The sequence below is a fragment of the Caulobacter sp. Root343 genome (genome assembly GCF_001425745.1).
Classification (GTDB): Bacteria; Pseudomonadota; Alphaproteobacteria; order Caulobacterales; family Caulobacteraceae; genus Caulobacter.
On record NZ_LMDF01000007.1, the window covers coordinates 676,985 to 734,655 of the forward strand.

The 57,671-nt window shown below is 65.1% G+C and carries 53 protein-coding genes (2 of these 53 running past the window's edge); 21 read left to right on the forward strand and 32 right to left on the reverse strand.

The window, feature by feature from the left end; genetic code table 11:
- On the reverse strand, positions 1–562 hold the 5' portion of the coding sequence (locus ASC70_RS15705; protein ID WP_162247232.1) for a nucleotide kinase domain-containing protein. The gene continues 446 nt to the left of window position 1, outside the view; 562 of the gene's 1,008 nt are visible here — the first part of the coding sequence; the start codon lies at positions 560–562; the stop codon falls past the left edge of the window.
- A gap of 269 nt (positions 563–831) precedes the next feature.
- Entirely contained in the window at positions 832–2,049 is a 1,218-nt protein-coding gene (locus ASC70_RS15710) for a hypothetical protein (protein WP_156396230.1), read from the reverse strand.
- A 536-nt stretch (positions 2,050–2,585) separates the two neighbouring features.
- Between ASC70_RS15710 and ASC70_RS15715 the strand changes: the two genes are divergently transcribed.
- Together ASC70_RS15715 and ASC70_RS15720 are read left to right on the forward strand one after the other, a co-directional pair.
- Positions 2,586–3,113, forward strand: a complete 528-nt coding sequence (locus ASC70_RS15715; protein ID WP_156396231.1) for a hypothetical protein — start codon at positions 2,586–2,588, stop codon at positions 3,111–3,113.
- Positions 3,114–3,317: 204 nt separating this feature from the next.
- Positions 3,318–6,350 (forward strand): DEAD/DEAH box helicase, encoded by a 3,033-nt coding sequence (locus ASC70_RS15720; RefSeq protein WP_200939224.1) that lies wholly within the window; start codon positions 3,318–3,320, stop codon positions 6,348–6,350.
- A 251-nt stretch (positions 6,351–6,601) separates the two neighbouring features.
- Here the strand turns inward: ASC70_RS15720 and ASC70_RS15725 are convergent, their stop codons facing one another.
- Positions 6,602–7,486, reverse strand: coding sequence for a LysR family transcriptional regulator (locus tag ASC70_RS15725; RefSeq protein WP_056051638.1), 885 nt, complete (start codon positions 7,484–7,486; stop codon positions 6,602–6,604).
- A 126-nt stretch (positions 7,487–7,612) separates the two neighbouring features.
- Between ASC70_RS15725 and ASC70_RS15730 the strand changes: the two genes are divergently transcribed.
- The 6 genes from ASC70_RS15730 (at position 7,613) to ASC70_RS15755 (ending at position 11,303) form a co-directional block, all read left to right on the forward strand.
- Positions 7,613–8,074 (forward strand): VOC family protein, encoded by a 462-nt coding sequence (locus tag ASC70_RS15730; RefSeq protein ID WP_056051641.1) that lies wholly within the window; start codon positions 7,613–7,615, stop codon positions 8,072–8,074.
- Positions 8,071–8,721 (forward strand): SDR family oxidoreductase, encoded by a 651-nt coding sequence (locus ASC70_RS15735; protein ID WP_056051643.1) that lies wholly within the window; start codon positions 8,071–8,073, stop codon positions 8,719–8,721. The genes ASC70_RS15730 and ASC70_RS15735 overlap by 4 nt, the downstream gene beginning before the upstream one ends.
- A gap of 28 nt (positions 8,722–8,749) precedes the next feature.
- The gene (locus ASC70_RS15740) at positions 8,750–9,145 is read left to right on the forward strand and encodes a heme-binding protein (protein WP_056051644.1); all 396 of its coding nucleotides are present in this window, start codon (positions 8,750–8,752) and stop codon (positions 9,143–9,145) included.
- A 48-nt stretch (positions 9,146–9,193) separates the two neighbouring features.
- Positions 9,194–10,009, forward strand: coding sequence for an SDR family oxidoreductase (locus ASC70_RS15745; protein WP_056051646.1), 816 nt, complete (start codon positions 9,194–9,196; stop codon positions 10,007–10,009).
- A 56-nt stretch (positions 10,010–10,065) separates the two neighbouring features.
- The gene (locus ASC70_RS15750) at positions 10,066–10,578 is read left to right on the forward strand and encodes a nuclear transport factor 2 family protein (RefSeq protein WP_056051648.1); all 513 of its coding nucleotides are present in this window, start codon (positions 10,066–10,068) and stop codon (positions 10,576–10,578) included.
- Positions 10,579–10,685: 107 nt separating this feature from the next.
- Positions 10,686–11,303 (forward strand): DUF938 domain-containing protein, encoded by a 618-nt coding sequence (locus ASC70_RS15755; RefSeq protein ID WP_056051650.1) that lies wholly within the window; start codon positions 10,686–10,688, stop codon positions 11,301–11,303.
- A gap of 100 nt (positions 11,304–11,403) precedes the next feature.
- Here ASC70_RS15755 and ASC70_RS15760 read toward each other — a convergent pair whose 3' ends face one another.
- From ASC70_RS15760 to ASC70_RS15795, 8 genes are all read right to left on the reverse strand, one after another.
- Positions 11,404–11,925, reverse strand: a complete 522-nt coding sequence (locus tag ASC70_RS15760; protein ID WP_162247233.1) for a cupin domain-containing protein — start codon at positions 11,923–11,925, stop codon at positions 11,404–11,406.
- 115 nt (positions 11,926–12,040) lie between these two features.
- Entirely contained in the window at positions 12,041–13,234 is a 1,194-nt protein-coding gene (locus ASC70_RS15765) for an SDR family NAD(P)-dependent oxidoreductase (RefSeq protein ID WP_056051653.1), read from the reverse strand.
- A 54-nt stretch (positions 13,235–13,288) separates the two neighbouring features.
- Positions 13,289–13,687: a helix-turn-helix domain-containing protein gene (locus ASC70_RS15770; protein WP_056051657.1), complete on the reverse strand. Its 399-nt coding sequence runs from the start codon at positions 13,685–13,687 to the stop codon at positions 13,289–13,291.
- Positions 13,688–13,808: 121 nt separating this feature from the next.
- On the reverse strand, positions 13,809–14,438 hold the full coding sequence (locus ASC70_RS15775; protein WP_056051659.1) for a glutathione S-transferase family protein: 630 nt from the start codon (positions 14,436–14,438) through the stop codon (positions 13,809–13,811).
- Positions 14,439–14,495: 57 nt separating this feature from the next.
- Positions 14,496–14,927 carry a DoxX family protein gene (locus ASC70_RS15780; RefSeq protein WP_056051661.1) on the reverse strand — a complete coding sequence of 144 codons (432 nt, stop codon included), beginning with the start codon at positions 14,925–14,927 and terminating at the stop codon, positions 14,496–14,498.
- 135 nt (positions 14,928–15,062) lie between these two features.
- Entirely contained in the window at positions 15,063–16,358 is a 1,296-nt protein-coding gene (locus ASC70_RS15785; RefSeq protein ID WP_235519416.1) for an epoxide hydrolase family protein, read from the reverse strand.
- Positions 16,359–16,419: 61 nt separating this feature from the next.
- Positions 16,420–16,836, reverse strand: a complete 417-nt coding sequence (locus ASC70_RS15790; protein ID WP_056052826.1) for a nuclear transport factor 2 family protein — start codon at positions 16,834–16,836, stop codon at positions 16,420–16,422.
- A 68-nt stretch (positions 16,837–16,904) separates the two neighbouring features.
- On the reverse strand, positions 16,905–17,657 hold the full coding sequence (locus ASC70_RS15795; RefSeq protein WP_056051663.1) for an SDR family NAD(P)-dependent oxidoreductase: 753 nt from the start codon (positions 17,655–17,657) through the stop codon (positions 16,905–16,907).
- Between the two features lie 114 nt (positions 17,658–17,771).
- On the opposite strand from ASC70_RS15795, the gene ASC70_RS15800 reads away from it, so the two are divergent.
- Positions 17,772–18,677, forward strand: coding sequence for a LysR family transcriptional regulator (locus tag ASC70_RS15800; protein ID WP_056051665.1), 906 nt, complete (start codon positions 17,772–17,774; stop codon positions 18,675–18,677).
- Positions 18,678–19,079: 402 nt separating this feature from the next.
- A complete protein-coding gene (locus tag ASC70_RS15805; protein WP_082539743.1) occupies positions 19,080–19,976 on the forward strand; it encodes a S9 family peptidase in 897 nt (298 codons plus the stop codon).
- 275 nt (positions 19,977–20,251) lie between these two features.
- Here the strand turns inward: ASC70_RS15805 and ASC70_RS15810 are convergent, their stop codons facing one another.
- From ASC70_RS15810 to ASC70_RS25045, 5 genes are all read right to left on the reverse strand, one after another.
- Complete coding sequence (locus tag ASC70_RS15810; protein ID WP_162247234.1) at positions 20,252–21,721, reverse strand: sensor histidine kinase; 1,470 nt, start codon at positions 21,719–21,721, stop codon at positions 20,252–20,254.
- Positions 21,722–21,794: 73 nt separating this feature from the next.
- Entirely contained in the window at positions 21,795–22,121 is a 327-nt protein-coding gene (locus ASC70_RS15815) for a circadian clock KaiB family protein (protein WP_056051672.1), read from the reverse strand.
- Complete coding sequence (locus tag ASC70_RS15820) at positions 22,118–22,456, reverse strand: circadian clock KaiB family protein (RefSeq protein ID WP_082539744.1); 339 nt, start codon at positions 22,454–22,456, stop codon at positions 22,118–22,120. Before ASC70_RS15820 ends, ASC70_RS15815 begins: the two co-directional genes overlap by 4 nt.
- Positions 22,453–24,144, reverse strand: a complete 1,692-nt coding sequence (gene kaiC / locus ASC70_RS15825; RefSeq protein WP_056051673.1) for a circadian clock protein KaiC — start codon at positions 24,142–24,144, stop codon at positions 22,453–22,455. Before kaiC ends, ASC70_RS15820 begins: the two co-directional genes overlap by 4 nt.
- A 372-nt stretch (positions 24,145–24,516) precedes the next feature.
- Complete coding sequence (locus ASC70_RS25045; RefSeq protein ID WP_156396232.1) at positions 24,517–24,948, reverse strand: hypothetical protein; 432 nt, start codon at positions 24,946–24,948, stop codon at positions 24,517–24,519.
- 520 nt (positions 24,949–25,468) lie between these two features.
- Here ASC70_RS25045 and ASC70_RS15830 point away from each other — a divergent pair.
- The 3 genes from ASC70_RS15830 to ASC70_RS24545 all read left to right on the forward strand — a co-directional run bounded on the left by ASC70_RS15830 (position 25,469) and on the right by ASC70_RS24545 (position 29,258).
- Positions 25,469–26,059, forward strand: a complete 591-nt coding sequence (locus ASC70_RS15830) for a recombinase family protein (RefSeq protein ID WP_056051675.1) — start codon at positions 25,469–25,471, stop codon at positions 26,057–26,059.
- Between the two features lie 680 nt (positions 26,060–26,739).
- Entirely contained in the window at positions 26,740–28,374 is a 1,635-nt protein-coding gene (locus tag ASC70_RS26010) for a Mu transposase C-terminal domain-containing protein (protein WP_082539745.1), read from the forward strand.
- On the forward strand, positions 28,374–29,258 hold the full coding sequence (locus tag ASC70_RS24545) for a TniB family NTP-binding protein (RefSeq protein ID WP_082539746.1): 885 nt from the start codon (positions 28,374–28,376) through the stop codon (positions 29,256–29,258). Before ASC70_RS26010 ends, ASC70_RS24545 begins: the two co-directional genes overlap by 1 nt.
- A 1,371-nt stretch (positions 29,259–30,629) precedes the next feature.
- On the opposite strand, the gene ASC70_RS25055 is transcribed toward ASC70_RS24545, so the two are convergent.
- The 3 genes from ASC70_RS25055 to ASC70_RS15840 all read right to left on the reverse strand — a co-directional run bounded on the left by ASC70_RS25055 (position 30,630) and on the right by ASC70_RS15840 (position 32,342).
- Positions 30,630–30,803, reverse strand: a complete 174-nt coding sequence (locus ASC70_RS25055) for a hypothetical protein (RefSeq protein ID WP_156396234.1) — start codon at positions 30,801–30,803, stop codon at positions 30,630–30,632.
- 27 nt (positions 30,804–30,830) lie between these two features.
- On the reverse strand, positions 30,831–31,589 hold the full coding sequence (locus ASC70_RS25060; protein ID WP_156396235.1) for a hypothetical protein: 759 nt from the start codon (positions 31,587–31,589) through the stop codon (positions 30,831–30,833).
- Between the two features lie 438 nt (positions 31,590–32,027).
- Entirely contained in the window at positions 32,028–32,342 is a 315-nt protein-coding gene (locus ASC70_RS15840) for a hypothetical protein (protein ID WP_056051679.1), read from the reverse strand.
- 448 nt (positions 32,343–32,790) lie between these two features.
- On the opposite strand from ASC70_RS15840, the gene ASC70_RS15845 reads away from it, so the two are divergent.
- The 5 genes from ASC70_RS15845 to atzF are packed head-to-tail and all read left to right on the forward strand — an operon-like array spanning position 32,791 to position 40,134.
- Positions 32,791–33,261: a CopG family ribbon-helix-helix protein gene (locus tag ASC70_RS15845; RefSeq protein ID WP_082539747.1), complete on the forward strand. Its 471-nt coding sequence runs from the start codon at positions 32,791–32,793 to the stop codon at positions 33,259–33,261.
- Positions 33,261–34,085, forward strand: coding sequence for an urea amidolyase associated protein UAAP1 (locus tag ASC70_RS15850; protein WP_056051683.1), 825 nt, complete (start codon positions 33,261–33,263; stop codon positions 34,083–34,085). The genes ASC70_RS15845 and ASC70_RS15850 overlap by 1 nt, the downstream gene beginning before the upstream one ends.
- A 7-nt stretch (positions 34,086–34,092) precedes the next feature.
- Entirely contained in the window at positions 34,093–34,722 is a 630-nt protein-coding gene (locus tag ASC70_RS15855) for an urea amidolyase associated protein UAAP2 (protein WP_056051685.1), read from the forward strand.
- Positions 34,723–34,729: 7 nt separating this feature from the next.
- Positions 34,730–38,353 carry an urea carboxylase gene (gene uca, locus ASC70_RS15860; protein ID WP_056051687.1) on the forward strand — a complete coding sequence of 1,208 codons (3,624 nt, stop codon included), beginning with the start codon at positions 34,730–34,732 and terminating at the stop codon, positions 38,351–38,353.
- Positions 38,350–40,134 (forward strand): allophanate hydrolase, encoded by a 1,785-nt coding sequence (gene atzF / locus ASC70_RS15865; protein WP_056051690.1) that lies wholly within the window; start codon positions 38,350–38,352, stop codon positions 40,132–40,134. The genes uca and atzF overlap by 4 nt, the downstream gene beginning before the upstream one ends.
- Before the next feature lie 540 nt (positions 40,135–40,674).
- On the opposite strand, the gene ASC70_RS15870 is transcribed toward atzF, so the two are convergent.
- The 3 genes from ASC70_RS15870 to ASC70_RS15880 form a co-directional block, all read right to left on the reverse strand.
- On the reverse strand, positions 40,675–41,436 hold the full coding sequence (locus ASC70_RS15870) for an ATP-binding cassette domain-containing protein (RefSeq protein ID WP_056051691.1): 762 nt from the start codon (positions 41,434–41,436) through the stop codon (positions 40,675–40,677).
- A 1-nt stretch (position 41,437) separates the two neighbouring features.
- Positions 41,438–42,256, reverse strand: a complete 819-nt coding sequence (locus ASC70_RS15875; protein WP_056051694.1) for an ABC transporter permease — start codon at positions 42,254–42,256, stop codon at positions 41,438–41,440.
- Between the two features lie 67 nt (positions 42,257–42,323).
- Positions 42,324–43,430, reverse strand: a complete 1,107-nt coding sequence (locus ASC70_RS15880; protein WP_056051696.1) for a putative urea ABC transporter substrate-binding protein — start codon at positions 43,428–43,430, stop codon at positions 42,324–42,326.
- A gap of 456 nt (positions 43,431–43,886) precedes the next feature.
- Between ASC70_RS15880 and ASC70_RS15885 the strand changes: the two genes are divergently transcribed.
- The 3 genes from ASC70_RS15885 (at position 43,887) to ASC70_RS15895 (ending at position 46,750) form a co-directional block, all read left to right on the forward strand.
- Positions 43,887–44,462, forward strand: coding sequence for a GbsR/MarR family transcriptional regulator (locus ASC70_RS15885; protein WP_056051698.1), 576 nt, complete (start codon positions 43,887–43,889; stop codon positions 44,460–44,462).
- A 66-nt stretch (positions 44,463–44,528) separates the two neighbouring features.
- Positions 44,529–45,245 carry a DUF4166 domain-containing protein gene (locus ASC70_RS15890; RefSeq protein ID WP_082539748.1) on the forward strand — a complete coding sequence of 239 codons (717 nt, stop codon included), beginning with the start codon at positions 44,529–44,531 and terminating at the stop codon, positions 45,243–45,245.
- A complete protein-coding gene (locus ASC70_RS15895; protein ID WP_056051699.1) occupies positions 45,242–46,750 on the forward strand; it encodes a TIGR01777 family oxidoreductase in 1,509 nt (502 codons plus the stop codon). The genes ASC70_RS15890 and ASC70_RS15895 overlap by 4 nt, the downstream gene beginning before the upstream one ends.
- On the opposite strand, the gene ASC70_RS15900 is transcribed toward ASC70_RS15895, so the two are convergent.
- From ASC70_RS15900 to ASC70_RS15945, 10 genes are all read right to left on the reverse strand, one after another.
- The gene (locus ASC70_RS15900; RefSeq protein WP_056051701.1) at positions 46,736–47,005 is read right to left on the reverse strand and encodes a hypothetical protein; all 270 of its coding nucleotides are present in this window, start codon (positions 47,003–47,005) and stop codon (positions 46,736–46,738) included. The two genes, ASC70_RS15895 and ASC70_RS15900, sit on opposite strands and share 15 nt — an antisense overlap.
- The gene (locus tag ASC70_RS15905; protein ID WP_235519421.1) at positions 47,002–48,435 is read right to left on the reverse strand and encodes a radical SAM protein; all 1,434 of its coding nucleotides are present in this window, start codon (positions 48,433–48,435) and stop codon (positions 47,002–47,004) included. Before ASC70_RS15905 ends, ASC70_RS15900 begins: the two co-directional genes overlap by 4 nt.
- Complete coding sequence (locus ASC70_RS15910; protein ID WP_056051706.1) at positions 48,356–49,123, reverse strand: prolipoprotein diacylglyceryl transferase family protein; 768 nt, start codon at positions 49,121–49,123, stop codon at positions 48,356–48,358. Before ASC70_RS15910 ends, ASC70_RS15905 begins: the two co-directional genes overlap by 80 nt.
- Before the next feature lie 167 nt (positions 49,124–49,290).
- Complete coding sequence (locus ASC70_RS15915) at positions 49,291–53,340, reverse strand: S-layer family protein (RefSeq protein WP_056051708.1); 4,050 nt, start codon at positions 53,338–53,340, stop codon at positions 49,291–49,293.
- 201 nt (positions 53,341–53,541) lie between these two features.
- Complete coding sequence (locus tag ASC70_RS15920; protein ID WP_047405400.1) at positions 53,542–53,748, reverse strand: hypothetical protein; 207 nt, start codon at positions 53,746–53,748, stop codon at positions 53,542–53,544.
- A gap of 256 nt (positions 53,749–54,004) precedes the next feature.
- Positions 54,005–54,820, reverse strand: coding sequence for an MBL fold metallo-hydrolase (locus ASC70_RS15925; RefSeq protein WP_056051709.1), 816 nt, complete (start codon positions 54,818–54,820; stop codon positions 54,005–54,007).
- Positions 54,817–55,605, reverse strand: coding sequence for a TatD family hydrolase (locus ASC70_RS15930; RefSeq protein WP_056051711.1), 789 nt, complete (start codon positions 55,603–55,605; stop codon positions 54,817–54,819). The genes ASC70_RS15925 and ASC70_RS15930 overlap by 4 nt, the downstream gene beginning before the upstream one ends.
- Complete coding sequence (locus ASC70_RS15935; RefSeq protein WP_056051713.1) at positions 55,602–56,612, reverse strand: DNA polymerase III subunit delta'; 1,011 nt, start codon at positions 56,610–56,612, stop codon at positions 55,602–55,604. Before ASC70_RS15935 ends, ASC70_RS15930 begins: the two co-directional genes overlap by 4 nt.
- Entirely contained in the window at positions 56,609–57,235 is a 627-nt protein-coding gene (gene tmk, locus ASC70_RS15940) for a dTMP kinase (RefSeq protein WP_056051715.1), read from the reverse strand. Before tmk ends, ASC70_RS15935 begins: the two co-directional genes overlap by 4 nt.
- Before the next feature lie 41 nt (positions 57,236–57,276).
- On the reverse strand, positions 57,277–57,671 hold the 3' end of the coding sequence (locus tag ASC70_RS15945) for a septal ring lytic transglycosylase RlpA family protein (RefSeq protein ID WP_056051717.1). It continues 610 nt past the right edge of the window; 395 of the gene's 1,005 nt are visible here — the last part of the coding sequence; its start codon lies off the right edge, out of view; it ends in the stop codon at positions 57,277–57,279.

The window sequence follows — 57,671 nt, forward strand, 5'->3', positions numbered from 1 at the left end:
ACTGGAACGCTAGGAACGGCCCGATTCCCGGGTATTGCCGGATCAATTCATAGACCGCGCGGAGCGTTGGGGCCTTTCTGACGCGAGCGGCTAGGTTGTCCTGCATCATGTTGTTCAGGAGCGTGAGATGGTTGGCGTGCTTTCGCGCGTGACCCAAGGCGGGAGCCGGCATGATGTAGGCGGCGGAGTAGATGCGGACGCTGGCGGCATAAGCCGAGTCGAGCACCTTGCAGGCCTCAGCGGCGTCAAAGCTCTGCCAAGAGATCGTTCCCAATTGCCGTTCCAGCAGTTCCCAGGTCTCGACCTTGTTGAACAGCTTGAAGAGCATAGTGCGGAAGAACACCTCTGCCGGGGCCTGCGGCCGATCGGACCGATATTGCACCTCGCGAATAAGGTACTGGCTGACGCGATCCGCAGCGCGATAGGTGTTGGTGAAACGGTGCGCTTTCAGAATCGGGTCCGTCGTCCAGGGGCCCACCGGATCACAGAGGCGACGTTCGTACATCGCCTGCCGTTCTGCGGCGAAATACCAGTACGTGTCGTAGACTTCAGTCGGCGTCATCGGCGGTCCCTAAGCGTCCGCGCTGGTTAGACGATTCTCCCACTCCACGTGGGCCAGAACGTCCTATTGATTACGATATCCCAACCGTGGATCAACGTCTGTCTCGGGTGTGCGCCAATTCGCCGTTGACGAGAAGGCGACGCAGCAACGGGCAATCAGCCGCAGTTTCATCCGGCCAAGTAAGTGGCGCGCCAGGCTTCAAGAAGGAGCGGACGTTTTGTGAGGGGCAGGGGTCTGGAGCTGCTCCAAAGGCATTGGCGCGGTTGTCGCTAGCGCATCAAGAGCTCGATACTTGATATCGAAATCCCCGGCCGAACGAGTGCTGCCTCGGCCTCGCCGCTCTCGGGCTTGGGCGACTTCATCCTTCCATCGACTGCCGGATAGGCGTCCTGGAAGAACGCCGTCCGCCCTCCGCCCTCCTGCAGTTCGCTGAGTAGTCCAATGCTTACGCCTTGGCGCAAGCGGGCCCGGCGATAGATGTGATTTCCGGCCTCGAGCGGCGCGAGAAGCGGAACTACCGCCTCCTCTCCGCGCCAAGTCTCGCCATGGGACACAAATGACTGCAGTCGCGCGGTATCCTCTCTGATGGCACCCTGAACCCGGTCGCGCTGACCCGGCCCCTCCAGCGCAGGGAGGCTTGCCGGTCGGTCGATCTCGGTGATCGCCACGGATGTCCGGAAAGCACCGGCCGCCCCCAGCAGTCGGCCCACTTGCATTCGGATGATCGGTTCGCGCAGTTCATGGAGTTTCACGGTCGAAGCGATCTCGACGGTCTCTTCCTGCTCTGGCGCCGGATCCATCACGGTCGTCTGCGCGCCGCGGGAGCTAGTTTCCAATGTCAGCAGCGAGCCAACCACGAGTCGCTGGCCAACTACCCTGCGCTCGGTAGCTGGGGTGCCGAAGACCAAGGAGCATTTCTGATCTTGGCCGGAAGCCATCGCTTTCGCAAGCGCGTAGTCGGAACTCTGTGTTCCCTTGATCTCAATGATATGCGTCTTGCCGCGCTGGTCGATGGCGGCGAAGTCCGCCATCTTCATTGACCCAACCTTTGGGGGCAGCCCACCGGACGACGCCAGCAGTCCGAGGCTGTTCATACGGTGCAGAAAGGCGCGTCCGTCAACGCAGGCGGCATAATCGAAGGCGCTGTAGAGCACGGACATTCCGAGGCCGACGCCGAAGTCGTCACTCGCGATTGCCTTCTGATGCGCATCGACTTCTTTCCAAGCGCTTCGGAACTTCAATTGCGGGCTGTCCGAGATGACGTGCAAATACCGCAGAAGCGGCCACATCCTGGCGACTCCGGACTGAATATTGAGCACTGGCGTCGTGTGCTCGCCAATACGAAGGAGCATCTCGAGCAAATGAATGGGATACGGCCCTCGCAAGGCCGCCAGGGGGCGCGGGAGAGGGTGGCTGAATTCCGGCGGCTGAGACCGCCAGCTCGGCGTGTCGATGTGAACCGCGATGGCGCGATTGAAGGCGCTCACTATTCCCCCCGAGTTGCGACGATCCTAGATGAGAGTGGATCGTCGGCTGTGTGTTGGCTAGGCGGCTGGTTGTGCCGGCGCGAGGTTAGGGGCGTCGCTTCGAGCGGGCAGGTGGTGGAGGGGCCTTACGCCGACTCGGACTGGATGTCGGCAGACGTCAATGTCGATGAACGCTTCTCGCTTTAGCGCCAGAGCCATGACCTGGATCGCTTCGGCCAAGAGGGAGGCGCTGCCGAAGTCCCCGGGGAGCGACCGTGGTCCCGACCACTATGGCAAGGGCCGCGACTTCGAGGGGCTTTTCGCTCAGCGCGGTTTGAAGGCCATTCAAACGGCGGGCAGACGGGTCGGAAGGATTTGACATGGGCGCCCCGAACGTGAGCTTCGACTAAAGCTCGACCATGGCGGCACTGCGGTGCAGATTCGCTCAATGGTGTCATTTGCTGAGGCAGCAGAGTGGAGGAGGGAGTATGTCGTCTTGCGTAGCCACACCCGCCCGACGGGACTGTGGTCCCGTCTCGTTCGCCCAATGCGCCACCTTGCGCGAAATGGTCGACCTGTTTCTGATCCTGCGAAAGGACCGCGTCGAACAGGAGCGCGCCTGGTGGGCCGATCCCACCCTGTCGCCGGAAGCAGCGTGCCGCCGCGCGCTGTTCGGCCTGGGCGGCGTTCGCGACACCCATCAGTGGATCTTCAGCGCGGCCGAGCTCGAAGCCATGGCCGAACAGGTCGCGCTGCACTCCGCGACCTTGGCCGCTGCCAAAGACTTTGAGGATCTTTACCGGCGGATCGAAGTTGCGCTGGGCCTGCGTCGGGATAGAAAGCCGCTTTTAGTCTACGACATCGCTCATCGGCTCGGCCACCGAATCGGACGCGAGCCCGAGCAGGTCTATCTGCACGCTGGACCAGAAAAGGGCGCCGAAGCCCTGAAGCCAGGTTTGGGGCGTCCGCGGCGCCGGCCACTGAGCGACTTTCCGAAATCGATCCGAACCCGCCTGGCGCCCGCCCAGGCGGAGGATTTCCTGTGCCTGGCGGCCAAGGCGTTGCGTGCCGACCTCTGGGACTAAATCAGGGCCTCTTGAGTAAGAGTTTATTTCGCTCCCGATCCGCTCATCGCCAGACCGCTGGGGACCGTGCTCGCTGCCTTTTCGAGGTCGATGGCGGAGTAGCCAGTCTGGCCAGCCCAATTCTAACGATGCGGCGCGCTGGACAACCTATACGATCCGAGAATCAAGCTTCACTCTGAAGCGATTTTTTGCGGATTGATCCTGGTGCCCGATCTCGACGATCTCGCTCTTTGGAACCACCAGCGCGCCGCGGTAGACGAGTGCGAGCGGTATTTCGCACAGGCTCCCCAGGGCCGGTCGGCGCTCGTCCACTACCCAACAGGCGCCGGCAAGACCGGGATCATGGCCGCGCTCGCCAGGCGGCGGGCTACGACAGCGCCGGTTCTTGTGGTTTGTCCCTCTGCGGCGCTGGTCGCGCAGCTAGAGGGGCAATTCCGAGCCGGCTTCTGGGAGAAGATCGGCGCGGCTGAAGAATGGCATTTCCGTCACACCGGGCTGCTGGTTATCTCCAAAGTCGACAAAGTCGTCGAACTCATCGGCGATGCCCAGGGCGAGGAGGTTGCGATCTTCGCCACGATCCAGGCCCTACAGCAAATCCATGCCGATGAGCTCGCCTACGCTAAGCTTGCAGGCCTGTTCGGCACTGTGTTCTTCGATGAGGGCCACCGTGAGCCAGCGCCACAATGGGCTCGGGCGGCAAGAGGACTCGGCGCGCCGACGATCCTCTTCAGCGCTACGCCTTACCGCAACGACCTGAAGGTGTTTGGCGTCGACCAGGACTTCACCAGCTTCCTGTCATTTGAAGCCGCGGCCGGGCAGGGCCTGATCCGGCCCGTCGTGACTGAGGAAATGGCGCTACCGCAGGACGCCACTGGGTTTGCGGCGGCGGTCATAGCCCGGCGCGACGAGCTCCTCGCGGCGGGGCGCATTCTCCCCAACCACAAGATGATCATCCGGGCAGACCAAGAGTCTGAGGTCAGCGCCCTGTTCTTCGCCTTCAGCCAATTGCTGGCTGGGCGCGGCGATGGCGTTCTGGCGATCCACGATACGTTTGACACCGAAGGGCCTCCGGGTGCCCAGAAGCTTGGAAAGGTCCCGGCCAATCTCTCGGAGCGGGCCGAGCGGTTCCTTATCCACCAGCACATGCTTACGGAGGGCATCGACGATCCCGCCTGCACAATGCTGGCTTTGTACGCCCCGTTCCGGAACGAGCGGCAGCTAGTTCAGCAGGTCGGAAGGCTCACGCGTCACCCCGGCCCGCTGGGCCAGGCTGCGCCGCCTGCCCTGGTGATTACCCGACCGTCGGACGGGGTGGTCTCCATGTGGAATCGCTTCCTTGCCTACGATCAGGCCTGTGTCGCGAACGGGGGACGTCCGCCGCTCCGCGACCAGGCATTTGTCGACCGGGTTCTCGAGGCCCTACCAGACCTCGACTATGTCGACGGCCAGTTTCGGCGGCGGGCGGATCTCGCGAATGACGGTATCCAGGCGGAGATCCGGGTTCCGTTATCGGCCGTGATATTCGAGACAACGCCAGCCTTCGATCTCGACGCCTTTGAGGCGGCGATCTCGGCCCAGCTGTCCGAAGAAGATCGTATCGAGCAGGCTTCTGGACCAATAAAGCAGGACCCGACCTGCAGATTCCACCTGTCGATCAGCCTGACCCAAAGCCCGCTTCTCGCAGAGTCGCTTTTCCAGACGGCATCTCTGGAGATCACAGCGTATGCTCACCGGAACGGGCGGCTCTTCTTCTATGACTCCGGCGGGCTTTGGGCCGACGAATTAGCGGAGATAAGGGGGCGACTGGGCCCGCGTCGACTGGGCGCGCTACTTCCCGCATCCAGCAAGGCGCTGACGGCGGTGACACTGCGCAATACCGACCTTGGACCGTTAGCTCTCCGCGGTCGCTCCTTCCAGGCGCCGTCCGTCACAAGGGCAGGCGTCTTCGTAGGCGAGCACACAAATGTGGTCACGCGGGCGACAGGGCGCCCGACGGATACGGTCCGGCGAACACTCGGGTTTACGAGCGCCCGCGTCCGCCAGGGCGAAGGGCCGCAGGCGACCCTGCCGGAGTTCTCCGCTTGGTGTACCGACGTCAGCGCGGAATTGGACGCCAACCCCGCGCCGTCGCAGCTGTTCGAGCGCTTCGCTAATTCTGTCGATCCGCCAGCGGACACTACGCCCCACAACATTTTGGTCGACCTCGACGCCTATAAGAATGTCTTCCGCACCGAGGACAATCGGATAGTGAGTTTCGACTTGGACAGCGCCTGCGCCGATATTGCGCTAGTCGCGGGCGGACCGGCCGGGTTCCTGCACAGGTTCGAGCTGATCGTCGACGGCAACCCGGTGCACGTCTGGATCCGGTGGGATAGCAAGAAGCAGAAGTACTGGCTGTCATCGCGCGAGCTGACCCAGTTCCACGACCGGTCCAATCCGAAGGTCACGCTGCTGCACCGACTGAACCGCCAGCAGCCATTCCGGATTATCCTCGAGGGCGCAACCGTCTTCGCATACGGAAGATTCTATTCAATCGACCTTCAGTTGGGGCAGGCCAACGGGGCGGGTGCCCTAGTGCTTGGGCTTCTACACGCCATCCCGGGGCTGCAGGCGATCACCTCCGAGAAAGGCAATCTGTCCGCTGCGGCGGCGACTTGGCCGCCGCTTTCCCTGTTTGGAAAGATCGACGAGGAGCTGCGAGCGCCCGGTCCGGGAGCGTTCGGCCGAGTGTTCGAGGCCCTAGTGTGCGACGACCTTGGCACCGAGGTGGCTGACTTCATCGGGGTCGATGAGGCTGGCGGCTCGCGGGTGGTTTTTATTGCTGCGAAGTGGAAAGCTGGCGTGCCCGGGGGCGGCGCGACCGGCATCTATGACGTCAGCGCGCAGGCGCTGAAGGATCTAGCCTATCTGAAGGCTGACGCCCAACCACTGCCGGGCGCGGCTAGGAAATGGGATGGCGACTGGATGCACACTGGCGGCCGGGTCCCTCGCCGGCGCGTAGGCCCCAATTCAGCCGCCTTCCGAAAACTCTTCCAGAAGGTACGCGGAAATCCAGCCGCGGGTCGCGAGGTTTGGATTGTTTTAGGCGGCGGGATTCTTTCGCGTGCTGCCGTCGTGGCAGGAGTCAACGCTCCCAATCCAAGGGCTCACACCCTTCAGCTTTTCCACCTTCTGCTGTCCCTTTATGCGGGATGCCAGTCCATCGGCGTGGATCTGAAGGTCTTCTGCGCTCCGTAGGCCCAATGTTTAGCCCTATTGCATGGGCTGCCGGCAGGCGTTGCCATGCAAATGAAGTGTATTTCACGTCTCGTAGATGCCAGCTGGACATCGTCGGAGTGCGGTTCGCGCAACTGACGTTCCGTACTTTCACTCTAGCGCAAGCTGACCGTTATGGGGCCGGGCGGCTCTTGTCGCCGGAGACGGAATGTCCGGAATCTGGAGCGGTCCAAAGGTCCGTTCATGGCGCAAATTGACTATGGCGATCACGTTCAGGCGCGCAGGAGTTCGATAACGGCGCGCAGGCCGGCCGAGATGTATTTGCGTGTCGGATAGTAGAGGTAGAGCCAGTCCTCGGGCTGGCACCACGGCTCGAGGCAACGCACCAGTCGGCCGTCGTCGATCGGGGCTTGGGCCCGGTTCTCCCAGACATAGGCCAGGCCCGCGCCCGACAGCGCCGCCTCGACCAGCAGTTCGTGATCGTCTGACGCCAAGGGGCCTGTCGGCTGAAAATCGATCGTCCGTCCGTCCTTGATGAACTCCCAGGCGTAGCGCACCCCTGTCGGATATAGGTTCTGCAAGCAGACGTGGCCCGCTAGGTCGGCCGGCGTCTTGGGCATGGGTCGCTGGGCGAAATAGGCCGGCGAGCCGACCACGGCGAAGCGCAGGCGCGGCTTGATCCGCACCGCCGTCATGCCGTCGCGCAGGCTCTCGCCCAGGCGGATCCCGGCGTCGAAGCCTTCCTCGACGATGTCGACCAGCCGGTCGGTGGTGACGATCTCGATCGCCAGGTTCGGATTGGCTTCGGCCAGCTGTCCGACCACCGGCCCCAGCACGAACGAGGCGATCGAGCTGGGCGCGTTGATCCGTACCTTGCCGAAAGGGGTGTCGCGAAACTGGTTGAGCCCGTCCATCGCCGAGCCGATGTCGCCAAAGGCGGGCGACAGCCGCGACAGCAGCATGGCTCCGGCGTCGGTCAGCGACACGCTGCGGGTGGTGCGGTTGAGCAGACGAATACCGACCCGGGCCTCCAGATTGGTGACGGCGTGGCTGATGGCCGAGGCGGTGACGCCGCGCTCCTCGCCCGCGCGTCGAAAACTCTTGTGCCGCGCCACCGCGTCGAACGCCGCCAGCTCCGACAGATCGGTGGTTCGCACTCGTGAATTTCACTCAGCATTGATCGGAAGATTTCCCATCTAATCCTGCGAGGTCGAAAAGCGCAAATCTCCTTTCACACCCGGGGCGGCGGCGACGCCAACCCCAGCTGGAAAAGGAGAAACCCGATGTCCGATTTCGTCCCGCCGGCCCACAATACGGCCTCGCCCTTTGCCGACATGCGCGGCCACCACGTCGCCGTCCGCACCCCCAATCTCGAAGACGCCAAGGCCTTCTATGTCGGCCTGCTGGACTTCCGGGTCGTCGCCGAGTGGGCCTATGGCGACGAGAGCCTGGCCTATCTGGCGCCCCCGACCGATGATCATTTCTACATCGAGGTGCTGGGCGGCGGCGAGCCGGCTCCGATCGAGGTCCGCCCCTACGCCGATCTCGGCGACAGCCTGAAATACCGTGGCTACCACCACTTCTGCCTCAACGTGACCAGCGTCGAGGCGACGGTCGAGACGCTGCGCCAACGCGGCGTGACCATCGTCACCGAGCCGTTCGTGCTGGAGGCCATCAGCCGCAAGCTCGCCTTCTTCTGCGACCCCTTCGGCAACCTGATCGAACTGGCCGAGGTGCTGCCGTGAGCCGCGCCCTGCTGATCGTCGGCGCCGGTCCCGGCATCGGCGAGGCGAGCGCCGAGCGGTTCGGCCGTGAAGGCTGGACCATCGTCCTGGCCGCCCGCAGCCCCCGCACCCTGGACCCCATGGTCGCGCGACTGATCGGCCAGGGCGTCGACGCCCACGGCCTGGTGATCGACGCCACCGACCCTGAAGCAGTGCGCGCGGGGCTACGGACCGCCGACCGGCTGTCGGGCGGGCTGAGCGCGGTGCTCTACAACGCCGCCAATGTTCGCCAGCAAGACCTGTTCAGCATGACCGACGCCGAGATCGACAGCGATCTGGCGGTCAACGTCACCGGCGGACTGCATGTGATCCGCGCCGCCGCCGGCCTCTTTGAGGGCCGGGCAGGAACGATCCTGGTCACCGGCGGCGGCCTGGCGCTCGCGCCCCACGCCGACTGGGCCAGCCTGGGCCTCGGCAAGGCCGCGCTGCGCAATGTCGTGCAGGGCCTGGCTCCGGCGCTGGCCGAGCGGGACATCCGCATCGGTTTGGCCACGGTCGCCACCCTGGTGGCCCCAGCCTCGGCCGAGGCAGCGGGTGTCGCCGATACGCTCTGGGTCCTGGCGACCGAACCAGACGCCGGCTGGGAACGGACCTTCCCGGCCGCCTGACTCCTCTCGCTTCAAGAAGGAACACGCCATGCTCTCCCTGAGTCAGGCCCAGGCGGCGCTCGCCGCCGGCCAAGCCCGCGCCGCCGCCCTCGGCACCCCCGTCAACATCGCCGTGCTGGACGCGTCCGCCCACCTGAAGGCCTTCGGCCGGATGGACGAGGCGGTGCTGGGCTCCATCGACGTCGCCCTGGGCAAGGCCCGCACGGCCGCCCTGTTCGGCATCACCAGCGAGGCCGTCTGGGACTACTGCAAGCCCGGGGCGCCGGCTCCCGGCCTGGAACGTAGCAACGGTGGCCTGATGACCTTCCCCGGCGGCGTCCCCCTGCGTGACGCGAACGGCCGGCTGGTCGGCGCCATCGGCGTGTCCGGCGGCAGTCCCGACCAGGACGCCGAGATCGCCCGGGCCGCCGCCGCGGCACTCTGACTTCCCCAAGCCTCTCAAGACCAACCCAAATCCAAAAGGAACAAGACCATGACCAAGAAAACCATCTTGATCACCGGCGCGGCCGGCGGCTTCGGCAAGGGCGCCGCCATCGGCATGGCCAAGAACGGCCACGACATCATCGCCACCGTCCACGTCGCCTCGCAGGTCACTCCGCTACGCGAGGAAGTCGCCGCCCTGGGCCTCTCCGACAGGATCACCGTCTACCGTCTGGACCTGAACGATTCCTACGACATCCAACAGGCGATAGGCCTCGACTTTGACGTGCTGTGGAACAACGCCGGCATGGGCGAGGCCGGTCCGGTCTGGGAAATCCCGGTCGACCTAGTGCGCAAGAACTTCGAGACCAATGTCTTCCTGCCGCTAACCCTGACACAGGGCGTGGTCCAGAAGTGGGTCCGCGAGGGCAAGAGCCAGGGCAAGAAGGTGGTCTTCACTTCGTCGATGGGCGGTCTGTTCACCCCGGCTAACTGGGGAACCTACGTCTCGACCAAGCACGCCTTGGAGTCGGTGGCCGAGGCCATGCAGCAGGAGCTGGCCCCCTACGGCGTCAAGATCCAGACCATCAATCCGGGCGCCTATTACACCGGCTACAACGAGACCATGGCCGACAATCCGTTCCGCTGGCTGGACGACGCCAAGAACTTCACCAAGCGCGCCGATCTGCGGAAGGGCTTCGACGACTTCTTCGCCACGCCCGAGGGCAAGATGGACGCCCAGGAGATGGTCGACCGGATGATCGACATCGTCCCGGCCGACACCGGCAAGTTCCGCAACGTCGTGCCGCAGGTCATCGAGGACATGCTCAAGGACCATCAGCTGAAGGCCTGGGAAAACCAGATCTAGCCCGCCGATAGCGGCCGCCGGCTAGCGCCGGCGGTCCGTTCCCAGGAGCCATTCCCATGCACCGCACGCTGACCGCGCTCGCCGCGCTGGCCCTGACCCTGTCCCTCTTCATCGGAGGCGCTGCCATGGCCCACACCGACCAGACCAACACCGAGACCGAAATCCGTAACAAGGCCATCGTTCAGGCCAGCTTCGACGCCTGGCGGGCGGGGCAGGGCGGGCCGTTCGACCTGCTGACCGAAGACGCGACCTGGACCATCGTCGGCCAGTCCGACGCCTCCAAGACCTATCCCACCAAGGCCGCCTTCCTGTCCGAGGTGATCGGCCCGTTCAACGCCCGCATGAGCGTCGGCATCAAGCCGACCATTCGGGAGATCCACGCCGACGGCGACACCGTGGTGATCTTCTTCGACGCCACCGGGACCGCGCGCGACGGCAAGTCCTACGCCAACACCTATGCGTGGTTCTTCCACATGCGGGACGGCAAGGTGATCAAGGCCTCAGCCTTCTTCGACAGCGTCGTGTTCAACGATCTTTGGCGGCGGGTTACGCCGCTGGCTCAAGATTGACCCAGCAGAAGTGAAGAGGGCGAGGAAGGCAGCCGAATGTCTGCTTTCCGGCCTTACCGCTACGTCCGCTCCTGGCGCCGAGCCGCCGAAGCCTTCAGATTGTCGGCATGTCCGATCCGCTGTCTCCCGCCGCGCGTACGTCCCCCTCCACGGCCCGAAACCGCGATCCCATTCTGGAGATCCTGCGGACGCGCCTGCCAGAGAACGGTCTGGTGTTGGAGGTTGCGGCGGGCACTGGCGAGCACGCAGTTCACTTCGCTGCAGCGCTGCCCACGCTGCAATACCAGCCGACCGATGCTGATCCCGGCGCTCTGGATAGCATAGCCGCCTGGCGCGAGCATGCCGGCCTAGGCAACCTTCTGTGTCCGCTGGTGCTGGATGCGTCGCAACCGGACACCTGGCCCGTCGAACGAGCCGACGCGGTCCTCGCCATCAACATGATCCATATCTCGCCGTGGACGGCCACGGCCGGTCTGATGGCGGGCGCTGCGCGGGTGCTGCATCCGAGCGCCGGCCTGTTCCTGTACGGCCCCTTCATCGAGGGCGACACGCCGACAGCGCCCAGCAACATCGAGTTCGATCAGAGCCTGAGGCGACGCAATGTCGAGTGGGGAATTCGCCACCTGGACCATCTGGTCGCCTTGGCGGCTACCCATGGCCTTGGCCTTTCCGAGCGTCTCACCATGCCCGCGAACAACCTGGTACTCGTGTTTCGAAAGACGTAGCCGCTAGGCACGCTCGGCAAGGTCCGCTTCTTGGAGACGAGCCAAGGTCCGGTTATGGCGCTACGCCGCCGCGACGCTTCTCGCGCGCGGCGGCTTTAGCTTAGACCATCTCGCCGCGTAGAATGGCGGCGACCTCGTCATCCCTGAGCGGAGGCCCGATGATGCCCATCCCCGCCTCGTTGGCGCATTCGATCAGCGCATCTACGTCGGCGATTGTGAGGTCTCTGTCGACGATCCGCTCGAAGAAGGTCTCAAACTCCCCCGGCGCCACCGTCACCTGGAAGCGTACCGGCGCATCGCCATAGGCGCGCCAAGTGTGCGGCATGAGTTTCGGCAGCAGGATGACGTCGCCAGGGCCTGCCGTACGGCAGCCTGTCGGGGTCCAGAGCACGATGTCGCCCGACTGAATCAGGAAGATCTCGTCGTCCCTGTGGTGGAAGTGACGCGGGGGCCCAAATCCGGGCGGCGCCCGATAGTCCATGATCGCAAGCGCGCCTTGGGTGTGGTCGGGAGACAGGCGTGTCCGGGACGCCTCGCCCCAGGATGTTGTCGTAAAACCCTCGTCGGTCTCGGCATCCACCAGAAGATCGCCAGCGTCATTCGACTTCGACACAGTCGTCACTTTCAACTCCATTTACTGATAGTGGTCGCAGACCGCCAACACGCATGGCGCTGGCGTGAAAATGCCGAAGATGCGGCAGTCTCAATCGGTATTCAGCGCATCCGCAGGACTGGCTTCACGCGCCGTTCGTTGGGACGCGCACGCCTGTCATGGTTTCGCACAACGACCAAAGTCGATTGGCGACATTCACGTCGAGGGCCCAGGATTTCACGCCGTAGGGCGCACGACCCTCGGCGGGCACGACCGGCGCGATATCGCAGTCCTCCAGATAGACGCCGCCTTTGCCGTCCAGGTCTCGACTGACGGCCGCCCATGTGGCCGTCGCGCCGCCCTGCTGCACGGTCTTGTAGAGGTCGCCCTCGTTCTTTGGGCGACGCCGCAGGTTGAGAGCCTCCGTGGCATGCACCGCCCGAAGTGTTCCGGCGACCATGCGTCCGAGCGCGACCTGGCGGTTTGGCTTGTGGCCAACACCGCCCGCGGCAAAAAGGTCCGACGTGGGAACCGGGCCCGGCGTCGTGGCGAAGACCCGGATCTGCTTGTCGCGCCACAGCTCGTCTTCCTTGATCGACAGGAGGATCAGCGCCGTCTTGGACTGCGCGTAGGCGCGCATTCCCGTGTAGGGCGTATGATGGAAGTTGATGTCGTCGACCAGGACCCCGCCCGCGTGGTGACCCCGGGAGGCGACATTGATCACTCGGGCGCCCTTCGCCCATTCCAGCGCCGGCAGAAGCCGCACGGTCAGCTGATAGTGGCCAAGGACATTGGTCGCGAACTGTCGCTCGTAGCCACGATCGTCACGCTCGAGCGGCGTGGCCATGATGGCGGCGCTGTTGATGAGGATGTGCAGCGGTCGTCCGGACTGGACGTAGCGGTCGGCGAAGGCGTCGATCGAGGTGGGCTGCAGGAGGTCGACATATTCGACGCTGGTGTTGGCGATGCCGGACAGTCCGCGCCGCGCACGCTTCACATCGCGGGCCAGGACGATGACGCGTGCGCCAGCGCGAGCCAGGGCCCGAACTGCTTCCCGACCCGTGCCGCTATGGCCTCCTGTGATCACCACGACCTTGCCGCGCAGATCGACGCCCTTCACGACCTCCATGGCCTTGGTGCGATGACCGAAGGGCGACGGGATCCGGTGTTGTCGCGCGTCCGGAACATCAGGCGCGACATAGAGCGGAAGGCTCGCGGAGGGGTCGCCCAGCGCCTTGTAGAAGAGGCCGACGATCCCGCCATAGGTCGCGGTCAAGATGCCGGCCGTTGCCAGCGTGAAGATCAAGGTTTTCTGCATGGCGACAAGGTCGTCCGCCAAGCCGGTTCCATCAAGTAGGATGGATTTTCAGACCTAGTCTGGAAGAGCAGACCGCTATGAAGCGATGTCCTGGCCGGTTCCGAGCAGGCCATCATACTTCAGAGACCAGTCCAGCATCGCCCTGAGCGTTGGCATTAGGTCTATCCCTGCCTGGGAAAGCTCATATTCCACGCGCTGCGGTATTTCCGGATAGGCGTTGCGGATCACGATGCCGTTGGCCTCGAGGTTCCGAAGCTGCTCGGTCAGCATGTGCTGGGTGACGCCGGGAAGCGCGCGCCGCAAGGCGCCGAAGCGCGTCGGGCCCTGGATCAAGGTGCAGACGATCTCGATCTTCCATTTGCCGGTGATGGCGCGGATCGTGCGCTGGAATCGGAGGATGTCGGTCGCCTCGGGGCCTTCGCACCCGTCGCAGTCATCTCCGTAGACGCGCGGCTCGACAGTCTGGTCTCTCATTCGAACGTCCTGAAAATCCCCATGCGTCTGAACGCAGGACAGGAAACCTTACGTGAGGGTGTTCGGCCCACCTTGATGAGACCGAACATTCCCTATGCGAGTTGGCGCCGCGGCGCGCCAGTCAATGCGCCAGCGCCAGCGTGCTGGTGATCGCCGCGGCGACCGCCGGACGCGACAGGATCTCGTCGTGCCAGCGCTTAACGGCCGGGAACGGGGCGAGGTCCGCGCCAAAGGCTTGGTGGCGCCAGATCCATCCGAAATGGGCGATGTCGGCGATCGTGTACTGGTCGCCCGCGACGTAAGGGTTGCGCTGGAGGGCGCCGTCGAGAACGCCCAGCACGCGTTCCACTTCCTTGCGCGCCGCCGTGCGGACGTCGCCTTCGGGCGTCTTGCGCATCTCGAGCAGGAAGGCCTGCAGGAAGGCAGGGCTGGCGGCCGAAGCGTGGAAGAAAAGTTGTTCGAACACCTTGCCCCGACGCTCCGGATCGATCGGCAGCAGTTGGCCGGTCTTTTCCGCGAGGTAGACGAGGATCGCCGCGGACTCGCTGAGCACGAGGTCGGCGTCGCCGGCCGGTGAACGGTCGATCAGGACCGGCACCTTGCCGTTTGGATTGAGGGCCAGGAAGGCGTCGCTTCTTTGCTCACCCTGGCGAAGATCGACGGGGACGAGGCTGTGGGGCAAGCCCATCTCTTCAGCGGCGATGGCGACCTTGACGCTGTTGGGCGTCGCGAAGGCGTGGATCTCGAGCATTGGGAAGTCTCCTTAATGATGCTGGCCGGAACGGTGCTGGCCGCTCCGGCCTGTTCCTCAGCCGCGGCGAGCGTCGAGGCTGATGCGGCCGCCGCCGAAGGCGACGACGTGCAGAAGGCCGCCGGCCATCGCGATGTTCTTGAAGAAGTGGATGAACTGGTTCTGGTCGCCGAGCGCGTTGTGGAAGACCGCCGCGGTGACGAGCGAGAACAGCGTCAGCACGGCCGCGATGGCGCGGGTGCGATAGCCCAGCAGCAGGGCCAGGCCCCCAGCAAGCTCGACAAACACTGAAAGGCCGAAGGCGACGCTGGGCATCGGCAGGCCGACCGATTGGATGTAGCCGATAGTCATGGCCGGCGCGGCGATCTTCGATAGGCCCGACAGCAGGAAGATGGCGCTGATCATGCCGCGGCCGACGAGCGGAACCAGGGTAGAGGTCAGGTTGGAAGCCGTAGCGTTCGGCGCATCGGCAAGGGTCCGGGTATTCATGTCTTTGATCCTTGTTTTGGATTGCAGAGGCTGTGTCCGGGCGTGAGGGGTCATGCCGCCGATCCGGACACGGGCCCGGCGGCACGAAGGCTGTTGGAAGGCGTGGGGAGCGCGGGAGCCGAAACGCGGTGGCGTTTAGCCGCCGCGGACGGTGACGAACGCCTTGCGCATCTCGCTGGCGAAAAGCGCCGGCTGCTCGAAGGCGGCGAAGTGGCCGCCGCGATCGACCTTGTTCCAGTAGATCAGGTTGGGCCACAGCGCCTGCGCCCAGGCCTTGGTGGTCGTGAAGATCTCCCGCGGGAACACGGTCGCCGCCATCGGCAAGTCGATACGACCGGCGTTCACGCCACGGCCGTTGCGCGCATTCTCCCAGTAGAACCGGGCGGAGGAGGCCGCCGAGTCCGTGAACCAGTAGATCGAGATGTCGTCGAGCATCTCGTCCAGGCTCAGGGCGTCTTCCGGGTCGCCGCGATTGTCGGTCCAGGCCTGGAACTTCTCGTAAATCCAGGTCGCCAGCCCGACCGGCGAGTCGGCCAGCGCATACCCGATCGTTTGCGGCCGGGTGGCTTGTTCGCGGAAGTACCCATGGCCATCGCCCGTGAAGCGTTGGAAGGCCTCGATGGCGCCCCGTTCCTCGGCGGTCGGGTGCTCGGGCAGGTGCTCGGGAATGACGAACTGCCAGTTCACATGCGCCGCGGCCAGGCCAGCAGGACGTTGATGGGCGAGCGCGTGGGTGACGCCCGAGCCCCAGTCTCCGCCTTGGGCGACCCAGCGGTTATAGCCAAGCCGCTGCATCAGGGTGGCCCAGGCGCGGGCCGTCCGCTCGACCGTCCAACCGGTCTCGGCCGGCTTATCCGACCAGGCAAAGCCGGGCAGCGACGGGATGACGACGTCGAACGCGTCCTCGGCGCGACCGCCGTAGGCGGTGGGATCGGTGAGCGGTCCGATCACCTTCAGGAACTCGACGACCGAACCGGGCCAGCCGTGCGTTAGGATCATGGGAAGCGCGCCCGAATGCTTGGACCGCACATGGATAAAGTGGATGCCCAGGCCATCGATCTCGGTGCGAAATTGCGGGACCGCGTTGAGACGCCGCTCGAAGCGCCGCCAGTCATAGTGGTCACGCCAGTAGGCGACCAACGCCTTGGCCTTGTTCAAGGGTACGCCTTGCGTCCAGTCGGTCACGGTCTCCTTTTCGGGGAAGCGAACCATGCGCAGGCGTTGCTTGAGATCGTCGATCGCCGCTTGCGGAACGGCGACGCGAAACGGGGTGATGGCGGCTGTTGCGGGCGGCGTGATGGGCGCGCCGACATCCGCGCGGACCTCCGATGAGAGGCCAGCCAGTGTGACGACCGCCAACCCTTCGGCCAGACCGCGCAGGGCTTGCCGGCGCGAGGCTGAGGGGAGGTTGGGGGAGAGCGGATTGAACACGGGGCAACTCCTTGCTGCCGGGGCTCGCCCTTGAGGGCGAGCGCGTTGTCGGGAACGCGGATCAGACCGCGGGCTGGGCGCTGGCCCGTCGAAACTCGTCCGACGTCTCGTCGAGGAAGACGTAGAGCGCTGCGATCTTGCCATCGCGAACGATCAGGACGTCCCAGCCGGTGTATTCGAACGCCGCGCCGCGCGGACCCGACCCCCAGGCCAGGCGCCCCGCGTTGTGGAGCACCTGAGGGGCGCCATGGGGCGTATAGACGTAGTGCGGATGCGTCGCGCGCAGGTCGCCGGCGAACTTGTCGATCGCCTCGCGCCCGACGATCGCGCCGGGCGGCACGTAGAGGACCGCGTCCTCCGCCCAGAGTTCATCGATCGCCGCGCGGCGCTTGTTGTCATCGCCCTCGCCGAAGACCTCCTGGAGGTTTCGGTTGAGCAGTTCGCGGATACGCTCCGCCGATTCCATGGACTGGATCATGATGGTCTCCTTGGAAGGGAGCCCGACCTCGGGCTGCGACATCGCCCCGAGGCCGGCTCTATGATGGCTCAGATCTGGGCTTGGCCGCCGTCGACGAAGAGCTCGATGCCATTGATGAAGCTGGCGTCGTCGGAGGCCAGGAACAGCACCGCCTTGGCGATCTCGTCGGGCTGGCCGACGCGGCCGGCGGGGATCAGGCCGGCCAGATAATCCCGGGTCCCTTGCGCCTGGTCGCCGCCGCCGAACAGCTCATCCAGGCCGGCGGTGTCGGTGACGCCGGGGCTGATCGCGTTGACGCGGATATGGCGATCCTTCAGGTCGAGCATCCAGTTGCGGGCGAAGTTGCGCACCGCCGCCTTGGTCGCGGAATAGACGCTGAACGCAGGCGTGCCCGAGATGCTGGTGGTCGAGCTGGTCAGGATAATGGACGCGCCGTCCTTGAGCAGCGGCAGCGCCTTCTGGACCGTGAACAGCACGCCTTTCACGTTGGTGTCGAACGTGCTTTGATAGTGCTCCTCGGAAATGGCGCCGAGGGGGACCATCTCGCCGCCGCCAGCATTGGCGAACAGCACGTCGATCTGGGCGTGCTTCTGCTGGATGGCGTCGTAGAGCCGGTCGATGTCGGCCAGTTTCGACATGTCGCCCTGAACGGCGGTGACCTTGCCGCCGATCTGCTTGATGGCGGCGTCGAGCGTTTCCTGCCGGCGGCCGGTGATGAACACCGAAGCGCCTTCGGCAGAGAAGGCCTTGGCGGCGGCCAGGCCGATACCGCTGGAGCCGCCGGTCACCACCACGACCTTGTTGCTGAACTTGTTCGTCATCGTCTGAACTCCTTGGGGCCGGCCGTGCGCCGGTGATGGCGAAGAGATGCAGTCAGAACGATGATGCTTGTAGTCAGCAAATATGGCACTTAGCGTTCTATTGGAGGAACGCTGATGCGGATCGACCTCAACGACTATGCCTACTTCGCCGAAGTCGTGGCCCACGGCGGCTTCGCCGCCGCCGGGCGCGCCTTGCGCGAGCCCAAGTCCAAGCTCAGTCGAAGGATCTCGGGCCTGGAGGAGAGATTGGGCTTGCGCCTTATCGAGCGGTCGAGCCGGCGGTTTCGCGTCACCGACACCGGCCTTGCGTTCTATGAGCGATGCCGGGCCATGCTCGCCGAGGCCGAGCAGGCTGAGGCGCTTGTCTTGCAAGCCCAGGCCGAGCCGCATGGACGGATCCGTTTCAGCTGCCCAACGGGCATGCTGCAGCCGATCAATGGCCTGATCTCGTCGTTCCTCGCGCGCTATCCTCGCGTGCGGCTGCAACTCGTCGCGACCGATCGTGCGGTGGACTTGATCGAGGAGCGCATCGATCTGGCGTTGCGCGTGCGCACAAGCCTGACCAGCGACGCCGCGCTGACGATGCGCTCGCTGGGCACCTCGACCCGTATCTTGGTCGCCAGCCCGCAAATGGCCAGCCAGGTGGCGAGCATTGAGCAACTGGCCACGTTGCCGGCGCTGGCGACGAGCGACTCGGCCGACGATCTCGAGTGGCATCTGGAATCAGACGATGGCCGCGCCCATGTCGTCCGCGTCCAGCCGCGCATGGGCTGCGAGGCTATGACGACCATACGGGACGCAGCGATCGACGGCCTCGGCGTGGCGATCTTGCCCGATCACGTCTGTCTCGAGGCTTTGGAGGCCGGGCATCTGGTGCGGGTGCTGCCGGCCTGGCGCGGGTTTCAGGGCATCGTGCATCTGGTCTTCACGACACGCCGTGGTCTCTCCCCCGCCGTTCGAGCCCTGATCGATCATCTCGCGGCCGGATTTCCGCGCGATGTCCTGAGCAAGCGAGCTTGAACCCATACAAAGGGAGGGCGGCAGCACACGAGTACTTGGCTACCGGCGAACACCTTTGCGGAAGCAGGATCAGCGCTTCACCGGCGGTGTTGAAGGTCAGCTTCTTGGAGGCGCACCAAGGGCCGCTCCTGGCGCGACGTGGCCCGTCGAGACCGGCAGATTGGAAAAAGGGTCGTTTCAGCGCTCCTTGGCCATTCAGCGCGCATTGGCGGCCAGCCGGCCGGCGAGAAAGCTGCCCGGCGGGTCACCATCAAGCTCGGATCAGCACAGATTCTAGCTTCCATTCGATCCAGCGCCGCCTGATCGAACAACCGGTGGATGGTTTGCTGGCGCCGCGCGTACATCGGCTCTTCGGCCGACAATCCATGCTAGGTCTGATCAATTCCTTTTGCGGGGGCTGCCATGAAATATGGGATGATCAATGCGATCCTACTGCTCTTCGCCGTCACCTTTCTCCCCGCCGGTGGCCATGCGCAGGATGTGCCGCGAGCCATTTCGACGGACCCGATCCGCGATCCGGCCTTCCCCCCGCGCAAGGAGGTCATTCATGTTCCGAGCGGCGGGACGATCATAAACGGCGTCGTCTATACGGCGTCGGGGCCGGGGCCTCACCCCACCTTCGTGTTCTTCCATGGCCTGCCGGGCACTGAGCGCAATCTCGATCTGGCGCAGGCGGTGCGCAGGGCGGGCTGGAACGCGGTCACCGTCAACTATCGCGGTTCCTGGGGAAGCGGCGGCTCCTTCCGGTTCGCGCACACGCTGGAGGACGCGAAGGCGACGCTTGCCTTCGTTCGCGATCCGGCGAACGCCAAGATGCTCGGCATAGACACCAGCCGCATCGCCATCGGCGGCCATAGCATGGGCGGCTGGGTGGCGGCCCATACGCTGGCGGATGACCCGGCCTTGCTCGGCGGTGTGATTTTTTCATCGGGCGACTTCGGAGAGGTGGGCGCCAACGCCCGCGCCAATCATGCCGCGATCGCCGCCCGCATGAACGGGGTCCGCGAAACCCTGGTCGACGTGACCGGCGACAGCATGGCGGACGAACTGGCGGCAAACGCCGACGCCTGGTCCTTTAAAAAGCTCGCGCCTCGCCTGGCCGGCCGACGTCTGCTCATTCTCTACAGCGATGACTTCGCGAAACATTATTCTCTGACGCTTATCGAGGCGATGAAGCAAGTGCCAGGGTCCCGGGCGGTATCGGCCTACACGCCGACCGACCATGATTGGTCCGACGCGCGTATCTCCCTCGAAACGCAGGTCTTGAACTGGCTGGCGAGCCTGCCCGCAAGTCGTTAGCAACTAGGGACGCATGCGCCCCGCCGCGCAGGCAAGCTGAGGGTTGCAACACAGGGCTTGGTCCCGCCGCCGCGCACGACAAGTGCGTCCAAGCGCATCTGACAGACACTGCCCTGAATGCCGCGTTCTTGGATCGATGGCAGAGTCCGCTCCTGGCGCGATCCAGTCGATCCGCGGCGTCCGGGGCGGGACGAGGGAACTGTCTCTGGCCATGCCCGCGGCGATGGGCACCGCCGGCGACGTTTTAACTTCGCAACGTATGCGGGTTCAGGGCCTCAGGCGATGACGCCGGCGTCATGTGCGCCGATGCCGGGCGGGATCGCGGCGGCAATCATGCAGACGACCCCGCTCGGCGCGAAGTCGATCGCTGCCTCGCCGCCGAGGGCGGCCGAGAGGCTGCGTTCGATCAGACGGGAGCCAAAACCGCGCCGCGAAGGCGGTGTGACGCGCGGGCCGTCCTTCTCTTCCCACCTCAGGCGGATGACGTCGGCCTCCACGGTCCACAGAATGCTGAGCCGCCCCGCCGGCGCAGACAGCGCGCCATACTTCACGGCGTTGGTGGCCAGCTCCTGCAAGGCCATGGCCATGGCCAGCGCCATGCTTGGCTCCAAGCGAACGCTGGGGCCGCCCGTGACGATCCGGGCGCCATCCGGCCCGGCATAGGGCGATATGGCCAGCGCCACGATTTCGCTGAGTTCGGCCCCCTCCCAGCTTTCCCGCGTCAGGACGTCATGGGCCCTCGATAGCGAGATCAGCCGCTCTTCGAGCGCGGCGCGTGCTTCCTGCACCGTCGCGGCGGCGCGGAGGGTCTGGGCGGCGATGGATTGGACCGTCGCCAAGGTGTTCTTGACCCTGTGGTTCAGCTCGTTGATCAGCAGGCTCTGCTTTTCGTCGGCGGCGCGCTGCTCGGTGCGGTCCCGGAGGATCTTCAGGAAGCCGATGTGCTGCCCGTCGTCCCTGCGCAGCGGCATCATCAAGGTATGGGACCAGAACGGCGTCCCATCCTTGCGCACGTGCCAACGTTCCTGCTCCGCCCGGCCGCTTTCCAAGCACAGCGCCCTTTCGCGATCATCGGCGTGGGATGCTTCGTCGTCGGCCGTCCAGATCGCCGGGAATGCGTGTCCGATCAGGTCACTGGCTTGCCACCCCAGGATCTGCTGAGCGCCGGCGTTCCAGATCGTCACCTTGCGATCCAGATCGATCGCCATGATCGCATAATCCCTGACGCCTTCGAGGATCAGGCGGTAACGCTCGTCGCTTTCGCGGTGCGCCGCCTCGACCGCCAAGGCCGACTTGGCTTCGGCGACCTCGCGGGCCTGCCCATAGGCCGCGGTCAGGTCAGTGAGCACCCCACAGAGGAACGGACCGTCCGGCGCGTCCATTCGGGTCAGCGATAGCTGGGCGACGATCGTTTCGGCGCTGTCCTGGCGCGTCAGGAAAAGCTCGGCCTTGCCGCCGGTCTGAAGGAGTTTTTTCAGGTCCGCCAAGGATTGCGGCTTCACGAAAGGCCCGAGCCCCGCGGCCATCAGAGCGCTTGGCGTGGAGCCCAGCATCTCGGCCAGGGCGCGATTGCCGTAAAGCACCGCGCCGTCCTGGCTGATCATCAACGCGCCCTCGGTCATCTGCTCGATCAGCAGGCGATAGGAGCGATCGGCGGTCTCAAGCGTGTAGACCTTGCGATTATCGGGCCCCCCGACCACGACGGCGTCCACTTCGCCATTGCGGATAGCCTCCAGGGTTTCCAAGGCTTCGGCCAGCTGTCGCCGAAGCTCCAGGACCTCATGTTCGGGTGAGGTCGTCGCCGGCGCGGCGGGAAAACTACGTCGATCCATCGCCGCCGCCTTTCGCGGGCAGGCCAAGGCCGCGCAGCACGCGCTCGGTGTCGGACAAGTCGCCGATGATCCGCTGCACCGGCTCGGGCTGCAGCTTGATCAGAGTCGGCGCGGCGATGATCTGGTGCTCGCTCGCCGCTTCGGGGTGCTCGTAGACGTCGACGATCTCCAGGTCGTAGCTGTCGGGTAGTTCGCTCTCCAGCACCCGCCGCAGGTTCGTGATCGCCCGGGTCGAGCGTTGCGTCGAGCCAGTGACGTAGAGCCTCAGCACGTGCTTGGCTTCGGCGGTTTCGCTGTCGCCGGGACGGCTCATGATGTTGGCCTACTGTAGTCAAGTCCGATGAGGAACTTGTCGGGGTCCGACAGCGTGCCGATCATGCGCTTGAGCGGCGGCGGCAGGCTGCGGACCAGTGTGGGAATAGCGATGATCTGATCCTGGGCGGCGAGCTCGGGATTCTCGGCCAGGTCGAGCACCTCGATCTTGTGGCGGCCCGGCAAGTGCGCGTCGCAGAGCAAGGTCAGGTTCCTGATCGCCGCCAGCGACTTGGGCGTTTGGCCGGCGACATAGAGCCGGAAATGGAAGATGCCGTCGTCCGAAATCTCAGCGCCATCTTCACCCATGGGATCCGGCGTCGTGGGCGAGGTCATGCGGTCGCCCCGCGGCGGGTCGCCGCCGCCGACCGGCTCGCGGTAAGGATCTGCTCCTTACGTTCATCGACCGTCTCCAATGCAAGCAGTTCAGCTTCCTCACGCTGCAGCGCCTCGCGGGTCTCTGCGATCTGCCGTTCGGCGGCGCTCTTCTTCTCGGTGAATTCGCGCTTGCGACGATTGACCTCGTCGCGACGCTCAAGGGTCGCTGCCTCTTCCTGCGCTTCCTGAACGATGCGGGCGCTGCCAGTCAGCACGCCATGAGGCCCGATATAGGGTTCGATCAGGGTGACGCCGTCGGAGCCCAGGCGATATTCGCGGATCTGGTTGGAGTGGCTCATCCCACGCGCCTTGAGCACGAACAGGCCACGGTTGCGCTCGCCGTTGGCCTCCAGATCGTGCAGACCCACCCAGACGTCCATCAGCGAGGACAGGCTTTGTTCGTTGCGGTCGTCTTGGTCGCCATTGACCAGGTTGTTGAAGACCACGGTGATGCCCTTGACCTTGAGGTAGTCCACCAACCTCAGCAGCGTGGCGTGGATCTCGCTTTCCGAGCCCCGGAACGCGGAGATCGGGTCGATGACGACGACCGCCGGATCGAACTGGTCGATCTGGCGGATCATCAGCACCAGGTGCATTTCGAGGCCAAAGAGGCTGGGCCGAGAGGACTCAAAGCGCAGCAGGCCGGCGGTCACGTGTGAGTCCAGGTTCAGACCGACCGAGCGCATGTTCCGCACAATCTGCTCGGGTGATTCCTCAAAGGAGAAGTAGATCGCCCGGTTCCCCGCAAGGCAGGCGGCGTTGACGAAGTGGGACCCGAAGGTGGTCTTGCCTGTCCCTGAAGGGCCAGACAGCAGCACGCTGGAGCCGCGATAGAAGCCGCCGACGCCCAGCATGGCGTCGATGCCGGCGACGCCGCTGGAAACGACCTCGTCGGAGATCGAGTGCGAAAGCCCCGCCGAAGTGACCGGCAGGACGCTGATGCCGCCCTTGTCGATCAGGAACGGATACTCATTGGTCCCGTGGGCCGAGCCGCGATACTTCATGACCCGCAGGCGGCGCGTGGTGATCTGCTCGTCGACCCGGTTGTCGAGCGCGATCACGCAGTCGGAGACATACTCTTCCAGTCCGTGACGGGTGAGCTGGCCTTCAGGCCCACGTTCGGCGGTGATCACCGCGGTGACGCCGCGATCCTTCAGCCACTGGAACAGCCGCCGAAGTTCGGACCGTAGCACCGGACCATCGCCAAGTCCGGAGAACAGCGCCTCCAGAGTGTCCAGAACCACGCGCTTGGCGCCGATCTTGTCAATGGCGTGTCCCAGTCGAACGAACAGGCCTTCGAGATCGTACTCGCCGCTCTGTTCGATCTCGCTGCGTTCGACCCGGACATAGTCGATCACCAGCTTCTTGTCGGCGATCAGCCCCGGCAGGTCGTAGCCCAGGGAACTGACGTTATCGATCAGGTCGTCGGCCCGCTCCTCGAAGCTCATAAAGACGCCCGGCTCGTCGTAGGCGGTCGCGCCCTTGACCAGGAAGGTGAGGGCGAAGAGCGTCTTGCCGCACCCCGCGGCGCCGGCGATCAGCGTCGGGCGTCCGGCTGGCAGGCCGCCAAAGGTGATCTCGTCCAGCCCGGCGATCCCGCTGGCCGCCTTGCGAAGAGGATCGGCCGTGGTCGTATTGGGGGTCATGACGCCGCTGCCAGCTTGAAAATATCAAGCTTAAGTACAGGAGTGAGAGGAGAGAGTCGCGCAAAAGATCAAAATTCTGCAGTTTTAATCTGGAAAAATTATGCATGTGATCGAAAATATTCAAGTCTAGGTTTATCGTCTTTTCTTGGTGATGTTGACTAAACCCGATCGCGAACGCGGGCGCGTGGACCTGGGTTTCATGTGCTGGTCTGGCGAGATGCCCTTTCCAACAGGCCGCTGCGCTCGTGCAAGTGGCTCTGGACGCGGTTGCTACAGAGTCCACTTTTCGGAGACGAACCAACGTCCGTTAATGGCGCTGTCCAGAACTTGGCGGCCACCAAAATTGGGAGCCCAGAGCCAGGCGTCGTGAAGCTATTGGCTGGTCATGACGTGGTATGCATAGCTCGCTACCGTCGCGCTGAGGGCGGCAGTGAGAATCCAGAATATCCAGGGCGACGTTCCGTAGGTTTGTCGTCTAAGACCAGCGCGCTTGCTTGGCGACCTACGCCAGTCTCGAAACGTATGGTGTTCGGCGGGCGTAAGGCCCATTTTTAGTCGAGCATTCCAGGCTATCGCTTGGCGATCAGCCAAGCTGCGCTGCGCGAGCCAGCGCGTGAAGGCATTAAACCGGCGCGATCCGGGAACAAAGTCTCCACGACGCACTTCCCAAGCCTCAAGAGAGTGGTCCCAAAGCGGCTTCAGTTGCCAACCAATCAGGGTGGCCCACACCAGGAGCAGTACGGCGTATTCGCTAAACGGACCTCCCCAAACACCAGAGAGCTGCCCGCTCAGAAACTTGGCCAAGGCGCCGGCACCTCCAATAGTGACAAGTGCGAAAAGTGAGGGGCCGAGCAATCCCCATCCCTTCATTGGAGCCGCTTTCAACCATCGCCTAATATTACTTGCACCCCAAAACGACAGTACGAAAAGGATCGGCACAAGCGACAACGACGCCCAGGCTACAAGGCGTTGCTGGCTCAGAGGCGACGCCAGGCCCTCCTTCGCCAACCAGCCGAGGGCAAGGGGAAAACTGGGGGCCAATGCCCAGAAGGTTGTGACGCCAGTCACGGTTTGAAGCTCAACCCGACGCTGAAAAAGGCGGTGCATACTCTGGCATCTCCCCGAAACATAATCCGCTCTCGCTTAGGTTTTAAAGGAGAGCGATGGACGGTTGAGGTGGCGTTATCGGAGAAGCTTAACGCGTCTTCTTCATGCGGCTCAAAAGGTGTAAGTTTAGTGCTTAGGCTCACAAGGTACTATTTCCGATTGAATGAGCCACATTTTGAGCTAGCCTCTGCCTGACCCTAACTTTTGAGCCAGAAAGATGCGGATCGCTTACTATCGAGTGTCGAGCGACGATCAGAGCATTGAGGCGCAACGGCACGTGCTCGGCGGGGGCTTCGACCGCGAATTTTCTGACACGGGTGTGAGTGGCGGCATTCTCGCGGCTGCCAGGCCTGGCTTTGCCAAGCTTTTGGAGCAGCTTCGTCCGGGCGACGTTGTTTGCGTGTACGCCGTGGATCGGCTGGGGCGGGATGCGCTGGATGTTCAGGCGACGGTGCGACGCCTGGTGGACCAAGGTGTGAAGCTCGACATCCATGGGATTGGCACGATCGATGGGCGCGGAGTAGGGGAGATAGTTCTCGCCGTTCTCGCTCAAGTCGCGGACCTTGAGCGTAGGCGGATACGGGAAAGAGCTAACGCGGGCCGAGATGCGGCTCGCGCTGCACTTTTGGCTACCGGGAAGACCCATCGAGGCAAGGAAAGCCTCGGGCGCCCAAGAAAAAACGATCCAGCCAAAATCATAGCTTGGCGCGCGGAAAACAAAGCCAGCATCAGCACCACGGCTGTGCGGTTTGGTTTGTCGGCCGCGACCGTAAAGCGTTATTGTTCTGAGAAAGGCCGCCCTAGCTAGCTGGCCGGCATATTGTTCACGCCCACAGCACGATTTAGGTTCGTAGCTGGTGATTACTCGGCTGCGCATCCAACGGATGGCCTAAAATGAACGTCTCTGCGGAGTTCGTGAATTGGCTTTTGCTCGGGGGAGCCGCGGTGTTCGCTCTGGCAATGGGCCTGAATTATCTGGCCCTTCTTGCGGCGCGGCGAAGAAGTCGCACCTCCCGCAAAGACATCGAAACGCACTGATGCGTTCGCGGGCCGTATATCAGTTTAATTTTTTGGCCCGGTACACCGCAATCGCCTAGCTGACAGTTGCTAGCGGGCCCGGTAGGGGGGCAAGGGGCAGCCACGATCTCTGGCAGTATCGTCAGACAGATAAATCGCAATGCGTCCCGAGGACGAACGCATATGCGCAAGCGATTGATCAATTGAAATTCTAGCGTATCGTCTAGAGGCACGCACGAATACTCGCGCGTCAACCTTTGTCAACCTAAGGGGCCGAATCCATCGCTAACAACAAGGCGGGAAAAGAAAAACCCAGCTTTGCGAGAGCTGGGCTATTCGTATTCTTCAGCAGTTCAACACTCTAAGGATACTCCCTCCACAACTTGGATCTGTCAAGCGGACGTTTGCGCCGAACCCTGGCGTGCGCCTGCTTAACTGGAGCGCGGCGATCCTCCGCCGTGGAGGAGAGGCATGTCTAAAAACGACCCACCTTTGCCGAGTTGCACCAATATTTCACAGGAAACTTTCGATCATCTCGCCCATCGCTTGAGATCACTGCAAGGTCTCCCAAAAATTGGCGAAAGAACGAGGCGCGATGTTGAGGCAGCAGCTTTAGAAACTGGCGTGCACGCGACCACAATATACCGCAGTTTAAGCCGAATAACGGGCAAGGGAACCGTCCAAGATCTATGCCCAAAACCACGAGGATTCCCAAAAGGGCGCTCGCGACTAAACGCGCGCCAGGAGGCCTTGATCTCGCAATACCTCCTATCGGACTACCTCAATGCAAGTCGACCATCCTTGGCAAAAGTCGCCAGGCGCATAGGGGGCGCGTGCGAGGATGAAAAGCTTCCGCGCCCAAGCCGCGCAGCAATTATCCGACGCCTAAAGAACCTCCCAAAGCGTACAGTTGTCCGCAAACGGTACGGCGCAAAAGCCGCCGAGCGCCAGACACCCCGACCCGGTCAATATGTCGTCGCCGAGCCGTGGGCGGTTTGGCAAATCGATCACACCCTTGCTGACGTGATTGTTGTCGACGCCGAAGGGCGGCCTATAGGCCGTCCCTGGCTGACAGTCATAATAGATGTCTGCACACGAATGGTTGTTGCATTCTATTTCGGCCTGGACCCACCTTCATCTATTAGGGTGGCGGCGACACTTGATCTAGCTATCTCGAATAAAGATCACTGGCTATCTGCCAGGGGGCTAGAATACTTGTGGCCCTGCGAGGGCTTTCCACGCCTTATGCACAGTGATCGCGCGAAAGAATTTCAAACAACCTCCTTACGCAACGCGCTTCTGAACCATGGCGTTGAGTGGTTTTTGAGGCCGCCCGGAGGGGCGCGGTACGGCGCGCATATAGAACGCCTAATTGGCACCCTCATGGGAGAGTGCAGGCTGCTTCCCGGAGCAACATATAACAATCCCAAGGCCCGAGGCAGCTATGACAGTAAGTCGGCAGCGCGACTAAACATAGACGACCTCGATAGGTATTTCTCACATCAGATTTTAGGCGTCTACCACAATACAATCCATAGCGCGCTGGGAAAAACCCCAATGCAGGCTTGGCTGGAAAAGGCCTCGGAGCAGTTGCCAAGGCATCCAGACGATTCCGAGAAATTCCGCTTAGATCTCTTTCCAGAAGAGGATCGGGTAATCACTAGGCAAGGAATAAGGTTGTTCTGCGACGAATATTATAGTCACGAAATCGGAGATCTTTATATATCTGGCGTGCGCGCGGTAAAAATAAAATACGACCCCAGAAACCTCTCCCAAATATATGTTCGTGACCCGCATGGTCGGTACTTAACGGTGCCCTACAGGTTTAAACGAAATAGCCCGCCCACTACCTTGTGGCTGTTGAAAACGGCCCGACGAACTATCCGTCAAACGGGCGTAGTTGAGCACGATCGTCATACCACCAAGTACGCCACCGAGATGGCCGAGAAGGTTGTCACTCAGGCCGCACGGAGGTCCGACAGGGCAGCCCGCAATATCGAGAGATTGAAGCGAGATCGTGGTGCAGCGGAAGGACTCTTTCGAACAGTCAAAGACGCCCCACGGAACGACGATGACTGGGGCGGCGCCTTTGAGGGGGAAGGGTAATGCCCGAAAAGGCGGTTCAACACACCGAGCCCTTTCCCCATCTGCACACCGAAGTTCGCCATCTGGCAACCGCGGATTTGCACGCACGAAGAGCCTGCATTCTGACTGACCGATGGATCAGTTACCCGGCTGCCGAAGACGTACTTTATCGACTTTTTGAGCTGCTAGACATGCCGCCGCGCGTGAGGATGCCATCCCTATTGTTTTGGGCCCATCCAAACATGGGCAAGACTTTCATCCAAAGGCATTTTCTCGAAATCTACTCGAAACGCGGGGAGGGGGAAAATGGTGCAGTGCTTTGGATGGAGATCAATGACGGGCTTACGGAAAAGCGTCTTTATCTAGATCTACTTACGGCGCTAAACGCGCCAGCACCAGACGCCACAGCGGCCCGTTTACAGTCAATGCTAATGAGGCATCTCAAAGCAAGATCTATCAACATGATCATGCTTGATGAGCTTCAACGCGCTACTGAGCTCCGGCAAAGAGATCAGCGGACGATCTTGAATGCACTAAAATATCTCTCAAACCAACTGTCTATCAGCATTGTCGGATTTGGCTCGGGAGAAGCGAAGGCGCTAATTGAATCTGATGATCATCTTTCAGAGCGGTTCGACGTCATTGAGCTACCAAAGTGCGGAAAAAGAGAAAAATGGTTGGTCGACCTAGTTCGAGCGCGGGTTGAATACTTTCCGCTTCGCAAAGCTACCAGCGTAGATCGCGCCATGATGGAATGTTTGCTTTTTCATTCAAATTTTCTTCTTGGGAGATTGATTCGTCTTTTGGAGCGTGCAGCGATAGCCGCACTCGACAACCAGGAGCATATCTCTGCGGACTTAATCGAAGCTGTGGCCACGCGTCGTCGGCTGACCGAAAATGGATGATGCCCCCAACGCGTCCTGCGACTTATCTGCACTTGCCCCACCAATTGAGGCGGGCGAAGCGATCTCATCGTGGCTAGCGCGCACAGCGGATACTCATTTGCTGACCCTCGCAGAGTTGCAGAGAGAGATTGGCGGTTCGATTGCCGCCTTGGATCGCGGAGACTTCACGCTACTGCCAAGAGTGGCTCGGATGACTGGCGTCTCCCTCGAAACTCTGTTCCGAATGGTGCACAGCCAATTTATCGCCGAGCCAGCTAGGCCAGGGCCACCGCCGCCCGAAACCTGGGCGGTGTGTCCAGAGTTGTCTCCGCGCCGATCAGGAGCAGGGAAGGGCGCCACACGTGCGGCGAACCTGGACGCATCCCCTCTATGTCTACTGCCCAGTCCATGAGACCGCCCTAATTCCTCACGCCAATAGTCCGATCAGCGTGGTCAGTCAGCTTGCAATTGCCGGCGAACGCGCACCAGCTCGAAAGTATAGCTCAACCCCCTTAAGCCGCTTTTATTTCGACGACCTTCGCGTAATAAATCAGATGCACGAGTATTTAGGATTAGAGTCCGGAGCAATAATTCCAAATCGCGCCGGATTATATTATGCTATTATTGATATCGTCGATGCATTAGCCACCAATATGAGAACGGACGGCTCGGGGGCTCTAGTATCGATGGTCGAGCGCCCAATGATGAAGCGACGATCACTTCCAGGCTGCAATCACCTCCCAAGTGCTTGGTGGAGCGACGTAGGCGCTTCCGAGCGATTGCTCTACGTCAGGATCGCTCTTTTGTTCACCCAGGCAAAATCGCCTTTGGTTCATTGGTTGCCAACACCGTTTGGTTCCAGCTGGTTTGTAAATCGACTTTGCGCGGGCGACGACGCCCCATGGCTCAAAGGCGCGGTTTTGGATCCGCTCATTCTGATTACAATGGAGCTGCCGGGTCACGCTATTGGGACGCTGAACGTCTTGTCTTCGCGATGGCCACATGGCTTGCAGCAGCGGTGGACCTACGCGGTAGCGGCGGCAGGCCTTGGGCGACATGGTCGCGGATTAAAGAGTCAGCCAATCGCAGGATATCGAGTCAGAAATCAATTTTGGCCGGAACGATAGTTGAACTTTCCGCGGCCTGAGCCGCAGTCGCAAAGTTTGGAGTCAGCGACAACAGATCAGTCAGCAGCACAGCGATCCTTATCGCCTAAGATATATTATCGGAATATTTTACATGTTCGGCGACTTCGTTGCTCTCGGCTTTCCGAATTCCTTGCAAACCCGGGCCCAGCGATGACTCGCTGTCCTTATTCGTTGCAACGGTCCTAGATGTTTGCACGGACATGGCTCTGCCTCAGCACACGCGGCGCGCGGTTTTTGGCTGAATTCAGCTGAAGGATCGCAGCAGCCAGATCAGGCCTGCCAATGACGCCGCGCCAGTAAAGAACCCGCCGAACAGCAACAGCGCGATCGTGCCGTGGCCCATTATGCGAACCGGGCGTTGCGCGGCCAAACTCGCGTCGATCCGGTCGATGTACTTCTGGAAAGCCCCAGTGCTCATCGTCAGCTCCCAAACCGGACTGCCGCGCTAGGCGTGCCGAGCCAGCGCGACCCAGGTTGCCGATCCAAGTCTATCCCTAAGCGCCTTCGGCCACAGCCGGGAGTTCCTCGCAAGTTCGTTGGCTTCTTCGGCGCGCGAGACGCACAGCATCATCATCAGCGGGTCATCGGAGGCGCAAGCCGCGAGATGTTTCAATCGCTTAGCTGTTCTATTTGGAAGGCCCGACAAGCCCAGGAAGTGTCCCTTGCCATATCCGTGCAAAGCCAGGCTTTTGTACCGGTCGGGCCGGATGGCAATTTGCGCCACCGCCGACAGGACGCGGATGCGCCATGGCGCATTCAGTCGCCCGAGTACGCCCCGTCCGGGCCGCGCGCCCATAAAGCCCGGCAGAATCTGATCATCAGGATGATCAAACCAGGAAACCAGTGTGCCTTTCGAGCCGATCGGGGCGCCATGGAGCAAGAAGTCAGACAGATCCAGAAGAGCATGGCGCGCCCTCGCCCACTCGCCGGCCAGCGACCACGCCGAACAGTCCACCGCCTGCCCCGCCCGCAGCCCCTGTATAGTGTCCTCAAGGTCCCAAAGATGCGCAGGAAACTTGATCGTCGGTACGCCAACCGAGAGCCGATGGCGTGGCTTACGCTCTTCAGCGCCCTGCGATCGGCGGGCTTCCATCCCCTCGCCTACACCATCCTTCAGAGCGAGAACGAGCTCGACCCCTGGAGACAGAAGGGCCGCGCTTGCAGCCTCGATCTTCTCCTCGAGCTCTCGCCGCATCCGGCGCATGAGTGGGGTCGTCACAGGACCGAAGTCCGACTCGGCACTGCAGAAGAAAGCTACCTCTTGACGATCGGCGATGCGTTCTTGTCGACCGCTACGGCTCCGAAGGGCTGGGAGGAGTCCTTTGTAGCGACGCTTCGCGCGCACCCCTTCCTTGCAACGGCCAACGACGGCCTCTCAGCCACTGATCGAATTGCAGCCGAGTAGGTTGGCGCTTGTCTATGGCTGCGCGTCGGGACAGGGCTTAGACCGCGAGGCCTATTCCAGGGTGCCGGCACGATCGCTATGAACCTACTATGGTTGCGACCGTTGCTATGAGTTCGGTCAAGCGGTCTGGTGCTGGGTCTAGGGGCGGAGCCCGATCGCGCCTGTAAGCGGACGCTTCCAGTGTCGCCGAAGAGTCATCTGCGGTTCTGGCCCGTCGTCGACGCAGAGGTGAAGGTGTCACGCAGCGAGGTGAAGAGGATACTTTTGCAAGTGAACGATCAACGCCGTGATGGCGAGGTCGCTGAGATGGCTATCCTTGACGTCGGCCACATCCCGCAGACGCGCCACCAGCGCTGCCTCGACGGAAAGTGTCACCGCCGAGCTGCCGGGCCCCGTGAACAGGTACGGAAAGTGCTCGACGTGGTTGTCGAGGAAGTCGGTCAGGACGTCGCTGTAATGCGCGCTAGCCGTCACCCCGGCCTCTTTCGCGCGCTTCTTCATCTGCTTGTGCAGTTCGAGCGGCAGGCGAAGCGAAAGGTTCTGGAGGGGCACGAGGGCTCCGAAATGGCGACCGGCGGATTGACCGCCAAAGAATCGCCCAATCCGGTGCGTGACGCAAGGCGTCGAGATCAGAGCCGTATGGCTCGCGTTGCTAGGATCTGGGCAACACCTTGCCTCAAACATTGTGCAACGATTTAGGACGGAACGTGCAAGCAATTCCGCGTTTTGCAAGGAACAAGGACTTTGCTTGCGCTGACGGCGTCTGAGCTTGCCGTGCAACTATTTGGGACGGCTCATAGTTGCAACGATCCTGGCTGTTGGCAACGCGCGGCGGTTCGGGGGGTTCTCCGCCGGAGCTTTCGGCTTCTTAGACTGAAGTAGCGGCTACGTCATGTGTGCGCATTGATCAGTCGCCCGCCGCACAAAACGAAGGCAGCGCGCATCGAACTGCTGCGCCAAGAGTATTACATATTGCATATTTCGTAATATCGATGATGGGATGCCTGTCATGGACATGTCCTCATCAACTCTCGCCCGCCTGAGCATCAGTTTGCCGGCCGAACTGATGGCGCAGCTGGACGCCATGGTCGCCGAACGAGGCCTGCCTAGCCGTTCGCAGATGATCGCCGAGCTGATACGCCACGAACTCGCCGAGCACAGCGCCGAGCGCCCCGACGCCGTCCTGGCCGGCACCATAACCCTGATCTATCGCGCCGAAAGCGGCCGGGTTCGCCACGCCTTGGCCCAGGCCCAGCTCGGCTACGTCAAGGAGGTGATCTCGGCCCAGAACGTCTTCCTGGAGGACGACCAGGCCATGGAGGTCCTGCTAGTCCAAGGTCCGTTCGAGCGCCTCCAGCAACTGTGCGACGACCTGCGCAAGGTGCGCGGCGTGCAACAGATCAAGCTTGTCACCACCACGGCCTTGCTGCCGCCGCTGCATTTTCACGGCGAAGACGGAGGGCCGGCGTAATGAGCCAGACCGCCGATCCCTATGCCGCCCGAGCCCACGCCCGCGCCCAGGACGGAACCCGCGCCGAGGCCATGCCCACCCTGCCGGCCACGGCGGCCGTCGATCTGCCGGAAGGCGTCATCGCCGCCGATGTCGTCTGGGACGAGACCATCGCGCCGGGTGGCTACGCCAGCCGCCAGATCGCGCGTGGAACCCGGCTGCGGCTTACCGATCTGGCCGGTGACGCCAGCCCGTCGCTGCTGCTGTTCAACGCCGAACGGCCGGTCGAGCGGCTGAACATCGCCGACACGTTGAAGGTGCAATGGAACGGCTATCTCGGCGAGGGTCGCCTGCTGCTGTCGGACATGGGCCGGGCGCTGGCCAGCATGATCGAAGACACGGCCGGGACCCACGACGCCTTCTGCGGCGCGTCGAACCAGGCCAGCAACGCCCGCAAGTACGGCGATGGCTTCAACCACGGCGCCCACCCCAACGCCCGCGACCGGTTCTCGCTGGGCGTGGCCAAGTTCGGCCTCGGCCGCAAGGACATCCATCCCTGCCTGAACCTGTTCAAGGACGTGCGGATCGCCCAGGGCGGCGAGACGGTGTTCGACGCCGGCCCCTATTCGCCAGGCCGGTTCGTCACCCTGCGGGCCGAGATGGACCTAATCGTCGTGCTGGCCAACTGCCCGCACGTCCTGGATCCACGCCCCGACTACGCGGTCACTTCACTGCGCGCTACCGCCTGGCGCGGTCCGGTCACGCACGAAGCCGATCCGATCCGCAACGCGACGCCGGAGGGCCTGCGCGCCTTCCTCAATGTCGAAGACTACTATCGCCGCTGAGGGCCAGATGACCGCCTCGCCTCCCCCGCTCGCCGGATCCATCGTCCACGACGAGGTCGTACCGGCCCGCGCCCCCTGGCTGCACACGATCAAGGCCGGCCAGACCCTGCGGATCGTCGATCTGGAGGGCAACCAGGCCGTCGACTTCCTGGCCTACAGCGCCGCCGACGACGCCGAACGCTACAGCGCCCAGGACACCATCGCCGCCCAGGGTAACGTCTTCCTGCGCGAGGGCTCGGTGCTGCTGTCCAACGAAGGCGCGCCGATGATGACGGTCGTCGCGACGGCCGTGGCCTATCACGACACCATTGGCGGAGCCTGCTCGTGCGAGAGCAACACCCTGCGCTATGGCCACCACACCAAGGCCCAGCACGCCTGCGTCGAGAACTTCCTGATCGCCAACGCCCGCCACGGGCGCGGCAAGCGCGACATGGTCGGCAACGTCAACTGGTTCATGAACGTCCCGGTCGAGGCGGACGGCGCCCTGGGCATCGTCGACGGCATCTCGGCCCCCGGCCTTTATGTCGACCTGCGGGCCGAGATGGACGTCGTCGTCGTCGTGTCCAACTGCCCGCAGATCAACAATCCCTGCAACGGCTTCGCCCCGACGCCAGTGCGCATGATCGTCACGGAATAGGACCGCCATGTTCGATAAGGTCCTGATCGCCAACCGCGGCGCCATCGCCTGCCGGATCATCCGCACGCTCAAGGCCATGGGCGTGAAGTCCGTGGCGGTGTTCAGCGACGCCGACGCGGGCTCGCTGCACGTCAGCCTGGCCGACGAGGCCGTGCGCATCGGCCCGGCTTCGGCCGCCGAAAGCTATCTGCGCGGCGACCTGATCCTGGCGGCGGCCGGGGCGACGGGGGCTCAGGCGATTCATCCGGGCTATGGTTTCCTCAGCGAAAACGCGGGTTTCGCCGAGACTTGTGAAGCGGCCGGCGTCGCCTTCATCGGCCCGACCGCCGACAACATCCGCGCCTTTGGCCTCAAGCACACCGCGCGTGACCTGGCCCAGGCCCACGGCGTGCCGCTGGCGCCCGGCACCGACTTGCTGGTCGATCCCGCCGCCGCCCTGGAAGCGGCCGAGCGCATCGGATTCCCGGTGATCCTCAAGGCGACGGCCGGCGGCGGCGGTATCGGCATGCGGGTGTGCGAGAGCGCCGAAGCCGTGGCCGAGGCCTTCGCGGCCGTCCAGCGGCTGGCGACCGGCAATTTCAGCGACGGCGGCGTCTTCCTGGAGCGCTATGTGCGTCAGGCCCGCCACGTCGAGGTGCAGGTGTTCGGCGACGGCGCCGGCAAGGTGGTGGCCCTGGGCGAGCGCGACTGCTCCCTCCAGCGCCGCAATCAGAAGGTGGTCGAGGAGACCCCCGCCCCCGGCCTGCCCGCCGCGACGCGGGCGGCGCTGCTGGACGCCGCCACGCGTCTGGCCTCGGCGGCCCACTACCGCTCGGCCGGCACGGTGGAGTTCCTCTACGACGCCGATCGCGACGACTTCTTCTTCCTGGAGGTCAACACCCGCCTGCAGGTCGAGCACGGCGTCACCGAGCAGGTGACGGGCGTGGATCTGGTCGAGTGGATGGTGCGCGGCGCGGCCGGCGACTTCGCCTTCCTCGATGTCCCGCCGCCCGAGCCCAAGGGCGCGTCGATCCAGGTGCGGCTCTATGCCGAGGATCCGGCCCAGGACTATCGCCCCAGCTCCGGCGTGTTGACCCAGGTCTTGTTCCCGACCGATGTCCGCGCCGATGGCTGGGTGGTCGACGGGACCGAGGTCAGCGCCTTCTACGACCCCCTGCTCGCCAAGCTGATCGTCACGGCGGCCGACCGTCCGGCGGCGGTCACTGCGATGCAGGCGGCGTTGGACGACAGCCGCCTGGCCGGGATCGAGACCAATCTCGACTGGCTGCGCACCGTGGTGCGCAGCCAGCCCTTCGTCACCGGCAAGGTTTCAACCCGCGCCCTGGAGACTGTCAGCTGGACGCCCGACACCATCCAGGTGCTGAGCGGCGGGCCCGCGACCACGGTCCAGGACTGGCCCGGTCGCCAGGGCTACTGGGATGTCGGCGTGCCGCCGTCGGGGCCGATGGACGCCCTGGCCTTCCGGCTGGGCAACCGCCTGCTGGGCAACGGCGAGGACGCCGCTGGGCTGGAGATCACGGCCCTCGGTCCAACCCTGAAGTTCAACCGGGCCGCCGTGGTCTGCCTGACCGGCGCGGCCTTCGACGCCAAGCTCGATGGGGTTGCTGTCGAGGCCTACGCGCCCATCACGGTCGCCGCCGGCCAGACCTTGAAGATCGGCCGCGTGGTCGGCGCGGGCCTGCGGGGCTATCTGCTGTTCCAGGGCGGACTGGACGTGCCGGCCTATCTGGGTAGCCGCTCGACCTTCACCTTGGGCGGTTTCGGCGGCCATGCCGGGCGCAACCTGACGGCAGGCGACGTGCTGCGCCTGATGAACGGAGAGACCGCGCAACCCTCCGCGCCGCTCGACAAAACTCTGCGACCCGCCACGACCAAGGCCTGGACCATTCGCGTTCTGCCGGGCCCTCACGGCGCGCCAGACTTCTTCACGCCGGCCGACGTCGCGATGATCGGCGGGACGGATTGGAAGGTGCACTACAATTCCAACCGCACCGGCGTGCGTCTGGTCGGCCCCAAGCCCGAATGGGCGCGGCGCGATGGCGGCGAGGCCGGCCTGCACCCGTCCAACATCCACGACAACGCCTACGCCATCGGCGCGGTCGACTTCACCGGCGACATGCCGATCATCCTGGGGCCCGACGGGCCCTCGCTGGGCGGCTTCGTCTGTCCGTTCGTGATCATCCAGGCCGACCTCTGGAAGGCCGGGCAACTGGCGCCGGGCGACACCGTGCGCTTCGACGTCGTCGACGACGCCGCGGCGGCCCTGGCCCTGGATGAGCAGGAAGTCCTCATCGCCCACCTGGTCGCGCCGCCCGAGCCGACCAGCGTGCGGCCGCCCCAGGGCGACAGCCCGATCCTGGCCGAGCTGCCCGAGGAAGGCCACCGCCCCCGCGTCCTCTATCGCCGCCAAGGCGATCAGCATCTGCTGGTCGAATACGGCCCCATCGTGCTGGACCTGGAACTGCGTCTGCGCATCCACGCCCTGCTGCTGGAGCTCCAGGGTCTGGCCCTTGCCGGCGTCATCGACCTGACCCCGGGCATCCGCTCGCTGCAGGTCCACTATGACAGCCGCCGCCTGAGCCAGGCCGACCTGCTCGCCGCGCTCGTCGCGGCCGAGGAACGGCTGGGCGGGTTGGACGATTTCGAGATCCCGTCGCGCGTGGTCCACCTGCCGCTGAGCTGGAAGGATCCCGCGATCTACCAGACCATCGACAAGTACATGCAGGCGGTCCGCGACGACGCCCCCTGGTGCCCGGACAACATCGAATTCATCCGCCGGGTCAACGGACTGGAGAGCATCGACGACGTCCAGCGCATCGTCTTCGACGCCCGCTATCTGGTGATGGGCCTGGGCGACGTCTATCTGGGCGCGCCGGTCGCCACCCCGGTCGATCCGCGCCACAGGCTTGTGACCACCAAGTACAATCCCGCCCGCACCTGGACGCCGCCCAACGTGGTCGGCATCGGCGGGGCCTACATGTGCATCTACGGCATGGAGGGACCGGGCGGCTACCAGCTGTTCGGGCGCACCATCCAGGTCTGGAACACCTGGCGGCAGACCGAGGCCTTCACCGACGGCAAGCCGTGGCTCTTGAGGTTCTTCGACCAGATCCGCTTCTTCCCCGTCAGCGCCGACGAACTGGTCGAGTGGCGCCGCGACTTCCCGCTGGGTCGTCGCCAGATCCGCATCGAGGAAGAGACCTTCCGTCTCTCGGACTATCGCAAGATGCTGGCCGACAACGCCGACAGCATCGACGCCTTCCAGGCCACGCGGCAAGCCGCCTTCGACGCCGAGCGCGCCGACTGGGAAGCCAAGGGCGAGTTCGCCCGGGTCGAGGCCTTGTCCAGCGTCGCCGACGACGTCAGCGAGGCCGTCGCCCTCGTGGCGCCCGACGGGAGCGACCTGATCGAAGCTCCGCTGGGCGGCAGCGTCTGGAAGGTGCTGGTCGAGCCCGGCCACCGGGTCGCGGCCGGCGCGGTGATCGCCGTGATCGAAGCGATGAAGGCCGAGTGCGACGTCAACAGCCCGACGGCCGGCGTCGTCACCGTCGTCTACGCCCAGCCCGGCCAGGCTATCGCCGCGGGCGCGCCGATCGTGGCGATCGCACCAGATCTTGAAGCCGCCGCATGAGCGATTTCCAGCGCCTGTCGGTTACGATGATCGCCAAGGCGGTCAACGGCGGAGTCAGCGCGGTCGAGGTCGCTCAGGCCGCGCTCGACGCGGTCGCCGCCTACGACCTGATCCAGCCCCAGACCTGGATCCTGCGCGTTCCCGCCGAAGCCGTCCTGGCCCAGGCCCGCGCCGTCGACATAAGGATCGCCGCCGGCGAGCCCCTGCCCCTGGCCGGCGTTCCGTTCGCGGTGAAGGACAATATCGACGTCGCCGGATTGCCGACCAGCGCCGCCTGCCCCGCCTTCGCCTATACGCCCGAACGCTCGGCGACCGTGGTCGAGCGCCTGGTCGAGGCCGGCGCCGTCCTGATCGGCAAGACCAATCTCGACCAGTTCGCCACCGGCCTGGTCGGTGTTCGCAGCCCCTATGGGGCGCCGCTGTGCGTGTTCGATCAGGACTATGTCAGCGGAGGCTCCAGCTCCGGCTCGGCCGTGGCGGTGGCGGCGGGTCTGGTGGCATTCGCGCTGGGCACCGACACGGCCGGATCGGGCCGTGTGCCGGCCGCCTTCAATCACCTGATCGGCCTCAAGCCCTCGAAAGGACGCTGGAGCACGCGCGGCCTGGTTCCGGCGTGCCGCTCGCTGGACTGCATCAGCGTGTTCGCCGCCGATCTGGCCGGCGCGGCTCTGGTCGACGACGTGCTGACCGGCTTCGACGCCGAGGACGACTATTCTCGGGCCGCGCCGGCCTCACCGCCGACCGCGCCGACCGGCGCCTTCCGCTTTGGCGCGCCCCGTCCCGACCAGCGTCTGTTCATGGGCGACGAGCAGTCGGCCGCGCTCTACGCCGCCGCCATCGAGCACATGACGGCCGCTGGCGGAACCCTCGTCGAGATCGACATCGCGCCGCTGCTGGACTGCGCCAAGCTGCTCTACAGCGGCCCCTGGGTGGCCGAGCGCACCGCCGCCGTGGAAGATCTGCTGCGCGACAAGCCCGGCGCGATCCATCCGACCGTGCGCGCCATCGTCCAGGGTGGTTTGGCGGTCACCGGCGTCGAGACCTTCAAGGGCCTCTATGCCCTGGAAGCCTATCGCCGCGCGGCCGAACCGATCTGGGAGGCGGTCGATGTGATGCTGCTGCCCACGGCCCCGACCATCTATCGCCTGAAGGAAGTGCTGGCCGAGCCGATCGCGCTGAACGCCAACCTCGGCCTCTACACCAACTTCGTGAACCTGCTCGACATGAGCGCCCTCGCCGTCCCGGCCGGCTTCCGCGAGAACGGCACGGGCTTCGGCGTCACCCTGATCGGACCGGCCTTCGCCGACCGCGCGCTGCTGGCCCTGGCCGAGCGCTATCTGGAGACCTTCCCCATGGCCGACACGCCCCCGCTCGACCTGACCCCGCGCAAGCCCGGCGTGAAGCTGGCCGTGGTCGGCGCTCACCTGGCCGGCATGCCGCTGCACTGGCAGCTGACCTCGCGCGAGGCCCGGCTGGTCGCGGCGACCAAGACCGCCCCGGCCTACAAGCTCTATGCCATGGCCGAGACCACTCCGCCGAAGCCGGCCCTGATCCATGTCGGAGACGGCGGATCGTCGATCCTGGTCGAGGTCTATGAGCTAGATTTCGAGGCCTTCGGCAGCTTCACCGCCGAGGTGCCCGCGCCCTTGGCCATCGGCACCGTCACTCTGGAAGACGGGACCTCGGTGAAGGGTTTCGTGGCCGAACCTCGCGCGCTGAACGGCGCGACCGACATCACCGCGCTGGGCGGCTGGCGGGCCTATATCGCCTCGCTGGCTTAGGTCTTCGGACACGGTTTCTCGCTCACGCGTCCGAAGGCCGCGATGGGATGGGGAGGGTGCGAAGCGCCCGGGCCTCGCCCGGATGATTTGCAGATTTGAGTACCGTTTCGACGAAGACGAGCGCTCCGCGCGGCCTTCTGACGGAAGCCTTCGGATCGCGGGGTTTTAACCCGCTCCGACAGAGGCCTCCGGCGGGCGGAGCCTTGGCTTGCTCCGGACCGCATGGGCGATTTCAGCCCACGCCTGGCGCGTTCGTCGAAACCTTCACCGCTAGGGCTTCGTCCCGATGTTCAGGGAACCTGACCTGGATCGCCGCGAAAGCCGTCACTCAAGACCTCGACGAGCGCTTCCCGCTCGACCACCCCCGAAGGCCGCATCGGTCGCCGTACGTGCGCCCTCCCCGTGCCTTCAGGTGGAAGCATTATGCGGTCGGTCCGAAGAGGGGAGGACGGGAAACGTGCGTTTTCGCACAAAGTATTGGAATCGTGGGCCATTGGTTTTCAAACCACGGGGATAGAGGCGTGATGATCCCACGCCTTTCTATCCGCCTAGCCCCGCCAGCGCCTCCGGCCCCACCGCGCCGGGCTTGTCCAATGGAAAGTCGTAGACCGCCGTCGAGCCGTAGCGATGCGGCGCCTGCGGGTCGCGGCGGCGCTTGTCGAAGGCCAGGACACGGGTGCCCAGCTTGAAGGCTTCCTTGATGTCGTGGGTGACCATCATGATGGTCAGGCCGTGTTCGCGCCAAAGGCCCGTGATCAGCTCGTGCATGTCGAGGCGCACGCCGGGGTCCAGGGCGCCGAACGGCTCGTCCAGCAACAAGATGCGGGGCTTCTTGATCAGGGCCTGAGCGATGGCCAGGCGCTGCTGCATGCCGCCGGACATCTGGGCCGGGTAGACGTCACCGCTGTCGCCGAGGCCGACGGCGGCCAGCATCCGGTCGGCCTGCTCGGCCGCCGCGCGGCGCCGAGCGCCCGACAGCCGCCCCAGCAATGGCGAGCCTTCGCAGTCGAGACCGAACACCACGTTGTCGCGGGCGTTCAGGTGCGGGAACACAGAGTACTTCTGGAACACCACGCCCCGGTTGGGCCCCGGTTCGGCGCGCAACTTGCGGCCGTCCAGGTCGATCGCGCCCTTGCTCGGCGCCTCCTGGCCCAGGGCCAGGCGCAGGAAGGTGCTCTTGCCCGCGCCGGACGGCCCGACGATCGAGACGAAGCTGCCCTGCTTGATCGACAGGTCGACGTTCTCGAGCACGACCTTGTCGCCGTACTCCACCCACACGTTGCGGAAGGTCAGCAAGTCCATCTCAACGCCCTCTCGCTGGGTGGGCCCAGGGATAGGCGCGGCGGCTGGCCACCTTCAGGGCCACGTCCATCGCCACGGCCAGGATCGAGATCCAGACGACGTAGGGCAGGATGATGTCCATCGACATGTAGCGGCGGACCAGGAAGATCCGGTAACCCAGGCCGACATCGGCGGCGATCGCCTCGGCCGAGATCAGATAGACCCAGGCCGGGCACAGCGACAGGCGCAGGCTGTCGATCAGCCGAGGCATGGCCTGTGGCAGGGCCACGCGGACGGCCAGCTGCCAGGTGCTCGAGCCCAGGGTCTGGGCCTTGACCAGCTGCTCCTCGGGAATGGCGGCCACGTGGGCGGCCAGGTCGCGGACCATCACCGGGGTGATGCCGATGACGATCAGGGCGATCTTGGCGGTTTCGCCCAGGCCGAAGACGATGAACAGGATCGGCAGCACCGCGATCGGCGGCACCACGGCGATGGCCGCCACCAAGGGTCCGAACTTGGCGCTCAAGAGCGGCAGGAGCCCCAGCCCCAGCCCCAGCACCAGGGTCGTGCCGGTGGCGATCACCAGGGCGATCCCGAGCCGCCGGAGGCTGGCGACCGTATCGACCACCAGGGGCGCGTCGCCGGTCAGCGGATCGACCTTGGCCATCAGTTGCACGGCCTCGACCATGGCGGTCGGCGTGGGCAGTAGCTTGTCACGCGAGTTCTCGGCGTGGCGGGCCTGCGAGGCCATCAGATAGACCAGCGCCACCGCCAGCAGCGGCAGCAGGCCCAGCAGCACGCGCAGGCCGCCTCTTGGTCTGACGTTCAGCAAGCGGCGCATGACGTACGAAGGTCCCGGAACTGGAGGGCTGGCCGCCCCGCCGGAATGGCGGGGCGGCGTCATCAAGCTACAGCTTGCCGTCGGCGGCCTGCTGAACATAGGTCGTATCGAAGCGTAGCTTCACATTGGCCGGATCGCCCAGGGTCTTGCCGCCCGGGAAGCTGATGCCGATGTCGTCCACCGACTTCGCGCCTTGGCCGAACAGGCCCATGCTGAAGCTGAACTTGCGGACGCGGTCGTTGGCCGTGACCAGGTCCGGGCTGACCGTCGCCGCCAGGGCGGCCTTGGGATCGGCGTAGAGATATGTGGTCTTCAGCTGGCTCTCGAAGCTGGCCAGGTCCGAGCCCGACAGCTTGGCCATCGCCTCGCGCGCCGCCTTGCCTTCGGGGGTCTGGGCGACGGTCAGGGCCAGGGTCTCGTACCAGATGCCGGTCAGGGCCTTGCCGAGGTTGGGATTGGCCTTCAGGGCCTCGGTGCTGACCATCAGGCCGTCGAGGATCTCGCCCGGGATCTTGGAGCTGTCGAACACCTCGGTCGCGCCGTGCGCCTTCTTCACTTCCGACAGTTGCGGGTTCCAGGTCACCAGGGCCTTGGTGTCGGCCGCGCCATAGGCGGCGACGATGTCGGCGTCGGAGGTGTTGACCGTCTTGATGTCGGCCATCTTCAGCCCGGCCTTTTCCAGCGCGCGGGCCAGCAGGTAGTGGGAAACCGACAGCTCGACCAGGTTGACCGGCCGGCCCTTGATGTCCGCCAGGCTCGCGCCGTTCTTCAGGATGACGCCGTCATTGCCGTTGGAATAGTCGCCGATCATCAGGACGGTGGTGTCCTTGCCGGCGGCGGCCGGGACGGTCAGGGCGTCCATATTGGTGGCGGTGACGCCGTCCAGCTTGCCGGCCGAGAACTGGTTCAGGGATTCGACGTAGTCGTTGATCTGCACCAGCTGGATGTCGACGCCGTACTTGTCGGCCCACTTCTTCACGATTCCAGACTGCTGGGCGTAGGCCCAGGGCATCCATCCGGCATAGATCGTCCAGCCGATCTTGTAGCTGGTCTTGGCCGCGGCGGCCGGCGCGGCGGGCGCCTTTTCGGCGGTCTTGGGTCCGCACGAGGCCAGGGCCAGACAGGACGCGACCATGGCCGCCATGAAACGCTTGCGGGTGAACAGGACACTCATCGGCGGCTCCCTTGAAGTTCGCCGAGGAAGCGTTCGACATATTACGAGTTGCCGCAATCGTAATACCGAAATCGCACCGTTCCTGCGCCCGCCGGAACCCGAACTGCCGAAAAAGCAGGCCTCTCGTCACGCCGGCGCCGCATCGCGCGCCGCTCACGCGCCATCGGCGCCCACAACAAGGCCAAGGTTTGCGCCCGCCCTCCCCGCCACGCATCCTGAAGCCTCCGCAAGGTGTCGCGATCATGCTCTCGAAGCTAGCCGCCGGATTTTGGCGCTTGGTCCGTAACGGCCTGGCGGCGCGCGGCGGTCGGTACTGGATGACCTGAGCGCATTCTGCTCGCTCGCGAAAAGCGTCGCCCGATCCTTTCGTCGTGATTGCCGACCGCTGATCTCAAGCGGCTCGCCAACTTCGGTCCGCACATTGACTCCATTCCGCCACGGTCGTAGATTTCTGTCATGACAGAAACAGCAGACAACGCGAAACGCCTCCCCGTCGCGGTCGAGCAGTTCGTGCTACGCTGGGGCGACATGGGCGGGCAGTGGGGGGTCAACCGCTCGGTGGCCCAGATCCACGCCCTGCTCTACCTGGCCGACCGGCCGATGACCGCCGAGGACATCGCCGACAGCCTGGGCATGGCCCGCTCGAATGTCTCCAACAGCATCCGCGAGCTGATCGGCTGGAAGCTGATCCGCCGCGTGCCGCTGCTGGGCGACCGGCGCGACCACTATGAGGCCGAGGCCGATCTCTGGCAGATGCTGACCCGCATCGCCCAGGGTCGCAAGGAACGCGAGATCGACCCGATGGTCGAGGCGATGGGGCCCGTCCTGGCGGCGGCCGAAGACGACCCCACCCTGAGCCCGGTGGCGCGCAAGCGGCTGAAAGAGATGCACGGCTTCGTCACCACGATCGACGGCTGGTACGGCCAGATGCTGACCGTGCCGCCGTCCACCCTGATGTCGCTGATCAAGATGGGTACGAAGGTCGTGGGCCTGCTGGGCCTGGGCCGTGGCAAGACGGACAAGACGTCGTAAAAAATTTGACCGATAATTTCTCTCCAGACAGAAATAACAGGTCGGACAGGAGAAGGGGATTTGGCGATGTTGACGACTGAAAGGCTCCACCCGCCTCCGCGCAGCCGCGCCCTCGACTCCGCAGCCGCCAAGCCCGCCGACCTGCATGACCTTCGCTTCCGCGTCCTGCTGGGCGAGGCGGGCTGGAACAGCCTGCCGCCGGCCGTACGCGAACGGTTCAGCAAACGCCTGCGCCCCGGCATGGCCGTGACCTATGCGGGCCAGATCACCGAGAGCCGGCGCAACATGGCGGGCCACGTCCTGGCGCAGCTGTGCCGGCTGATCGGCGCCCCCCTGCCCCTGAACGACGATCTGGGCGCGGCGGCGGTCGTGACCGTGACCGAGGATGGCGACGCCGGCGGCCAGTTCTGGACGCGGATGTACAACCGCGCCCACGGCTTCCCGCAGGTGATTCACAGCAGCAAACGCTTCGCCGGACCGACGGGCCTCGAGGAGTATCTCGGCGGCGGCTTCGGGATCGCCCTGGCGGTCAGCGCCGATGAAACCGCCCTGCACTTCCACAGCCGCCACTACTTCCTGGCCCTCGGCGCCATTCGCCTGCGCCTGCCCGCCTGGCTGGAGCCCGGCGCGCTGACCATCAGCCACATCGATCGGGACGATGGCGGCTTCGCCTTCGTCCTGGACCTGCGCCACCCGCTGCTGGGCGAGCTGCTTCGCCAGGTCGGGCTGTTCCGCGAACGCCCGGCGCCGCGCCCCGACGACATTGAAGGACATCGGCCATGACCGACCTGATCTGGACCCTGGTCTTCATCCAGGTGGCGATGGGCGGCTTCGACACCCTCTATCACCACGAGCTGACCGAGCGCCTGGCTTGGCGGCCGTCGCAGGCTGGCGAGCTGCGCCTGCACGGAGTGCGCAACCTGGCCTATGCGGTGATGTTCCTGGCCTTGGGTTGGAGCCGGCCTCAGGGCTTGGCGGCCGCGGCGCTGATCGTCTTGATGCTGGCGGAGCTGGTCGTCACCCTGTGGGACTTCGTCGAGGAGGATCGCACGCGCAAGCTGCCGGCCAGTGAACGCGTGACCCACACCCTGCTGACCCTGAACTACGGCGTGGTGCTGGCCCTGGTCGTCCCGCTGCTGGCCGGCTGGACCACGCTGCCCACCACGGTGACCCTCACCTTCCACGGCGTTTGGAGCGGGCTGTGCGCCCTCGCGGCGGCCGGGGTCGTCGTCTTCGGTCTGCGCGACCTGGCGGCGGCCGGACGGACCAACCGGATCGTAGCGTCCGATCCCGTCCCGCTGGTCGCGGCCCTGCCGCCGCGCCAGGCGGTGCTGATCACCGGCGCCACCGGCCTGATCGGCCGCCGTCTCGTCGCGGCCCTGGTCGGCGCCGGCCACGACGTGACGGTCCTGACCCGGGCCCGCGCCAACGCCGCCGTTCTGCCCGCCCCGATCCGGATCGTCACCGACCTGGATCAGCTGCCGGACGAAACCCGCATCGACGCCGTCGTCAATCTGGCCGGCGAACCGATCGCCGAGGGGCTGTGGACCCCGGCCAAGCGCCGCCAGATCATCGACTCCCGCGTGGAGACCACCCGGGCGGTCGTGGCCCTCATCGGCCGGCTGCGCCAGCGGCCCAAGGTGCTGGTCAACGGCTCGGCCATCGGCTGGTACGGTCTATGGGGCGACGAAACCCTGGACGAGACGGCCAGAGGCCGCGACTGCTTTTCGCGGACGGTCTGCGCCCGGTGGGAGACCGCCGCCGAGGCCGCCGAGGCCCTGGGCGTGCGCGTCGTGCGGCTGCGGATCGGCATCGTCCTGGCGATCGAGGGCGGCGCCCTGTCCCGGATGCTGACCCCGTTCGAATTCGGCCTGGGCGGGCCGTTCGGGGCCGGGCGGCACTGGATGAGCTGGATCCACCTGGACGACCTGGTGCGCCTGATCGCCCATGCCGTCGCCACGCCGGGCCTGAAGGGCGCGGTCAACGGCACGGCGCCGGAGCCGGAGCGCAATCTGGCCTTCGCTCGGGCGCTTGGCGGCGCCCTGCATCGCCCCGCCGTCCTGTCGGCCCCGGCCGCGCCCCTGCGGCTGGCCCTGGGCGCCTTCGCCGACGAACTGCTGCTGGAAGGCCAGAAAGTGATCCCCGCGGCGGCCCTGGCCAGCGGCTTCCGGTTTATCTACCCCGCCTTGGACGAGGCCCTGGCGGACATCGTCGGCGCTCGCCGAACCAAGTCGCGAACCGCCGTCGCACGGCTGGCGCAGGCCCTGCCTGGCTCATTCCCTCGGTGAAGAGGGGGATTGAGAACCGCGCCAGAGCTTGCGGCCCGCAATAAAGAGACCGACGCCGGCAGCGATTGGAATACCGCCGAAGATCAGAGCCACGATCCCCATGCCGCCCACACCGCCAGGGTCGCTGCCCGCCATGGAGATCAGGAAAACCGCGCTGCACAGACCGCACAGGCCTATCATCAGTCCGCCTACCACCATCAGCAGCGCGCCGAACATCTTGGTGACAAGGCGTGCGCCGCCCTCCTCGTTCGTCATCCGACGATCTCCCCGCGACCGCGCCGCAGCGCCCCGTTCCCCGGCGCGCCGGGGCGATAGAAGGTGTTGTAGGTGTCGAACGGAATGATCCGCCCATCCGGCTCGACAAAGTGGACGCACGAGCGCTTCACCGTGCCGAGATCGAAATTGTAGCGATCCAGGAATTGCGAGATCACCACGCGGAACGTGTTCTCATAGCTCAGTTCCTTTGGAACCGCCGCCTCGGGCAGGCAGCACAGCAGGCTGGCCAGCTTCTCGGAGGTGTCGGCCTGCGCCGTCGACAGCGACATCAGATCGAAGATCCCGCGCCGCAGTTCCGGATAGGCCTCGAAGGTCACGGTGTTGGGCGCGGCGGCGACGAACAGTTCCCGCGGCAGCATGGCCGTCACAGGCATGACGTCGGCCCCGTTGCGCAGGCCATAGCCGATGCAGATCTGGTCCGGATTACAGGGCAGCGGGATCAGATCCTCCAGAGCAAACACCCCCGCCTCGGCGATCCTTCGCCGAATCTGGGTGAGTACGATGCGATCGCGTCGCGGGTCGAAGCCCTCGTTGCGACCGGCGTCCTGGATCGGCTGAAAGGTCACGCCCCGCACGCAGCGCCAGGTCAGAGCATGGCGCACGATGTCCGGGATCTCCTCGTCATTGAGGCCCTTTTTCAGGGTCACGACCAGGGTGGTTGAGATGTTGTTGCGTTCCAATGCCTCCAGCGCTTCCTGTCGCACGCGGGTCAAGTCCGCGCCGCGCAAGACCATCAGCGGTTCGCGCTTCAGACTATCGAACTGCAGATAGACCTCGAAGCGCGGCATGAAGGTCGCCAGTCGCTCGGCGAAGCCCGGCTCGCGGGCGATGCGCAGGCCGTTGGTGTTGATCATCAGGTGACGGATCGGCCGTCGGCGAGCCGCTTCCAGGATCTCGAAGAACTGCGGGTGCAGGGTGGGCTCCCCGCCCGAGATCTGCACCAGGTCGGGCTCGCCCTCGGAGTCCACCAGAATATCCAGCATCCGCTCGATCTCGGCCAACGGACGATGGCCCTCGCGCTTGACCGACGAGTCGGCGAAGCAGACCGGGCACGACAGGTTACAAGCCTCGTTGACCTCGATGATCGCCAGGCACGAATGCTGCTCGTGGTCGGGACACAGGCCGCAGTCATAGGGGCAGCCATGGTCCGTGCGGGTTTGGACGTTCAGCGGTCTGTCGCCGGGCTTCAGCCAATCCTGCTGCGATTTCCAGTAGGAAAGATCGTCGGCGATCAGCGTCTTCTGCACGCCATGCTCGCGGCAACGCTTCAGCAGGAAGACGTCGTTGTCCTCGGCTATGATCTTGGCCGGGATCAGCGCCAGGCAGTCCTCACACAGGCTGGTGGTCTGCCCCAGGAACAGATACGGCGCCGACTTGCGCACGCTCGCGGCGCCGCTCGCGCCTGTCATAGATCCATCCATAAGCGACCAGCCCCGCGCACAACAGATGGAAGAGATTAAACGGCCCGATCAACTTGGGATAGGGCTTCAGAAACTCCCAGGCGAAGCGTTGCGCGCCATAGACCATGCACAGGGCGTAGAAGCCGCGTCGCATCGCCCAGTCCGCCCGCACGGCCAGACCGCCGAGATAGGCCACCAGAAAGAGCGCCATCGACAGGCTCTCATACAGTTGCACCGGGTGGCGCGAGACATGGTCGCCGAGGTCCACGCCCCAGGGCAGCCGTGTCGGTGCGCCGTAGGTGCCGTCGGCGGTCCCGGCGAAGAAGCAGCCCAGTCGCCCCACAACCACGCCCAATGCGAAAGGCCCGGCGAAGACACCGCCCGTCGAGCGCTTCACGCCTTTCAGCGCCTTGTAGATTTCCACCGCGACGATCGCGCCGACCAAGGCGCCGACGACGCTGTGAGACAACGAGGGCTGCGGGCCGCGCAGGGTGTTCAGCGAACCCGCCACCCACGCCCCCGGCAAGGCGCCCAGCGCCAGGGCGACGAAGTAGCCGCCGCCGACGCGACCGGCCACTTTTTCGGCCATCGTCCTGAGACGCCAGCGATAGAGAGCCACGCTCAGCGCCAGCCCACTCAGCCAGCCGCCGAGATCAAAGACGACGTGAGCGAAAGGCGAGGTCGGGACCGGGATCATGTCGCGACATGGCCATGTCCGGCCGCACTTCGCAATTCGCAGCGCCGCAATCTCAGCTCCGGGACGTGCGCCTATGCTTGAACTTCGCCCGCGCTGATCCTGGCGCAGGCCAGGCCAGGTCCGGCGACCTTCGACTCGCGAAGGCGCCGGCTGGACTGGAAGCGGCGCTAGAGGACGAAATCCGCCGCCGTCAGCGCCGAAACGCCGACCATCGTGACGTTGAAGTCCGCGACCCCGTCGCCGTTCACGTCGCCCGAGAACACCACCCCGTCCGAGGTGACGGCATAGCGCACCTGGCCCGTGGCGTGGGTGAAGGCCCCGGAGCCGATGAACACGAAGGCGTGGTTGCCTTGCGAGTTGGCCGGCGAGGCGTCGATCGTCGAGAGGTCGATCCGGTCCACGCCGCTGACGAAGTCGGTGATCACGTCCCAATTGCCTTCGGCCGCGTCGTTGTAGTCGAAGACGTCGCCTCCAGCGCCGCCGGTCATGGTGTCCGAACCCAACCCGCCGATGATGCGATCCCCGCCGGTCGAGCCGACGAAGATGTCATTGCCGTTCTTCAGGTCGATATAGGCGACGCCGGTGACGGCGATGTTCGTCAGGTCGAAATTGTCGTTGCCGTCGGTGAAGGCGATGCCGACATTGGCGTTGCCCGCGCCGTCAATGGCCTCGACGTTGGTCATCGAACTGACGGCGATGATCACGCCCTGCGACCAGGCCGCCAGAGTGTCGTAGCCGGAGCCGCCGTCGACCACATCGGTGTCGCCATAGGCGGTGAAGTAGATCCTGTCGTCGCCGGATTCGCCGTAGATGGTGTCAAACCCGCCCGTGCCCATGATCACGTCGTTGCCGTAGCTTCCGTGGATCGTGTCGTTGCCGAGCTCGCCGGTGATGTACTGGATCTGGGTGAGCTTGACCCCGCGCATATCGATCAGGTCATCGCCAGAGGTTCCGTGGATCTGGGTGTTGCCCGAGGTGCTGCCCACGACCTCCTCGATCCCCTGGAAGTGGAAGGGCACCCATACGGCGCCCCCGCCGGGCGCGATGATCTTGTCGTATCCGGCGCCGCCTCTAATGTCGTCCCAATTGCCGCCGAAGCTGATCTGGATGGTGTCGTCGCCATCGCCCGTATCGATGAAGTCATTGCCACCGCCGCCATCGACGAAGTCCGCGCCGGCGGTGCCGTAGAAGACGTCATCGCCGTTGTTCATGGCGAACACGGCGAACTTTCCGGTCACCGTCAGGTTCCGCAAGTCGAGCGTGTCGTTGCCGACCGTGGTCACGATGGCGACATTGGCGAAGCCGCCGGTGGACAGCTCCTCGATGCCGGTCATCGAGCCGAGCTCGATCGTGGCGCCCGCGCCGCTGGCGACCAGCTTGTCCCAGCCGGCTCCGCCATCGACGGTGTCGAAGCGATAATTGGTCCCGTCGGACTGGCCATAGAGGAAGATGTCGTCGCCCGCTCCGCCCTTGAGGGTGTCGGGACCGCCATTGCCGAGGATCACGTCGTTGCCGGCGCTGCCGATGATCGTGTCGCCTTGGTTGCCGCCGGAGATAAATCCGATCCCATCGAGCTGGATGTTGCTGAAGTCCCAATTGACGACGGTGAGCAGGTACTGCACGCCGATCCAGGCCCCGGCGAACCCGCCCGAACTGATCTTTTCGACATTGGCCAGCGACGACAGGAAGATGGTCGCGTTCTTCTGGTAGGCCCGGATCTCGTCGAAGCCAGCGCCGCCGTCATAGCCGTCCTGGCCGGTATATTCGCCGACCAGGAAGAGGTCGTTCCCGTTGCCGCCGATCAGGGCGTCGTCGCCGACGCCGCCCTCGAAGATGTCGTCGCCATTGTTGCCGTAGAGGACGTCGTTGCCGTCCTGCCCCCGGAGGATGTCGTTGCCCTGGGTGCCGTTGATGGTGTCGTTGCCCAAGCCGGCATAGACGCTCATCGTGCCGAGACCAGCCATGCCGCTGAAGTCCCAGGCGTCGTTGCGATCGGTCGCCTGGAAGCCGACGTTGGAGAAGGTTCCGCCGTCGATGACCTCCACCCCCGCGATCGACCGGATGCTGACGATCACGTTGCTGGCGGTGAACCGGATGGTGTCCGTGCCGGCGCCCCCGTCGAAGATGTCGTAGCCGCCCGCGGGACCGACCAGGAAGACGTCGTTGCCACCGCCGCCGTACAGATTGTTGGAACCGGCGCCGCCGATGATGACGTCGTCGCCGACGCCGCCGGTCAGGGTGTCGTTGCCATCCCCGCCGCTGAGCTGCCAATCCTGAACATCTGGCACGGTGAAGCTGTCGTTCGCCGCCGTGCCGGTCCAGTAGCTGTCGATCTCGTCGATCAGGGTGACGACAAAGTCGCCGCTGCTGGTCAGGGCCCCGTCGCTGGCCTGCACCGTGACGGTGTGGCTGGCTTGGGTGTCCGCGTCGAGCAGGCTGGCGTTGGCCACGGTGACCACGCCGGTTGCGGCGTTGATCGCGAAGCGGCCGCCCGCATCGTCGGTGAGGCTGTAGGTCACGGCGCCGCCGTGCGGATCCGGCGCGGTCACGGTCAGGCCGCCCACCACGGTCCCGTTCGCGGCGTGCTCCGACACCAGGTTGGCCGCGCCGTTGGCGTCGGACGGCGTCGCCGGCGCGGCGTTGGTGACGTCGATCGTGAAGCTGGCGCTGGCGCTCTCCGACCCGCTGCTGGCCTGGACGATGATCTGGTGCGACGTCGCCGCTTCGAAGTTCAGCAGGTTGGCGTTGGCGACGGTGACCACGCCGGTCGCGGCGTTGATGGCGAAGCGCCCGCCGGCGTTGTCGAGCAGGCTGTAGACCAGCGGTCCGCCGTTGACGTCAGCGGCGCCGATCGCCAGGCCCGCCACGACCGCGCCGTTCGCCGCGGCCTCGGAGATGGTGTTGGCGGCGGCGTCGCTGTCGGTCGGCGCGCCGTTGGCGACGTTGGTCACGGCGATGGTGAAGACCTGGCTGCTGGCCGCGCCCTGGGCGTCGGCGGCGCGCACCGTGATCTGGTGCGCGGCGGCGCTCTCGAAATTCAGCTTCACGCCGTCGGCGACCGTGACCACACCGGTCGTGGCGTCGATGGCGAAGCGTCCGCCAGCGTCGTCGGACAGGCTGTAGGTCACAGCGCCCGTCTTGGGCTCGGCCGCCAAGGCCGTGATCCCGACAAGGGCGCCGTTGGCCGAGCCTTCCGATACGCTGTTGGTCGCGGCGTCGGCGTCGGTCGGCGGGGTCGGGGCGGCGTTGGCCACTTCGATGGTGAAGGTGGTGTCGGTCGCCGCGGTCGAGGTTCCGTCGCTGGCGCGGACGATGATCTGATGCGAGGCGGCGACGTCATAGTCGATCAGGCTGGCGTCGGCGATGGTGACCGCGCCGGTCGTGGCGTCGATCGCGAAGCGACCGCCGGCGTCGTCGACCAGACTGTAGGCCAGCACGCCGCCGTTCGGATCGCTGGCCCCGATCGCCAAACCGGCCACGACGGCGCCGTTCGCCGCGCCTTCCGACACCGTGTTGGCCGCGCCGTCAGCGTCCGCCGCAGCGGTCGGCGCGACATTCGTCACATGGATGGAGACGCTGGCCGAAGCGACGGCCGTCCCGTCACTGACTTGCACGGTAATCTGGTGCGAGGTCGCCGCCTCGAAGTTCAGCTTGGTCGCGTCCGCCACCGTCACGACCCCGGTCGTGGCGTCTATGGCGAAGCGGCCGCCGGCGTTGTCCAGCAGGCTGTAGGTCAGGGTCTGGCCCGCGTCGGGGTCGATCGCGCCCAGCAAAAGGCCGGCGACGGCCGTCCCGTTCGCGGCGCCCTCGGCGACGGTGTTGTCCGCGGCGTCGCCGTCGGTCGGCGCGCCGGGCGCGGTGTTGGGGTCGGGCAGGTCAATGATCGTCGAGCCGAACTTCAGGTGCTCGACATGGGTCAGGGTGTCGGTCCCGTCGGGACCGGTGATGGTCGCCGAAGCCTTGTCGCCGCTCCAGACATAGTCTCCCGCCGCGCCCGAGAAGACCGCCGTGTCGTCGCCGTCCCCGCCGTCGAGCAGATCGTCGCCCACACCGCCGGTCAGCAGGTCATCACCGTCGTCGCCATACAGAGCGTCGGCGTCGAGCCCGCCGGAGATGTCGTCGTTGCCCGCGCCGCCATGGATCAGGTCAGCGGTGTCCGGCGCCCCCTCGTCACCGGCATAGACGTCGTCACCCGAGCTCAGATTCTTCACGTACATGACTTGTTCCCGCTCCCCGCGCTTGGAGCGACGCGCTCCAGTTGAGGGATTGATCGGTGCACGCGCACAGAGTCTTGGCTAGCGCGTCGCTGTCATGTCCGGGGAAATAGCTGTGGACAACTGGTGGTTACATCGCATCAATCTTGAGTTGTATCCAAGGGAGGCCGCGGCTTCCGGGACACCCAGGTCGGAAGCGTGCCGCTAGGCGGCCACGCGCGCGTCGAGGGCTTCCAGCCTGGCCAGCACGCGGTCGAGCGTTGAGCGCTTTATCGGCTTGCCGTCCCGCAGCTTGGTCCAGGTGGTTTCACTAATCGCATAGCAGTCGAAAAGGTGCTCGCGCGTGACCGCGGGCAAACGCGAGCGAAGGCGCTGGAAGACTTCTCGAGAGGCGGTGACGGTTTCAGCCATGGAGGTCTGGTCGGTGACGCACGGGAAAGGTTACTTTACCGCGTCCGTATGACGGTGTTGTTGGACGAGCTTATTTCAACGCTGTTACGTACGGCCAAGTTTTCGCCGAAATTGGCCAGGAAAGCGACAAAGGCTCCGAAGGCGCCCTGAACCGACGCTGATCGGGGAACCCGGCCTCGCCGACTTCCGCCCAGGAGCGCCGGGGAATGCGGCGACGCTGCAATCTAGCGCATGACGCTGAACTGACAGAGCAGTCTCAAACCGTGAAGCGCAGGCCGTCGTAGGCGGGCTCGACGCCGGGCGGCAGCCACGACGCCAGGGCGTTGAAGTCCAGATCGATATGTAGATTGGTCAGGATGGCCCGTCGCGGCTTCGCCCTAGCGATCCATTCCAGCGCCAGTTCGACATGGGCGTGGGTTGGATGGGGCGTCCAGCGCAGGGCGTCGACGATCCAGACGTCCAGGTCGGCGAGGTCGGCCCAGCTGCCGTCCGGAATGGCGAGGACGTCGGGCGTATAGGCCACGCCGCCGAACCGGTAACCGACCGCGCGGATGCCGCCATGGTCCACGTCGAAGGTGTGGACCGGGATCACGCCGCTCGGTCCCTCGATCGCGAAGTCCTCGCCCAGCGGCGGGATCAGACGCGGTTCGCAGATCGCCGGATAGCCGCCCTTGCTGTGAAAGATGTAGTCGAAGCGGGTCAGCAGCCCGTCGTGGGTCGGCGCGTCCATATAGGCTGGGATCTGGGTCCGCTGGTTCAGGAAGAACGGCCGCAGATCGTCAATGCCATGCGCCTGGTCGGCATGGTCGTGGGTGAACAGCGCCGCGTCGACACGTCGGACGCCGGCCGCCACGGCCTGCAGGCGAAAGTCGGGCGCGGTGTCGACGACGACCGTGGTCTCGGCCGGCGATGCGCCCTGCCCTTCTTGCCGGGGACGCCGCACCAGCAGCGAACAGCGGGAGCGGTGGTTCTTGGGCTCGGCCGGATCACAGTCGCCCCAGTTGCCGTCGGCGCGGGGAACGCCGCCCGACGAGCCGGAGCCCAGGATCGTGAACTCCAGCGGTCCGGTCATGGCCTGGGGATCCGGTCGAACAAGTCGAAGAAGGCGTCCTCGGTCCGTTGCTCGGTTTCGGCCCGGCTCCAGCCGCGGATCTCGGCCAGCTTGTCGTAGATGTGCGGGAGATAAGCCGGCTCGTTGCGACGGCCCCGCATCGGCACGGGCGCCAGGTAGGGGCAGTCGGTCTCGACGATGATCTTGTCGGCCGGCATGTCGCGGATCACCGCCCTCACCTCTTCCGCCGCCTTGAAGGTCGCGATGCCAGAGACCGAAAACCAGGCGCCCAGGGCGGCGGCCCGGACCGCCAGCTCAGGACCGCTGGTGTAGCAGTGCATCAGGATCTTGAACGGGCCGGCGGCGTGCTCGGTTTCCAGGATCTCCGCCATGACCTCGTCGGCCTCGCGGGTATGGACGACCAGCGGCAGACCGCTTTCACGCGCGGCAATGCAGTGCTGGCGGAACACCTCGGCCTGGATCTCGCGCGGCGACAGGTCGTAGTGGAAATCGAGCCCGCACTCGCCGATGCCGATGACACGCGGCCGACCAGCCAGCTCGACCAGGCGCGCGGCGGTGAGGCCGGGATCTTCCTTGGCTTCGTGCGGATGGGTTCCGACCGTGCACCAGATGTCGGGCTCGGCCATGGCGATCGCGTGCACCGCCTCGAACGACGAGACCTTGTCGCAGATGGTGACCATCAGGCCGATCCCGGCCTCACGGGCCCGAGCGATGACGGCGTCCTTGTCTTCGGCGAACTGAGGCGCGTGGAGATTCACGTGGCTGTCGATGAGCATGCGGCTCACATCGCCGCCTTGGCCGCCGCGCGCAAGTCCGAGATGACGCTCCAGAACACGTCGGCGCGATCCAGGTTCACCGCCTCGGCCTCGCCGGGCCAGTTGGAGAGCCGCTCCCAGGCCGCCGCCCACCGGTCGAGGCCCGGCGAGTTCTTGCCGTCGGCGGCGACCTGGGTGACGAAGATCCGCACCTGGTCGGCCAGCCGGTCCATCAGCAGCTCGAACCGGGCCGCGCCGTCCGCGCCCCGAAAAGTGTCGGCCATGGCCAGCAGGGCGCCCTCATCCAGCTTGGGCAGGCCTCGCAGAATCTCGTTGGCCGCGTCGTCCATGGCGATCGCCCCGGCGGCGGCCAGCTGCAGAGCCCGCCCCGGCGCGCCATGCGCCATGCGGGCCAAACGCTCGGCGTCACGCGGCTGAAGATCCGCCATCCGCTCGACCATCTCGGCCGCCGCCGCGATGCCGGGCGCCGGTACGGCCAGCCGCCTGCAGCGCGAGCGGATGGTCGGCAGCAGCTTGCCGGGCGCGTGGCTGATCAGCAGGATCACGCCGCGCGCCGGCGGCTCCTCCAGCGTCTTGAGCACGGCGTTGGCGGCGTTGACGTTGAGATCGTCGGCCGCGTCGATGATCGCCACGCGATAGGGCGAAACAGCCGGCGAGTTGGCGAAGAACTCCGGCAGGCGTCGGGCCTCGTCGACCGGGATCGACTTGCGGGCCTTGCCATCGTCGGTCAGGCGCTCCAGCACCATCAGGTCCGGGTGCGAACGGGCGGCGACCTGCCGGCTGACCACGTCCGACGGCGCCGCGCCCAGCAGGCCTTGCGACGGATCTGGCCGAGCGCCCAGAAGACGGCGAGCCATCCGGTAAGCCAGGGTCGCCTTGCCGACGCCTTCCGGCCCTGTCAGCAGCCAGGCATGGTGCAGCCGGCCACGCTCCAGGGCGTCGATGAACGCGGCCTCGGCGGCGGACTGACCGTCCAGTTGAAAGACATCACGAGGATGGGCCGGGGCGTGCATCAGAGGTCCAGCCGCTGGGCGACGGCGTCCCAGATCGCGGCGGTCACCGCGTCCAGTTCGGCGTCGGCGTCGATGACGACGCAGCGTTCGGGCTCACGGCGGGCGATCTCCAGATAGCCCGCGCGCAGGCGCTCGTGAAATTCCAGGCCCTTGGATTCGAACCGCGCCGCGCCGCCGCGCGCCTCGGCCCGGCTCAGGCCGACCTCGGCCGGCAGATCCAGGATCAGGGTCAGGATCGGGACGGTGCCGCCCAGAACATGGTCCTCAAGCGAAGCGATCAAGGTGGCCGGCGCGTCGCCGCCCGCGCCTTGATAGGCCCGGGTGGAATCGGCGAAGCGGTCGCACAGCACGATCCTGCCTTCGCCCAGGGCGGGGCGGATCACCCGCTCGACGTGATCGCGGCGGGCCGCGTACATCAGGAGAGTCTCGGTGACCGGCGACCAGCGGTCCGCCGAACCATTGACCAGCAGTTCCCGGATCGCCTCGGCGCCCGGGCTACCGCCCGGTTCACGGGTCACGACGACATCGTGCCCAGCGGCTTGCAGCCGCTCGGCCAAGCGGCGGATCTGGGTGGACTTTCCAGCCCCTTCCCCGCCTTCGAAACTGATGAAAGAACCCTGGCTCACCGGCCTCCATTCGACCGGATCGCGAGCCTTGTCCAGAGGGTCTAGGGCCGAAGCACCGTGGCGCCGGAATAGCCCAGCGACTCGACCCGTTCGCGCAGGCTCCACGCCTCGCCTTCGTCCGGTCCGGCCGCGACGGTGACGCGATAGAGCGTGCCGCTGGCGCGTTCGAACGACTCGATTTCCGCGCGCCCGGCGCTGGCGAGCTGGCGCACCGCCTTCTCGGCATTCTCGCGGTTCGAGAACGAGCCCGCCTGGATGCGATAGGCCGGCTTGGCCGCGGCGAAGATCGGGTCCGGCGGATTAATCGGCGGGGCGGACAATGCGTCCGGGATAGCGGGTTGAAGCGGCGCGGCCGGCGGCGTCCATGCCGGCTCGGGGCGCGGCGGCAGGATCTGCACGCGCTGCGGCGGTTCCTTGATGTCGTCGAAGCTGCGCG

Bases quoted from the DNA above. Each gene is read 5' to 3' on its own strand.
- ASC70_RS15895 (WP_056051699.1), top strand. From the start codon at position 45,242: ATGACCGACCTGATCTGGACCCTGGTCTTCATCCAGGTGGCGATGGGC.
- ASC70_RS15740 (WP_056051644.1), top strand. From the start codon at position 8,750: ATGCTCTCCCTGAGTCAGGCCCAGGCGGCGCTCGCCGCCGGCCAAGCC.
- ASC70_RS26010 (WP_082539745.1), top strand. From the start codon at position 26,740: ATGTCTAAAAACGACCCACCTTTGCCGAGTTGCACCAATATTTCACAG.
- ASC70_RS25060 (WP_156396235.1), bottom strand. From the start codon at position 31,589: ATGCGCCGGATGCGGCGAGAGCTCGAGGAGAAGATCGAGGCTGCAAGC.
- ASC70_RS15910 (WP_056051706.1), bottom strand. From the start codon at position 49,123: ATGATCCCGGTCCCGACCTCGCCTTTCGCTCACGTCGTCTTTGATCTC.
- atzF (WP_056051690.1), top strand. From the start codon at position 38,350: ATGAGCGATTTCCAGCGCCTGTCGGTTACGATGATCGCCAAGGCGGTC.
- ASC70_RS15830 (WP_056051675.1), top strand. From the start codon at position 25,469: ATGCGGATCGCTTACTATCGAGTGTCGAGCGACGATCAGAGCATTGAG.
- ASC70_RS15915 (WP_056051708.1), bottom strand. From the start codon at position 53,340: ATGTACGTGAAGAATCTGAGCTCGGGTGACGACGTCTATGCCGGTGAC.
- ASC70_RS15790 (WP_056052826.1), bottom strand. From the start codon at position 16,836: ATGATCCAGTCCATGGAATCGGCGGAGCGTATCCGCGAACTGCTCAAC.
- ASC70_RS15745 (WP_056051646.1), top strand. From the start codon at position 9,194: ATGACCAAGAAAACCATCTTGATCACCGGCGCGGCCGGCGGCTTCGGC.
- ASC70_RS15795 (WP_056051663.1), bottom strand. From the start codon at position 17,657: ATGACGAACAAGTTCAGCAACAAGGTCGTGGTGGTGACCGGCGGCTCC.
- ASC70_RS15900 (WP_056051701.1), bottom strand. From the start codon at position 47,005: ATGACGAACGAGGAGGGCGGCGCACGCCTTGTCACCAAGATGTTCGGC.
- ASC70_RS15885 (WP_056051698.1), top strand. From the start codon at position 43,887: ATGACAGAAACAGCAGACAACGCGAAACGCCTCCCCGTCGCGGTCGAG.
- ASC70_RS15770 (WP_056051657.1), bottom strand. From the start codon at position 13,687: ATGAGAGACCAGACTGTCGAGCCGCGCGTCTACGGAGATGACTGCGAC.
- ASC70_RS15905 (WP_235519421.1), bottom strand. From the start codon at position 48,435: ATGACAGGCGCGAGCGGCGCCGCGAGCGTGCGCAAGTCGGCGCCGTAT.
- ASC70_RS15800 (WP_056051665.1), top strand. From the start codon at position 17,772: ATGCGGATCGACCTCAACGACTATGCCTACTTCGCCGAAGTCGTGGCC.
- ASC70_RS15730 (WP_056051641.1), top strand. From the start codon at position 7,613: ATGTCCGATTTCGTCCCGCCGGCCCACAATACGGCCTCGCCCTTTGCC.
- ASC70_RS15875 (WP_056051694.1), bottom strand. From the start codon at position 42,256: ATGCGCCGCTTGCTGAACGTCAGACCAAGAGGCGGCCTGCGCGTGCTG.
- kaiC (WP_056051673.1), bottom strand. From the start codon at position 24,144: ATGACCCCCAATACGACCACGGCCGATCCTCTTCGCAAGGCGGCCAGC.
- ASC70_RS15925 (WP_056051709.1), bottom strand. From the start codon at position 54,820: ATGACCGGACCGCTGGAGTTCACGATCCTGGGCTCCGGCTCGTCGGGC.
- ASC70_RS15780 (WP_056051661.1), bottom strand. From the start codon at position 14,927: ATGAATACCCGGACCCTTGCCGATGCGCCGAACGCTACGGCTTCCAAC.
- ASC70_RS15820 (WP_082539744.1), bottom strand. From the start codon at position 22,456: ATGACCTCGCCCACGACGCCGGATCCCATGGGTGAAGATGGCGCTGAG.
- ASC70_RS24545 (WP_082539746.1), top strand. From the start codon at position 28,374: ATGCCCGAAAAGGCGGTTCAACACACCGAGCCCTTTCCCCATCTGCAC.
- ASC70_RS15880 (WP_056051696.1), bottom strand. From the start codon at position 43,430: ATGAGTGTCCTGTTCACCCGCAAGCGTTTCATGGCGGCCATGGTCGCG.
- ASC70_RS15870 (WP_056051691.1), bottom strand. From the start codon at position 41,436: ATGGACTTGCTGACCTTCCGCAACGTGTGGGTGGAGTACGGCGACAAG.
- ASC70_RS15920 (WP_047405400.1), bottom strand. From the start codon at position 53,748: ATGGCTGAAACCGTCACCGCCTCTCGAGAAGTCTTCCAGCGCCTTCGC.
- ASC70_RS15890 (WP_082539748.1), top strand. From the start codon at position 44,529: ATGTTGACGACTGAAAGGCTCCACCCGCCTCCGCGCAGCCGCGCCCTC.
- ASC70_RS15750 (WP_056051648.1), top strand. From the start codon at position 10,066: ATGCACCGCACGCTGACCGCGCTCGCCGCGCTGGCCCTGACCCTGTCC.
- ASC70_RS15815 (WP_056051672.1), bottom strand. From the start codon at position 22,121: ATGAGCCGTCCCGGCGACAGCGAAACCGCCGAAGCCAAGCACGTGCTG.
- ASC70_RS15850 (WP_056051683.1), top strand. From the start codon at position 33,261: ATGAGCCAGACCGCCGATCCCTATGCCGCCCGAGCCCACGCCCGCGCC.
- uca (WP_056051687.1), top strand. From the start codon at position 34,730: ATGTTCGATAAGGTCCTGATCGCCAACCGCGGCGCCATCGCCTGCCGG.
- ASC70_RS25055 (WP_156396234.1), bottom strand. From the start codon at position 30,803: ATGAGCACTGGGGCTTTCCAGAAGTACATCGACCGGATCGACGCGAGT.
- ASC70_RS15775 (WP_056051659.1), bottom strand. From the start codon at position 14,438: ATGCTCGAGATCCACGCCTTCGCGACGCCCAACAGCGTCAAGGTCGCC.
- ASC70_RS15805 (WP_082539743.1), top strand. From the start codon at position 19,080: ATGAAATATGGGATGATCAATGCGATCCTACTGCTCTTCGCCGTCACC.
- ASC70_RS15845 (WP_082539747.1), top strand. From the start codon at position 32,791: ATGCCTGTCATGGACATGTCCTCATCAACTCTCGCCCGCCTGAGCATC.
- ASC70_RS15755 (WP_056051650.1), top strand. From the start codon at position 10,686: ATGTCCGATCCGCTGTCTCCCGCCGCGCGTACGTCCCCCTCCACGGCC.
- ASC70_RS15855 (WP_056051685.1), top strand. From the start codon at position 34,093: ATGACCGCCTCGCCTCCCCCGCTCGCCGGATCCATCGTCCACGACGAG.